The organism is Methyloversatilis discipulorum (assembly GCF_018780585.1).
Taxonomy (GTDB): Bacteria; Pseudomonadota; Gammaproteobacteria; order Burkholderiales; family Rhodocyclaceae; genus Methyloversatilis; species Methyloversatilis discipulorum_B.
The window spans coordinates 1-50,382 of record NZ_JADMJL010000033.1 but is presented as its reverse complement, the minus strand read 5'-3'; the positions used below and the strand labels follow the sequence as shown (position 1 = coordinate 50,382).

Annotated in this window: 53 protein-coding genes; 26 read left to right on the top strand and 27 right to left on the bottom strand. The window is 66.1% G+C overall.

What is annotated here, in order from left to right; all coding sequences use genetic code 11:
• Nucleotides 1–9: 9 nt before the first annotated feature.
• The 4 genes from IV112_RS14600 to IV112_RS14585 all read right to left on the bottom strand — a co-directional run bounded on the left by IV112_RS14600 (nucleotide 10) and on the right by IV112_RS14585 (nucleotide 6,024).
• A complete protein-coding gene (locus IV112_RS14600; RefSeq protein WP_304004425.1) occupies nucleotides 10–1,038 on the bottom strand; it encodes an XdhC family protein in 1,029 nt (342 codons plus the stop codon).
• A 63-nt stretch (nucleotides 1,039–1,101) separates the two neighbouring features.
• Nucleotides 1,102–3,312 (bottom strand): xanthine dehydrogenase family protein molybdopterin-binding subunit, encoded by a 2,211-nt coding sequence (locus tag IV112_RS14595; protein WP_304004423.1) that lies wholly within the window; start codon nucleotides 3,310–3,312, stop codon nucleotides 1,102–1,104.
• A gap of 11 nt (nucleotides 3,313–3,323) precedes the next feature.
• The gene (locus IV112_RS14590) at nucleotides 3,324–3,782 is read right to left on the bottom strand and encodes a (2Fe-2S)-binding protein (protein ID WP_304004421.1); all 459 of its coding nucleotides are present in this window, start codon (nucleotides 3,780–3,782) and stop codon (nucleotides 3,324–3,326) included.
• A gap of 79 nt (nucleotides 3,783–3,861) precedes the next feature.
• Nucleotides 3,862–6,024 (bottom strand): xanthine dehydrogenase family protein molybdopterin-binding subunit, encoded by a 2,163-nt coding sequence (locus tag IV112_RS14585; RefSeq protein ID WP_304004419.1) that lies wholly within the window; start codon nucleotides 6,022–6,024, stop codon nucleotides 3,862–3,864.
• Nucleotides 6,025–6,195: 171 nt separating this feature from the next.
• Here IV112_RS14585 and IV112_RS14580 point away from each other — a divergent pair, with 171 nt between their 5' ends.
• A complete protein-coding gene (locus IV112_RS14580) occupies nucleotides 6,196–7,116 on the top strand; it encodes a LysR family transcriptional regulator (RefSeq protein ID WP_304004417.1) in 921 nt (306 codons plus the stop codon).
• Here the strand turns inward: IV112_RS14580 and IV112_RS14575 are convergent.
• Nucleotides 7,113–7,892: a ComF family protein gene (locus IV112_RS14575; RefSeq protein ID WP_304004415.1), complete on the bottom strand. Its 780-nt coding sequence runs from the start codon at nucleotides 7,890–7,892 to the stop codon at nucleotides 7,113–7,115. The two genes, IV112_RS14580 and IV112_RS14575, sit on opposite strands and share 4 nt — an antisense overlap.
• 23 nt (nucleotides 7,893–7,915) lie before the next feature.
• On the opposite strand from IV112_RS14575, the gene bioB reads away from it, so the two are divergent.
• From bioB to IV112_RS14545, 6 genes are all read left to right on the top strand, one after another.
• Nucleotides 7,916–8,896, top strand: coding sequence for a biotin synthase BioB (gene bioB / locus IV112_RS14570; RefSeq protein WP_304004413.1), 981 nt, complete (start codon nucleotides 7,916–7,918; stop codon nucleotides 8,894–8,896).
• A gap of 91 nt (nucleotides 8,897–8,987) precedes the next feature.
• The gene (locus IV112_RS14565) at nucleotides 8,988–9,890 is read left to right on the top strand and encodes a methyltransferase domain-containing protein (RefSeq protein ID WP_304004411.1); all 903 of its coding nucleotides are present in this window, start codon (nucleotides 8,988–8,990) and stop codon (nucleotides 9,888–9,890) included.
• Complete coding sequence (locus tag IV112_RS14560; RefSeq protein ID WP_304004409.1) at nucleotides 9,887–10,057, top strand: hypothetical protein; 171 nt, start codon at nucleotides 9,887–9,889, stop codon at nucleotides 10,055–10,057. Before IV112_RS14565 ends, IV112_RS14560 begins: the two co-directional genes overlap by 4 nt.
• Nucleotides 10,054–11,253 (top strand): MFS transporter, encoded by a 1,200-nt coding sequence (locus IV112_RS14555; protein ID WP_304004407.1) that lies wholly within the window; start codon nucleotides 10,054–10,056, stop codon nucleotides 11,251–11,253. Before IV112_RS14560 ends, IV112_RS14555 begins: the two co-directional genes overlap by 4 nt.
• A 137-nt stretch (nucleotides 11,254–11,390) precedes the next feature.
• Complete coding sequence (locus tag IV112_RS14550) at nucleotides 11,391–14,486, top strand: ExeM/NucH family extracellular endonuclease (protein ID WP_304004406.1); 3,096 nt, start codon at nucleotides 11,391–11,393, stop codon at nucleotides 14,484–14,486.
• 32 nt (nucleotides 14,487–14,518) lie between these two features.
• Nucleotides 14,519–15,238, top strand: a complete 720-nt coding sequence (locus tag IV112_RS14545; protein WP_304004405.1) for a PEP-CTERM sorting domain-containing protein — start codon at nucleotides 14,519–14,521, stop codon at nucleotides 15,236–15,238.
• 4 nt (nucleotides 15,239–15,242) lie between these two features.
• Here IV112_RS14545 and IV112_RS14540 read toward each other — a convergent pair whose 3' ends face one another.
• From IV112_RS14540 to msrP, 3 genes are all read right to left on the bottom strand, one after another.
• On the bottom strand, nucleotides 15,243–15,833 hold the full coding sequence (locus IV112_RS14540) for a YqaA family protein (protein ID WP_304004403.1): 591 nt from the start codon (nucleotides 15,831–15,833) through the stop codon (nucleotides 15,243–15,245).
• Between the two features lie 70 nt (nucleotides 15,834–15,903).
• Complete coding sequence (locus IV112_RS14535; RefSeq protein WP_304004401.1) at nucleotides 15,904–16,539, bottom strand: sulfite oxidase heme-binding subunit YedZ; 636 nt, start codon at nucleotides 16,537–16,539, stop codon at nucleotides 15,904–15,906.
• 2 nt (nucleotides 16,540–16,541) lie between these two features.
• Entirely contained in the window at nucleotides 16,542–17,498 is a 957-nt protein-coding gene (gene msrP, locus IV112_RS14530) for a protein-methionine-sulfoxide reductase catalytic subunit MsrP (protein ID WP_304004399.1), read from the bottom strand.
• 67 nt (nucleotides 17,499–17,565) lie between these two features.
• On the opposite strand from msrP, the gene IV112_RS14525 reads away from it, so the two are divergent.
• A complete protein-coding gene (locus tag IV112_RS14525) occupies nucleotides 17,566–18,378 on the top strand; it encodes a ferritin-like domain-containing protein (RefSeq protein ID WP_304004398.1) in 813 nt (270 codons plus the stop codon).
• Here IV112_RS14525 and IV112_RS14520 read toward each other — a convergent pair.
• Entirely contained in the window at nucleotides 18,357–19,007 is a 651-nt protein-coding gene (locus IV112_RS14520; RefSeq protein ID WP_296813724.1) for a c-type cytochrome, read from the bottom strand. The genes IV112_RS14525 and IV112_RS14520 overlap by 22 nt on opposite strands.
• A 108-nt stretch (nucleotides 19,008–19,115) precedes the next feature.
• Here IV112_RS14520 and yihA point away from each other — a divergent pair, with 108 nt between their 5' ends.
• From yihA to IV112_RS14505, 3 genes are all read left to right on the top strand, one after another.
• The gene (yihA, locus tag IV112_RS14515) at nucleotides 19,116–19,742 is read left to right on the top strand and encodes a ribosome biogenesis GTP-binding protein YihA/YsxC (protein WP_304004396.1); all 627 of its coding nucleotides are present in this window, start codon (nucleotides 19,116–19,118) and stop codon (nucleotides 19,740–19,742) included.
• A 233-nt stretch (nucleotides 19,743–19,975) separates the two neighbouring features.
• On the top strand, nucleotides 19,976–20,980 hold the full coding sequence (gene hemB, locus IV112_RS14510) for a porphobilinogen synthase (RefSeq protein ID WP_304004394.1): 1,005 nt from the start codon (nucleotides 19,976–19,978) through the stop codon (nucleotides 20,978–20,980).
• Nucleotides 20,981–21,194: 214 nt separating this feature from the next.
• Nucleotides 21,195–21,815: a hypothetical protein gene (locus IV112_RS14505; protein WP_304004392.1), complete on the top strand. Its 621-nt coding sequence runs from the start codon at nucleotides 21,195–21,197 to the stop codon at nucleotides 21,813–21,815.
• 51 nt (nucleotides 21,816–21,866) lie between these two features.
• Here IV112_RS14505 and IV112_RS14500 read toward each other — a convergent pair whose 3' ends face one another.
• From IV112_RS14500 to IV112_RS14435, 14 genes are all read right to left on the bottom strand, one after another.
• Nucleotides 21,867–22,472 (bottom strand): HAD-IA family hydrolase, encoded by a 606-nt coding sequence (locus IV112_RS14500; RefSeq protein WP_438362242.1) that lies wholly within the window; start codon nucleotides 22,470–22,472, stop codon nucleotides 21,867–21,869.
• Between the two features lie 129 nt (nucleotides 22,473–22,601).
• On the bottom strand, nucleotides 22,602–23,504 hold the full coding sequence (argB, locus tag IV112_RS14495) for an acetylglutamate kinase (RefSeq protein ID WP_304004390.1): 903 nt from the start codon (nucleotides 23,502–23,504) through the stop codon (nucleotides 22,602–22,604).
• Between the two features lie 109 nt (nucleotides 23,505–23,613).
• The gene (locus IV112_RS14490) at nucleotides 23,614–24,036 is read right to left on the bottom strand and encodes an Hsp20/alpha crystallin family protein (RefSeq protein WP_020166143.1); all 423 of its coding nucleotides are present in this window, start codon (nucleotides 24,034–24,036) and stop codon (nucleotides 23,614–23,616) included.
• Nucleotides 24,037–24,105: 69 nt separating this feature from the next.
• Nucleotides 24,106–24,555 carry a dihydroneopterin triphosphate diphosphatase gene (gene nudB / locus IV112_RS14485; RefSeq protein WP_304004387.1) on the bottom strand — a complete coding sequence of 150 codons (450 nt, stop codon included), beginning with the start codon at nucleotides 24,553–24,555 and terminating at the stop codon, nucleotides 24,106–24,108.
• On the bottom strand, nucleotides 24,552–25,007 hold the full coding sequence (locus tag IV112_RS14480) for a barstar family protein (protein ID WP_304004386.1): 456 nt from the start codon (nucleotides 25,005–25,007) through the stop codon (nucleotides 24,552–24,554). Before IV112_RS14480 ends, nudB begins: the two co-directional genes overlap by 4 nt.
• 3 nt (nucleotides 25,008–25,010) lie before the next feature.
• Nucleotides 25,011–25,394, bottom strand: a complete 384-nt coding sequence (locus tag IV112_RS14475; protein WP_304004384.1) for a ribonuclease domain-containing protein — start codon at nucleotides 25,392–25,394, stop codon at nucleotides 25,011–25,013.
• Nucleotides 25,395–25,398: 4 nt separating this feature from the next.
• On the bottom strand, nucleotides 25,399–27,192 hold the full coding sequence (aspS, locus tag IV112_RS14470; protein ID WP_304004382.1) for an aspartate--tRNA ligase: 1,794 nt from the start codon (nucleotides 27,190–27,192) through the stop codon (nucleotides 25,399–25,401).
• A 40-nt stretch (nucleotides 27,193–27,232) separates the two neighbouring features.
• Nucleotides 27,233–27,862, bottom strand: a complete 630-nt coding sequence (locus tag IV112_RS14465; protein ID WP_304004381.1) for a DUF502 domain-containing protein — start codon at nucleotides 27,860–27,862, stop codon at nucleotides 27,233–27,235.
• Nucleotides 27,862–28,167 carry an FmdB family zinc ribbon protein gene (locus IV112_RS14460; protein ID WP_304004379.1) on the bottom strand — a complete coding sequence of 102 codons (306 nt, stop codon included), beginning with the start codon at nucleotides 28,165–28,167 and terminating at the stop codon, nucleotides 27,862–27,864. The genes IV112_RS14465 and IV112_RS14460 overlap by 1 nt, the downstream gene beginning before the upstream one ends.
• Nucleotides 28,168–28,333: 166 nt before the next feature.
• Entirely contained in the window at nucleotides 28,334–29,191 is an 858-nt protein-coding gene (locus tag IV112_RS14455; protein WP_304004377.1) for a prepilin peptidase, read from the bottom strand.
• A gap of 10 nt (nucleotides 29,192–29,201) precedes the next feature.
• Entirely contained in the window at nucleotides 29,202–30,434 is a 1,233-nt protein-coding gene (locus tag IV112_RS14450; protein WP_020166135.1) for a type II secretion system F family protein, read from the bottom strand.
• A gap of 56 nt (nucleotides 30,435–30,490) precedes the next feature.
• Entirely contained in the window at nucleotides 30,491–32,206 is a 1,716-nt protein-coding gene (gene pilB / locus IV112_RS14445; protein WP_304004375.1) for a type IV-A pilus assembly ATPase PilB, read from the bottom strand.
• A 107-nt stretch (nucleotides 32,207–32,313) separates the two neighbouring features.
• The gene (locus IV112_RS14440; protein WP_304004373.1) at nucleotides 32,314–33,588 is read right to left on the bottom strand and encodes an HlyC/CorC family transporter; all 1,275 of its coding nucleotides are present in this window, start codon (nucleotides 33,586–33,588) and stop codon (nucleotides 32,314–32,316) included.
• Between the two features lie 3 nt (nucleotides 33,589–33,591).
• A complete protein-coding gene (locus tag IV112_RS14435) occupies nucleotides 33,592–34,398 on the bottom strand; it encodes a cytochrome C assembly family protein (protein WP_019916422.1) in 807 nt (268 codons plus the stop codon).
• A gap of 37 nt (nucleotides 34,399–34,435) precedes the next feature.
• Between IV112_RS14435 and ffh the strand changes: the two genes are divergently transcribed.
• On the top strand, nucleotides 34,436–35,791 hold the full coding sequence (gene ffh / locus IV112_RS14430) for a signal recognition particle protein (protein WP_304004371.1): 1,356 nt from the start codon (nucleotides 34,436–34,438) through the stop codon (nucleotides 35,789–35,791).
• A gap of 15 nt (nucleotides 35,792–35,806) precedes the next feature.
• On the top strand, nucleotides 35,807–36,430 hold the full coding sequence (locus tag IV112_RS14425) for a response regulator transcription factor (RefSeq protein WP_304004369.1): 624 nt from the start codon (nucleotides 35,807–35,809) through the stop codon (nucleotides 36,428–36,430).
• Here the strand turns inward: IV112_RS14425 and IV112_RS14420 are convergent, their stop codons facing one another.
• Together IV112_RS14420 and IV112_RS14415 are read right to left on the bottom strand one after the other, a co-directional pair.
• A complete protein-coding gene (locus tag IV112_RS14420) occupies nucleotides 36,431–37,042 on the bottom strand; it encodes a lytic transglycosylase domain-containing protein (protein WP_304004367.1) in 612 nt (203 codons plus the stop codon).
• A 2-nt stretch (nucleotides 37,043–37,044) separates the two neighbouring features.
• The gene (locus IV112_RS14415) at nucleotides 37,045–38,766 is read right to left on the bottom strand and encodes a proline--tRNA ligase (protein WP_304004365.1); all 1,722 of its coding nucleotides are present in this window, start codon (nucleotides 38,764–38,766) and stop codon (nucleotides 37,045–37,047) included.
• A 146-nt stretch (nucleotides 38,767–38,912) separates the two neighbouring features.
• Here IV112_RS14415 and IV112_RS14410 point away from each other — a divergent pair, with 146 nt between their 5' ends.
• The 6 genes from IV112_RS14410 to coq7 all read left to right on the top strand — a co-directional run bounded on the left by IV112_RS14410 (nucleotide 38,913) and on the right by coq7 (nucleotide 43,312).
• Nucleotides 38,913–39,491, top strand: coding sequence for an RNA pyrophosphohydrolase (locus IV112_RS14410; RefSeq protein WP_304004363.1), 579 nt, complete (start codon nucleotides 38,913–38,915; stop codon nucleotides 39,489–39,491).
• 142 nt (nucleotides 39,492–39,633) lie between these two features.
• Nucleotides 39,634–40,053: a rubrerythrin family protein gene (locus IV112_RS14405; RefSeq protein WP_019916429.1), complete on the top strand. Its 420-nt coding sequence runs from the start codon at nucleotides 39,634–39,636 to the stop codon at nucleotides 40,051–40,053.
• Nucleotides 40,054–40,148: 95 nt separating this feature from the next.
• Entirely contained in the window at nucleotides 40,149–41,492 is a 1,344-nt protein-coding gene (locus IV112_RS14400) for a heterodisulfide reductase-related iron-sulfur binding cluster (protein ID WP_304004361.1), read from the top strand.
• 10 nt (nucleotides 41,493–41,502) lie between these two features.
• Nucleotides 41,503–42,090, top strand: coding sequence for a DUF3501 family protein (locus IV112_RS14395; protein WP_304004443.1), 588 nt, complete (start codon nucleotides 41,503–41,505; stop codon nucleotides 42,088–42,090).
• 1 nt (nucleotide 42,091) lies between these two features.
• Entirely contained in the window at nucleotides 42,092–42,664 is a 573-nt protein-coding gene (locus tag IV112_RS14390) for a CNP1-like family protein (RefSeq protein ID WP_304004359.1), read from the top strand.
• Nucleotides 42,665–42,691: 27 nt separating this feature from the next.
• Entirely contained in the window at nucleotides 42,692–43,312 is a 621-nt protein-coding gene (gene coq7 / locus IV112_RS14385; protein WP_304004357.1) for a 2-polyprenyl-3-methyl-6-methoxy-1,4-benzoquinone monooxygenase, read from the top strand.
• An 11-nt stretch (nucleotides 43,313–43,323) separates the two neighbouring features.
• Here coq7 and IV112_RS14380 read toward each other — a convergent pair whose 3' ends face one another.
• Nucleotides 43,324–43,746: an OsmC family protein gene (locus IV112_RS14380; protein ID WP_304004356.1), complete on the bottom strand. Its 423-nt coding sequence runs from the start codon at nucleotides 43,744–43,746 to the stop codon at nucleotides 43,324–43,326.
• Between the two features lie 477 nt (nucleotides 43,747–44,223).
• Between IV112_RS14380 and rplM the strand changes: the two genes are divergently transcribed.
• From rplM to erpA, 6 genes are all read left to right on the top strand, one after another.
• On the top strand, nucleotides 44,224–44,652 hold the full coding sequence (gene rplM, locus IV112_RS14375; protein WP_020166122.1) for a 50S ribosomal protein L13: 429 nt from the start codon (nucleotides 44,224–44,226) through the stop codon (nucleotides 44,650–44,652).
• A 13-nt stretch (nucleotides 44,653–44,665) separates the two neighbouring features.
• The gene (gene rpsI / locus IV112_RS14370; RefSeq protein ID WP_019916439.1) at nucleotides 44,666–45,064 is read left to right on the top strand and encodes a 30S ribosomal protein S9; all 399 of its coding nucleotides are present in this window, start codon (nucleotides 44,666–44,668) and stop codon (nucleotides 45,062–45,064) included.
• A 124-nt stretch (nucleotides 45,065–45,188) separates the two neighbouring features.
• A complete protein-coding gene (gene argC, locus IV112_RS14365; RefSeq protein ID WP_304004355.1) occupies nucleotides 45,189–46,220 on the top strand; it encodes an N-acetyl-gamma-glutamyl-phosphate reductase in 1,032 nt (343 codons plus the stop codon).
• Nucleotides 46,187–46,954: a DUF6776 family protein gene (locus tag IV112_RS14360; protein ID WP_304004354.1), complete on the top strand. Its 768-nt coding sequence runs from the start codon at nucleotides 46,187–46,189 to the stop codon at nucleotides 46,952–46,954. The genes argC and IV112_RS14360 overlap by 34 nt, the downstream gene beginning before the upstream one ends.
• A 23-nt stretch (nucleotides 46,955–46,977) precedes the next feature.
• Complete coding sequence (locus IV112_RS14355) at nucleotides 46,978–47,379, top strand: bactofilin family protein (RefSeq protein WP_304004352.1); 402 nt, start codon at nucleotides 46,978–46,980, stop codon at nucleotides 47,377–47,379.
• A 33-nt stretch (nucleotides 47,380–47,412) separates the two neighbouring features.
• A complete protein-coding gene (gene erpA, locus IV112_RS14350) occupies nucleotides 47,413–47,763 on the top strand; it encodes an iron-sulfur cluster insertion protein ErpA (RefSeq protein ID WP_019916445.1) in 351 nt (116 codons plus the stop codon).
• Nucleotides 47,764–47,775: 12 nt separating this feature from the next.
• On the opposite strand, the gene IV112_RS14345 is transcribed toward erpA, so the two are convergent.
• Nucleotides 47,776–48,864 carry an anhydro-N-acetylmuramic acid kinase gene (locus tag IV112_RS14345; RefSeq protein WP_304004349.1) on the bottom strand — a complete coding sequence of 363 codons (1,089 nt, stop codon included), beginning with the start codon at nucleotides 48,862–48,864 and terminating at the stop codon, nucleotides 47,776–47,778.
• Nucleotides 48,865–48,969: 105 nt separating this feature from the next.
• On the opposite strand from IV112_RS14345, the gene tyrS reads away from it, so the two are divergent.
• The gene (gene tyrS, locus IV112_RS14340; RefSeq protein WP_304004347.1) at nucleotides 48,970–50,169 is read left to right on the top strand and encodes a tyrosine--tRNA ligase; all 1,200 of its coding nucleotides are present in this window, start codon (nucleotides 48,970–48,972) and stop codon (nucleotides 50,167–50,169) included.
• The last annotated feature ends 213 nt before the right edge of the window (nucleotides 50,170–50,382 follow it).

Genomic DNA, 50,382 nt, shown 5'->3' with positions numbered 1-50,382 from the left:
CCCCGAGATTCAGTTCGGACCGAGCGTGCACGACGACAGCGTGTCGGCCGCGATGTCGAGCGCGGCCTTGGCGTCGCGCACGTTCAACAGACTGTCGGCGGCGGCGCCGTTCTTCATCGCCACCAGTTCGGCGGCGATCGACACCGCGATCTCGGCCGGCGTGCGGCTGCCGATGTACAGACCGGCCGGACCGCGCAGGCGGTCGATCTGTGCCTCGCTGAGGTCGAATTCCTTCAGCCGTTCGCGGCGCACGTCGTTGTTGCGGCGCGAGCCAAGTGCGGCGACGTAGAAGGCGGGCGACTTCAGTGCCTCCATCAGCGCCAGATCGTCCAGCTTCGGGTCGTGCGTCAGCGCGATCACCGCGGTGCGCGCGTCCGGCTGCATCGCCATCACCACGTCGTCCGGCATGTCGCGCGTCAGCGTCGTGCCCGGTACCGCCCACTCTTCGCTGTACTCCTCGCGCGGGTCGCACACGGTGACCGCGAAATCGAGCGAACTGGCGATGCGCGCGAGGCTGCTCGACAGCTGGCCGGCACCGATCAGCAGCAGTCGGTAGCGTGGGCCGAACACGCTGATCAGCGTGTGGCCGTCGAAATGCAGCGCCTGGTCGGCGTGGCCGGCGTGCAGCGTGGCGCGGCCGCTGGCCAGATCGAGGCGGCGTGTCAGCAGTTCGCCGCGACCCAGTCGCGTCAGCAGATCGTCCAGCGCGCCGGCGTCGGCCAGCGGTTCCAGCACCAGTTGCAGCGTGCCACCGCAGGGCAGCCCGAAGCGGCGTGCCTCGTCGGCGGTGACGCCGTAGCTGACCGAGTGCGCCTCGGTCGGCAGGCCGTCGCGGCGCAGCCGGTAGATGAGGTCGTCCTCGATGCAGCCGCCGGACACCGAACCGACCGCGCGGCCGTCGTCGCGCAGCGCCAGCAGCGCGCCGGGCGGGCGCGGCGACGAGCCCCAGGTGCGCACCACGGTCGCCAGCATGACGTGGTGGCCGTCGCGCAACCAGTCGCGGGCGCGGGTCAGTACTTCGAGATCAAGGCTGTCCATATGTCATTCCTTCATGACGCGGGCGGCGCGCGTGCGCGGCCGCCCGCGGGGGCGATGCGCCGGTCAGGCCTGCAGCTGTTCGCCGATCGGCAGCGTGTGGATCACCTTGCCGGTCGCCGCACGCAGCGCGCTCGCCAGTGCCGGGGCCAGCGGCGGCACGCCCGGTTCGCCGACACCGGTGGGCGCGGCGGCCGACTTCACGATATGCACCTCGACCTTGGGCATTTCGTTGATGCGCAGCACCGGGTAGTCGTTGAAGTTGGACTGTTCGACCACGCCGTCCTTCAGCGTGATCGAGCCGGTCAGCGCGGCGGCCAGCGCGTAGCCGATGCCGCCTTCCATCTGCGCCTTCACCACGTCCGGGTTAACGACCACGCCGCAATCGACGGCGCAGACCACGCGGTCGACCTTGAAGCTGCCGTCCTTCTGCACTGTCACCTCGACCACCTCGGCGACGAAGCTGTTGAACGATTCATGCACGGCGACGCCGCGGCCGCGCTTCGCACCGTCGGCGGCCGGCGCCAGCGGCTTGTTCCAGCCGGCCTTGTCGGCGGCCAGCTTGAGCACGCCGGCGTGGCGCGGGTGCTTCTTCAGCAGCGCCATGCGGTAGGCGACCGGATCCTTGCCGGCGTTCAGCGCCAGCTCGTCGATGAACAGTTCGGTCGCGTAGGCGGTATGGGTCGAGCCGACCGAACGCCACCACTGCACCGGCACCTTCACGTCAGCGTTGGTGGTGTGCAGGTCCACGTTCAGATTGGGAATGGCGTAGGGCAGCGTGGACGCGCCCTCGACCGAGGTGATGTCGACGCCGTCCTTGACCAGCATCGGTTCGAACGGCGAACCGGCGATGATGGACTGGCCGACGATGCGCTGCTGCCAGGCGACCGGCATGCCCTTGGCGTCGAGCGCGGCGCGCACGCGGTGCAGGTAGATCGGGCGATAGAAGCCGCCGCGCATGTCGTCCTCACGGCTCCACACCAGCTTGACCGGCGCGCGGCCGTTGATCGCCTTCACGATCTGCGCGGTTTCGAGCAGGTAGTCCGACTGCGGGTTGGCGCGGCGGCCGAAGCTGCCGCCGGCATACACCATGTTCAGCTTCACGCGGTCGGCTTCGATGCCCAGCGTCTTGGCGAGCGAGAACTGATCGACCGTGTGCAGCTGTTCGCCGTTCCACACCTCGCATTCACCGTTCTCCAGCTTCATGACGCAGTTCAGCGGCTCCATCGACGCGTGCGCCAGGTAGGGGAACACGTATTCCGCCTCGATCACCGTGCCCGCCTTGGCCAGCGCGGCCTCGGCGTTGCCGTCGTTGCGTGCGTTCAGCCCGGGCGTCTTCGCGCGTTCGCGGTAGTCGGCGACGATGGCGTCGCTGCTGCCGCGGAAGGCCTGCGCCTCGTCCCATTCGACCTTCAGCGCGTCGCGGCCCTTCTTCGCGGTCCAGTAGTCGGATGCGAGCACCGCCACACCGTTCGGGATGACGACGACGTCATTCACGCCCTTGATCGCGCGGGCCGCTTTGTCGTCGACCGACTTCACCCGGCCGCCGAAGCGCGGCGGGTGGGCGACCACGGCGACCAGCATGCCCGGCAGCTTCACGTCCTGGGTGAAGGTGGCGCGGCCGGTGGTCTTGGCGACGCTGTCCACGCGCGGTGCGCTGCGACCGATCAGCGTGAAGTCCTTCGGATTCTTCAGCTTCACGTTGGCCGGCACCGGCAGTTGCGCCGCCGCCTCGGCCAGTTCGCCGAAGCCGGCCTTGCGGCCACTGGCGGCGTGCGACACGACGCCGTTCTTCACCGTGATCTGCGACGCCGGCACCTTCCACTGCTGTGCGGCGGCGGACACCAGCATGGCGCGCGCGGTGGCGCCGGCGCGGCGCATCTGTTCGTAGGAGTTGGCGATGGCCGTGCTGCCGCCGGTGCCCTGCGCCTTCCAGAACAGGTTGCTGTAGCGCTTGGCGTCGGCCGGCGCGCCCTCGACCGTCACGCGCGACCAGTCGGCATCCAGCTCCTCAGCGACCAGCGTGGCCAGGCCGGTGTACACGCCCTGACCCATTTCGAGGTGCTTCGACACCACGGTGACCGTGCCGTCGGTGCCGATGCGCAGGAAGGCGTTCGGCGAGAACTCGCCGTCGACCATCGCGCTGCCGGCGTGACCGGGACCGCCGACCTCGGCCAGTGCAACGGTCGGCGCGACGATGGCGAGTGCCAGCCCGGCGCCGCCCTTGAGGAAGCCGCGGCGGGTGGTCTGGAATGCATTCTCGATGCGGAAATTCATCTGTGCGCTCCTCAGGCCAGTGACTTGGCGGCTTCGTGGATGGCCGCGCGGATGCGGACATAGGTGGCGCAGCGGCACACGTTGCCGCTCATCGCGGCGTCGATGTCGGCGTCGGACGGCTTCGGGTTCGAAGCGAGCAGCGCGGTGGCCGACATGATCTGGCCGGACTGGCAGTAGCCACACTGCACCACGTCCAGCTTCTGCCAGGCGGCCTGCACGGCAGCGCCGACCTTGGCTTCGCCGACCGATTCGATGGTGGTGATCTTCTTGCCGGCGACGGCCGAGATCGGCGTCACGCAGGAGCGCGTAGCCTGGCCGTCGACGTGCACCGTACAGGCGCCGCACATGGCGATGCCGCAGCCGAACTTGGTGCCGGTCATGTTCAGGCCGTCGCGCAGCGCCCACAGCAGCGGGGTGTCGTCGGGCAGGTCGACCGCGACGTCGCGGCCATTCAGATTGATCGTTGCCATGGTTGAGCCCTCATCGATGGCGGTCGGGCCGCCGGTGGTGGTTGGAATGCGCGGGCGGTGCCCGCAGTTCAAACGGAAATCAGGTGGTCTTCAACTGCCCGGCGATCGGCAGCGTGCGCACGCGCTGGCCGGTGGCGGCGAACACCGCGTTCACCACGGCCGGAATCGCCACCGAGGTGCCGGGTTCGCCGACGCCGCCCGGCGCTTCGGCGCTGGGCACGATGTGGACGTCGATCCGCGGCGCTTCGTTCATCCGCATCATGCGCACGTCGTGGAAATTGCTCTGCTGAACGCGGCCGTCAGCCAGCGTGATCTCGTTCCACAGCGCAGCGGTGAGGCCGAACATGATGCCGCCCTCCATCTGTGCGGCGACGGTGAGCGGATTGACCGCGAAGCCGCAGTCGATGACACAGGTGACACGGCGTACGCGCACCTCGTTGTCGGTATTCACCTCGACTTCGGCCACCTGGGCGACACGGCTGCCGAACACGTGCATCAGTGCAATGCCACGGCCGGCGCGCGTACCGGCGGCGGCCTTCAGCGGCGTGCCCCAGCCGGACCTCTCCGCCGCCAGATCGAGCACGGCGCGCGTGCGGGCGTCCTTGACCAGCGCGCGGCGGTAGGCCACCGGGTCCTGTCCGGCGGCCGCGGCGAGTTCGTCGATGAAGCCCTCGACCACGAAGCCGTTGCGGGTCGGCCCGACGCCGCGCCAGAAGGCGGTCGGTACCGCCGGCGGCTCGACCTGCTGGTACTCGACTTGCATCGCCGGGATCGCGTAAGGCAGTTCGACCGCACCATCGACCGCGTCCGGATCGACGCCGTCCTTGAAGGCCGGCGGGAAGAAGCGGGCCATGATGGACGAGCCGGCGATGCGGTGCGTCCACGCCACCGGCATGCCCTTCGCATCGACCGCTGCGCTGATGCGGTCGAGATAGGGCGGGCGATACATGTCGTGCTGGATGTCCTCCTCGCGCGTCCATACGACCTTGACCGGGCCGCGCACCTGCTTGCCGATGGCCACCGCCTGGGCGATGAAATCGACTTCGAGCCGACGGCCGAAACCGCCGCCCAGCAGATGGTTGTGGATGCGTACCTGCTCGGGCTTCAGGCCGGCGGTCTGCGCGGCCACCGCCTGCGCGATGCCCGGCACCTGGGTGCCGACCCAGACGTCCAGGCCATCGGCCTTCAGGTCGACCGTGCAGTTGATCGGCTCCATCGTCGCGTGCGCCAGCATGGGCTGGCGGTAAATGGCGTCGACGCGGCGGGCGCCGGTCTTCATCGCGGTCGCCGCGTCGCCGGCCCTGTGGGCGATGGCGCCCGGACCTTCGGACGACTTTTCGAGGTGAGCGAAGATCTGCGCGGTGTCGAGCTTGGCGTGTGCGCCGTCCTTCCAGCGCGGCGCACAGGCGGCGAGGCCCTGCTTGGCGGCCCACATGTGGTCGGCGACGACGGCCACCGCGTTGTCCAGCTTCACCACCTGGCGCACGCCTTTCACCTTCTGCGCGGCCGCGTCGTCGACACCGGCCAGCGTGCCGCCGAACACCGGCGAGGCGGCGACGGTGGCCACCTTCATGCCGGGCAGTACGACGTCGATGCCGAAGCGTGCGCTGCCGTTCACCTTGCCGGCGGCGTCGATGCGGCGCACCGGCTTGCCGACCAGGCGGAAGTCCTTCGGGTCCTTCAGCGTTACGGCCGTGGGCACCGGCAGCGTGGCGGCGATATCCACCAGTTCGCCGTAGCCGGCGCGGCGTCCGCCGGCTGCGTCGATCACCGTGCCGTCGCGGGTGGTGAGCCTGGCGGCGTCGGTATTCCACTTCTTCGCCGCCGCCTGGACCAGCAGCGTGCGCGCGGTCGCGCCCGCTTCGCGCATCGGTTTCCAGGCGCCGCGTATCGAGGTCGAGCCGCCGGTGATCTGGGCGCCGATGATGGGGTCGGCGTACTTCGGGTCCGGCGGCGCGTGTTCCAGCTTCACCGCGTCCAGCGGCACGTCGAGTTCTTCGGCAATCAGCTGCGGGATGGCGGTGTAGGTGCCCTGGCCCATTTCGACCTTATGCATCACCAGAGTGACCACGCCGTCGCGGCCGATGCGGATGAAGGCGTTCGGTTCGAAGCGTGCGTCCTCTGCGGCCAGCGCACGTGCGCCCGGCAGGTTCAGTTCGATCAGCAGGCCGCCACCGGCGGCCGCGCCCAGCTTCAGGAAGCTGCGTCGGCTCAGGCCCGTGCTGGGGGCAATGATGTTCATGGGGATACCTCCGTACTGCGGAAACCCGCGGGCGAATCAAAGGCGGCGCATCGGGGCGAGGCGTCGTCGCGCTCGTTGACCGGGGCGGGGTGTGCCCGCGCTTTCGCACGACACAGTGCGAAACATAGTCGCTTTGTTTTTTTAGATCGACGGGGTAATCTTTCAAGCCATATGAAGCAGAACTTCAAACTGGAGCCCGCCATGCTGCCGGCGCTGAGCGCTTTCGAGTGCGTGGCACGGCATGCGAGCTTCACCCGTGCGGCGGCCGAACTGGGCGTGTCGGCATCGGCGCTGTCACAGAGCGTGCGCACGCTGGAACAGCGGCTGGGCGTGCGACTGCTCACCCGCACGACGCGCAGCGTGTCGCTGACCGAAGAGGGCGAGCGCTTCTACGACGGCGTGCGCGTCGGGCTGGATGAACTGGGCGCGGCGCTGGACAGCCTGGCCCAGTCGCAGGGGCGGGTCACCGGCACGCTGCGCATCAATATGCCGCGCCCGGCCTATCGCGTGCTGATCGCGCCGCATCTGGCCGGATTCGCGGTGCGTCATCCGGATGTGCAGCTGGAACTGGCGCTGGACGACGGGCTGGCCGACATCGTGGCCGAGCGCTTCGACGCCGGCATGCGCCTGACCGACACGATAGAGGCCGACATGGTGGCGGTGCGCATCGGCGGGCCCAACCGCATGATCACCGTCGCCGCGCCGGACTATCTGGCGCAGCGGCCGCCGCCGCAGTCGGTGGACGATCTCGGCCGCCACGAATGCGTGCGCTACCGTTACGCGTCGAGCGGTCGCACGATGCGCTGGATATTCCAGCGCGACGGCCGGCCGCTCGAGGTCGAGGTCGATGGTCGCTACATCGTCAACGACGCCGAAGCCGAAATCGATCTGGCGCGCCGCGGCCTGGGTATGGTGCAGACGCTGGATTCGCTGGTCGCCGACGATCTCGCGCGCGGCACGCTGCGTGCCGTGCTGACCGATGTCGCGATGCCGATGTCGGCGATACACCTGTATTTCCCGAGCCGGGCGCAGATGCCGGAACGCCTGCGCGCCTTCATCGACTACTTCCAGCAGGCGAACGAGGCGCGCTAGGGTCTGTTGCCATTGAATCGCGGGCCGCGCAGCTTCGGCGTGCGCGCCAGCACCAGATTGGTCACCGTCAGCGCGCCGCCCGCCTTCAGCACGCGGGCGACCTCGTGCAGGCTGGCGCCGGTGGTGAGCACGTCGTCGATCACCGCGACATGCAGCCCGGCGACCTCGGCGTGCAGCGCGAAGGCGCCGCGTACGTTGCGCCTGCGCTGCGACCACGCGAGGTCGCGCTGCGGTGGCGTGTCGTGCAGGCGCTCCAGGCCGAAGGCGTCGAAGCGCAGCTGCGCACGTCGAGCCAGCAGGCGGCCGATCTCGACCGACTGGTTGAAACCGCGTTCGGCCAGCCGCCGCGGATGCAGCGGCATCGCCAGCAGCAGGTCGGCCGGTGGCAGGCCCAGCGCCAGCAGCGCATCGGCGAACAGCCCGGCCAGCGGCAGCTGGGCGCGGAACTTCAACGCGTGGATCAGCCCGTCGGCCGGCTCGGCGTAGGCCCACACGGCCAGCGTCGCGTCGAAGGCTGGCGGATGCTTCAGACAGCGGCCGCACACCTGTGCCGTCGGCACCGGCAGCGCGCACACCGGGCAGTGCGCCGCCGGCAGTCGCGGCAGCTCGTCGCGGCAGCCGTCACACAGCAGCGCCTTGCCGGCAGGCAGGCCGCACAGCCTGCAGTCCTGCGGCAGCAGCAGGTCAAGGACACGGCGCGCCGTGCCGCCGATCACGCGCTGCAACATGAAGGGCCTGTTTTCGAAGAAAATGGCGGCTTCGCCGTTCTGACGCATTCGCGTGCGCCCGTCTTGTACTCATGCACACCCAGGTCATCCATCTGCCGCCATCCTCCCGTTCGCAAGCGCCCCAGCGCTGGACCACCGAACAGGTCGAGGCGCTGTACGAACTGCCGTTTGCCGATCTGATGTTCCGCGCACAGACGGTACATCGCGAGAACTTCGATGCCAATGCCATCCAGCGGTCCACGCTGCTGTCGATCAAGACCGGCGGCTGTCCGGAGGACTGCGGCTACTGCCCGCAGTCGGTGCGCTACGACACCGGCGTCACCAGCCAGGAGCTGATGCCGATCGACGAAGTGCTCGAAGCGGCCCGTGCCGCGAAGGATGCAGGCGCTACCCGCTTCTGCATGGGCGCGGCCTGGCGTGGTCCGAAGGACCGCGATGTCGAGAAGGTGGCCGAGATGATTTCGGCGGTGAAGGGCCTCGGCCTGCAGACCTGCGCCACGCTGGGCCTGCTGCGCGAGGGCCAGGCCGAGAAGCTGAAGGAAGCCGGCCTCGACTACTACAACCACAACATCGACACCGCGCCCGACTACTACGGCGAGGTGATCGGCACGCGCACCCAGGAAGACCGTTTCGACACGCTCGAAGCGGTGCGCGAAGCGGGCATGAACGTGTGCTGCGGCGGCATCGTCGGCATGGGCGAATCGCGCCGCGCGCGCGCCGGCCTGATCGCCACGCTGGCGTCGATGGACACGCCGCCGGAATCGGTGCCGATCAACAATCTGGTCAAGGTCGAAGGCACGCCGCTGGCCGATACGCCGGATCTCGATCCGTTCGAGTTCGTGCGCACCATCGCCGCCGCCCGCATCACGATGCCGAAGAGCTATGTCCGCCTGTCGGCCGGGCGCGAACTGATGAGCGACGAAATGCAGGCGATGTGCTTCCTCGCCGGCGCCAATTCGATCTTCTACGGCGACAAGCTGCTCACCACCGGCAATCCGCAGGCAGAGAACGATCGCCGTCTGTTCGAGCGGCTGGGTATCCGTTCGACGTGAGCGCCGCTCGGCCGCCCGAAGGCGCTAAGCCCTCCCTCGGGGAGGTGTCGCGCAGCGACAGGAGGGTCGTCTGATGCCGCGGGAGGTGGCGATGACCTCTTCCGTACCGCCAGACTTTGCGCTCGACGCCCGTGCAGTCGCACGCGGCTTCGAGCGTGCCGCCGGTCGTTTCGACAGCGCCGCGGTGCTGCACCGGGAAGTCGCCCGCCGGATGGCCGAGCGGCTCGATCTGGTCACGCTGAAACCGCATCGCCTGCTCGATCTGGGCTGCGGCAGCGGCGCCGACCTGCAGCCCTTGCGCGCGCGCTATCCCGACGCACTGATGACCGGTCTCGACCGTTCGGCGGCGATGCTGGCACACGCGGCCACCCGCACGCCGCGCTGGCGCCGCTGGCTGCCCGGCGTGCTGGGCGGCAGCCAGACCGCAGTCGTGCAGGCCGACATCGCGCAGCTGCCGATCGCTCCGCGCAGCCACGATATGGTGTGGTCCAACATGGCGCTGCACTGGCTGCCCGATCTGCCGGTCGCATTGCGCGAGGTGCAGCGCACGCTGCGCGTTGGCGGCCTGTTCATGTTCTCGATGCTGGGCCCGGACACGCTGCAGGAATTGCGCGCAGCGCTGGTCGAGGCCGGCCTGCACGGCCGCGTGCACCGCTTCATCGACATGCACGACGTGGGCGACATGCTGGTCGAGGCCGGCTTTGCCGAGCCGGTGATGGACATGGAGCACATCACGCTCACCTTCGCGTCGCCGGCCGATCTCTATCGCGATCTCGCCGACACCGGCAGTTTCGGTGCGCTGGCAACGCGCCCGCGCGGGCTGCTGACGCCGCGCGCGAGGTCCCGGCTCGACGCGGCGCTGCTGCGCAGGCTCGACGACGGCCGTCTGCCGGCAACCATGGAAATCATCTACGGACACGCCTGGCGCGGCGAGCCGAAGCAGACCGAAGACGGTCGCGCCATCATCAAGTTCGAGCGCGGAGGTCGGCGATGAACGAGAAGTCGGCTGCCCGGCTGAGCAGCAAGCGGCGCACCTTGAAGCCGCGCAACCCGCTGGCCACGGCGGCGCTGATGCGCAAGGGCGGCGAGCACGCGCGTACCGACAAGAAGGCCGGGCGCGCCCGCCAGAAGGCGGCCTGGCTGAAGTCGCGCGACGAGTGAGCGTGCGCACCGGCAGCACCGCGCGCCTTACGCTGCTGATGTGCGCGGCCGAGGTGCTGGGCATGACCAGCCTCGCCGCCTACCCGTCCTTCCTGACCGAACTGTCGGCGCTGTGGTCGCTCAGCGGCGCCGAAGCCGGCTTCATCGGCGGCGCCTTCTTCTTTGGCTACATGGTGGCCGTGCCCTTCCTGTCAGGCGCCACGGACCGCGTCGACGCGCGCCTCGTGTTCGTGCTGTCCAACCTGCTGATGGCGCTCGGCATGATCGGCTTCGCCTTCGCCGCGCACGGGCTGTGGAGCGCGGCTTTCTTCCAGGCGCTCAGCGGCGCCGGGCTGGCGGGCTGTTACATGCCCGGCCTGCGCGTGCTGGCCGACCGCGTGCCGCACGACGCCGGTACCCGTCACATCGCCTTCTACACGTCGAGCTTCGGCATCGGCACCAGCGCCGCGCTGCTGCTGGCCGGCGTGCTCGGCCGCCATCTCGGCTGGCACATCGCGGTGGCGCTGATGGCCATCGGCCCGCTGCTCGCCGCCGCGCTCGTCTGGCTGAACGTCACCCATGTTGCGCCGCCGGCCGCGCACGAAGCGCACTGGCTGCCGCGCTTCGGCCCGGTGCTGGCGCATCCGCGCGTGCGCAGCCTGGTCAGCGGCTATGCCGTGCATTGCTGGGAACTGTTCGGCCTGCGTTCCTGGCTGGTCGCCTTCATCGCCTTTGGCTGGACGCTGTCGGCAAGCACGCCCCGGCTCGCGCCGACCGAGGCGGCGGCGCTGGTCATGCTGCTGGGGCAGCCCGCCAGCATACTGGGCAACGAGGCGGCCAGCCGCTTCGGACGCCAGCGCTGGATCGTCTGGATGATGATCGCGTCGGGCCTCATGTGCTGGGTCGCCGGGGCCGCGGCCGGCGGACCGTGGTGGCTGCTGCTCATCCTGCTGTCGCTGTACAACGTGACCGTGATGGCCGACTCGGCCTCTCTCACCGCAGGGCTGGTGCACGCCGCGCCGGTGGCGCAGCGCGGCGCGGCGATGGCGCTGTACTCGCTGGGCGGCTTCGGCGCCGGCTTCGTCGCGCCGCTGGTGTTCGGTGCCGCGCTCGATCTCGGCGGCGGCGCGACCGTCCCGCTTGCATGGATGTTCGGCTTCGGCACGCTGGGCGCCGGTTGCCTGCTGTGGGCGATGCTCGGGCGGCGGGCGGCATAGTTCCTTCGGACCATCGATGCGGGCGCGTGCAGCCACGCGACGGTCATGCTGGCGATCTAGTCTGATGTCTTTCGGCGTCCAGGGCCCGCATGCGGCGGGACCTTGGGCTACGCTAGACATCTCGACCGGATTTCCACATGTCATCGAAAAGTGTTCGCCCGGTGCTGCCGCGCACCCTCGTTCTGGCGCTTGCCGCCGCCGGTCTGCTCAGTCAGCCGGCACTCGCCGACAGCACGCCGCAAGCGCTGCCCTTTGGTCAGGACTGGTCGAACATCGGCCTCATCGTCGGCAACGACGACTGGTCTGCGGTGCCGGGCGTCACCGGTTATCGCGGTGACAGCCTGACCGGCGCCACGGCTGCCGATCCGCAGGCCATCGTCGCTGACGGCAACGGCACGCCGGTGGACGTCAATGCCAACCAGACAACTCCGGACTCCTTCACCACCGGTGGTGTGACCGAATTCCATCTGGCCGATCCGGTGGTCGCGCTGACCGGTTCCGGTACCGCCGACGCGCCCTTCCTGCTGCTGTCTCTCGACACCAGCGGCCGCAGCGGCATCACCGTGCGTTACGACCTGCGCGATCTCGATGGTTCGACCGACAACGCGGTCCAGCCGGTGGCGCTGCAGTATCGCGTCGGCAACAGCGGCAACTTCATCAACGTGCCGGCCGCCTTCGTCGCCGATGCGACCGAAGGTCCGTCGCTGGCCGGCAAGGTGACGCCGGTGTCGGTGACGCTGCCGGCAGCGGCCGACAACCAGCCACTGCTGCAGCTGCGCATCATCACGACTAACGCCGTGGGCAACGACGAATGGGTGGGCGTCGACAACATCGTGGTCGATGGCAGCAACGGCGGTGGCGTGAATCAGCCCATCGTCACCCGCTGCCCGGCGCTGAGCCTGCAGGCGGGTGAGGGCGGCGGCGTGAATGTGTCGGCCAGCGATGCCGACAGCACGGTCAATGCGCTGAGCCTGATCGGCAGCCTGCCGACCGGCATCACGCTGGGTGCGCTGACGCCCGCTGCCGGCGACGGCGCCAGCGCGTCGGCCAGCGTCACCGTCGCTGCGAGTACCTCTGCCGGCAACTATGCCATCGGACTGCGCTTTGCCAATGACGACGCACAGACCGCCGACTGCACGGTCGACATCACCGTCGCCACGGCGGCGGCGATCACACCGATTCCGGCCATCCAGGGCAGCGGCAGCGCCAGTCCGCTGAACGGCCAGACGGTCACCACCGAGGGCGTCGTCACCGCGGTGTTCCCCGGCCTGTCCGGCTACTACCTGCAGGACGAAGCGGGCGATGGCGACGTCGCCACCTCGGACGGCATCTTCGTCTACGCGCCGGGCAGTACCGCTCAGGTCGGTCAGCGTCTGCGCCTGAGTGCTGGCGTGACCGAGTTCAATACGGTGACCGAACTGGTGTCGCCGACCGCCGTCCAGGTGCTGGGCAGCGGCGTGAGCGTGCAGCCGACCGACGTCGTGCTGCCGGAAACGTTCGAAGGCGAGCTGGAGCGCTACGAGGGCATGCTGGTGCGCATCGTGTCCCCGCTCACCGTGTCACAGAACTACTTCCAGGGGCGCTACGGGCAGGTGACGCTGTCTGCCGACGGGCGTCTGGAAATCCCGACCAACCGCCATGCCGCGGGCACTGCCGAAGCGCTCGCGCTGCGCGACGACAATGCGCGCCGCCGCATCGTGCTCGACGACGGTTCGACTGCGCAGAATCCGAATCCCATCCCCTTCATCGGTGCCGACGACACGCTGCGCGCCGGCGATACGGTGCAGACGCTGACCGGTGTGATCGACCACGGCCTGATCACTGCCGCCAGCGACGGCCCGCGCGACTACAAGATCCACCCGACCGTCGCCCCGGTGTTCGAGCGCACGCATCCGCGCACCGCAGCGCCGGCACCGGTCGGCGGCAATGTGAAGGTAGCGAGCTTCAACGTGCTGAACTACTTCACGACGGTCGATCAGGCCGGCGCGTCGTGCTTCCCGTCGGGCACGCGCAGCGACTGCCGTGGCGCCGACAGCGCGCTCGAGTTCTCGCGCCAGCAGGCCAAGATCGTTGCCGCACTGCGCGCCATCGATGCTGACGTGGTGGGCCTGATCGAGATCGAGAACAACGGTCAGACCGCGGTGAACAATCTGGTGTCGGCGCTGAACGCGGCCTACGGCGCCAATGTGTACGTCGCGGTCGGCGTGCCGGTCGGCGGCAGCGGCGGCGATGCCATCCGCCAGGCCATGATCTACAAGCCGGCGCGCGTGTCGACGGTGGGCGCGGCGATCAGCGACACGGCCGCCATCCACAACCGTCCGCCGCTGGCACAGACCTTCGCAGCCACCAACGGCGAGCGCTTCAGCGTCGTCGTCAATCACTTCAAGTCGAAGTCCTGCGGCGACGCGGCCGGTGTCGAGGCCGACCAGGGCGACGGCCAGGGCTGCTGGAACCCGCTGCGCGTGCAGCAGGCCGCCGCGCTGAACGCCTTCGTGCAGCAGCTGACAACGGGCAGCGGCGCCACCGACGTGCTGGTGATCGGCGATCTGAACGCCTACTCCAAGGAGGACCCGGTCAATGCGCTGACCGCGGCCGGCATGGTGAATCTGGCCGCCGGCATCGATCTGGCCTACAGCTACACCTTCGACGGCGAGAGCGGGGCGCTCGATCACGCGCTGGCCACGCCTGCGCTGGCGGCGAAGACCAGCGGCATCGCGCACTGGCACATCAACACCGACGAGCCCTTTGTCATCGACTACAACACCGAGTTCAAGCCGCAGGACCTGTACGCGCCGCACGCCTACCGGTCGTCGGATCACGACCCGGTGGTGATCGGGCTGTCGCTGCAGAAGAAGATTGCCGGCACGGCCGGTCGTGACCGCCTGAACGGCAGCGCCGGCGACGACGTGATCACCGGTGGCGCTGGCGCGGACACGCTGACCGGTGGTGCCGGCGCAGACACCTTCGTCTATCAGTCGATGCGCGACGCGGCCGACCTCATCACCGACTTCGCGCCGGCGCAGGACGTGCTCGATCTGCGCGCCCTGCTGGTCGGTCTGGGCATCGTCGGCGATCCGCAGCAGTCCGGCCACCTGCGCCTCGTTGCGAACGCTGCCGGCACGCTGGTGCAGATCGACAGCGACGGCTTTGCCGGCACCGGGGTGCCGCGCACGCTGGTCACGCTGAGCGGTGTGCAGCCCGGCCAACTGAGCGGCCAGAACTTCGCCTACTGAGCCCTATCCCGAATACTCGCAGGAGATACACCATGAAAACCCACGCCCTCGTGCGCAGCTTGATGACGGCCGGCCTCGTGCTGGCGAGCGGCGCCGCCAGCGCAGCCGCCTTCGCGGACAATTTTGAAAGCGGCCTGAACGGCTGGTCCACGGCCGGCGACGTGTCCAACCCGGGTGGCTACATCGCCCTGACCACCGCCTCGCTGACCGAGGTAGACGATGCTCCGCTGCCGGCCGGCGTGTTCAATTTCTCCGGCGTCACCGCGGTCGAGGTCGGCGTCGCCGACGGGCTGGAGAGCCGCATCGGTCTGACGCCCGGCGCGCTCGATACGGCCGACGGCTTCGCCTACGAAGGTTCGGCGATGTGGCGCGAACTGACTGTGAGCGCTGGCGATACGTTGCGCTTCGACTGGCTGTTCGCCACCTCCGAGCCCTATGTCGATCCGCTGCCGGACTACGCCTTCCTGCTGGTCGGCGATCAGGTCATCCGCATCGCCGACGAGTCGGATGCGCCTTTTCCGCCGACTACGCACTTCCGTCGCGAGAGCAATCGGTCGACCTTCGAGTACGTGTTCACGCAGTCCGGCGCGGTCCGCCTCGGTTTCGGCATCGTCGATGTTGGCGACTACACGGCGACCAGCGCGCTGGCGATCGACAACCTGAGCATCACGCCGGTGCCCGAGCCGTCGGGCTGGGCGCTGCTGCTCGGCGGCCTCGGCGTCATCGTCGCCAGCGCCCGCCGTCGCATCTGAGCGCTTAGGCGCCGCGCGTCATCTTCCAGGCCGCTGCACCGATCACCACCAGCAACACGGTCGCCCAGCCCAGGCGATCGATGTAGCGGTGCAGCGTCGCCTCCATCTTTTCCCCGCCCCAGGCCATCAACCCGGCCACCAGGAAGAAGCGCGCGCCACGGCCGATGATGGAGGCCAGCGTGAAAGGCAGCAGCGCCATCGAGATGGCGCCCGCGGCGATGGTGAATACCTTGTACGGAATCGGCGAGAAGCCGGCGACGAAAATGGCCCAGAAGCCCCAGTCGCCGAACCACTGCTGCGCGGTTTCGTAGCTGGCCCAGTAGCGGCTGTCGCGCAGCCAGGGTTCGATCAGATCGAAGGCGAAGGCGCCGATCAGGTAGCCGAACAGGCCGCCGGCCACCGAGGTGAGCGTGGTGATCAGTGCGTAGAACATCGCGCGCCGCGGCGCCGCCATGCTCATCGGCGCCAGCATCACGTCGGGCGGGATCGGAAAGAAGGACGACTCGGCGAAGCTCATCGCGCCGAGGAACCAGGGCGCGCGACGGTGGCGCGCCCACTGCATGGCGCGTGTGTACAGCGGAGAGAAGATGTTCACGCGGACGATTCCGTGTAAGGATCGGGCGCCATGATACCGGCGCACGACGGGCGGCCGGCGTGCATCCGCCTCAGGCGGCCTGCGCTTCCAGCGTGCGCCGCATGCGGCGGCCGTGCCACAGGCGCAGCGCGAACAGCGTGGCCAGCACGAAGGCGTACGCGATGGGTTCGGTCAGGTCCTTCTTCACCAGCCACCAGTAGTGCGCGACACCGAGCACGCCGACCGCGTAGACGGCGCGGTGCAGGCGCTGCCAGCTGCGGCCGCCGAGGCGACGGATCATGCCGTTGGTCGAGGTGATCGCCAGCGGCAGCATGAGCACGAAGGCGGCGAACCCGAGCGTGACGAAGGGGCGCTTGACGATGTCCGCGACGATGCCTGGCCAGTCGAAGAACTGGTCGAGCCAGACATAGGTGGCGAGGTGCAGACTGCCGTAGAAGAAGGCGTACAGGCCCAGCGTGCGGCGCAGCCGCACCAGCCAGTGCCAGCCGGTGAGCTGGCGCAGCGGCGTCACCGCCAGCGTCAGCAGCAACAGGCGCAGCGTCCAGTCGCCGGTGGCGCGCGTGATGTGCTCGATAGGATTGGCGCCCAGTGCATCACGCAGACCGCCCGCCACCAGCAGCATCAGCGGCAGCAGGCAGGCCGCCCAGACCGCGCGCCAGATCCAGGCAAACTGCACGCGGTCGGGGCTGAAGGCGCGCTCGCGCATCGTCAGAACTGCTTCTTCAGATCCATGCCGGCGTAGAGCGACGCGACCTGCTCGCCGTAGCCGTTGAACATGAGCGTCTTGCGCTTGGTGAATTCGCCGATGCGCCGCTCGCGCGCCTGGCTCCAGCGCGGGTGATCGACTTCCGGATTCACGTTCGAATAGAAGCCGTATTCGCGGGCGGCGGCACGGGTCCAGGAACTGACCGGCTCCTTGTCGGTGAAGCGGATCTTCACGATCGATTTCGCGCTCTTGAAGCCGTACTTCCACGGCACCACAAGGCGCATCGGTGCGCCGTTCTGGTTCGGCAGCACTTCGCCGTAAAGGCCGACCGCCAGCAGCGTCAGCGGGTGCATGGCCTCGTCGATGCGCAGCCCTTCGACATAGGGCCAGTCGAGCACGGCGCTGCGCACGCCGGGCATGGTTTTCGGATCGGCCAGCGTGGTGAATTCGACGTACTTCGCGCCACCGAGCGGCTCGACCTGCTTCAGCAGCGCCGACAGCGGCAGGCCGACCCAGGGCACGACCATGGACCACGCCTCGACGCAGCGCAGCCGGTAGATCCGCTCTTCCAGCGGCGCCAGCTTAAGCACGTCCTCGATCGCCAGCGTCTTCGGCTTCTGCACCATGCCTTCGATGCTCACTGTCCACGGCCGGGTCGACATGCGGTGCGCGTTGCGCGACGGGTCGCTCTTGTCGGTGCCGAATTCGTAGAAATTGCAGTAGCTGGTGATGTCCTTGTAGTCGTTCAGCTTCTCGTCGGTCGACAGCGGGCTTTTCAGCAGCAGACCCAGCGACTGGCCGCCGTAGCCGGCGGCGCGCGCCTCGCCCGACAGGCCGGCGCCGAGCAGCGCGGCGCCGACGCCGAGACCGGCGGCGCGGATGAAATCGCGGCGGCTGTCGAACAGCGCGCGCGGGGTGATTTCCGACGGCACGATGTCCGTCTGGCGTTTGATCAGCATGGGTACACTCCTGGCTTCATGTCTGTGCAGACCGTGTCAGGTCGCCAGTCCTTACCGAAGACCGCAAATGAGCAGAAAGATTTTCGACACACTGCACGATGCGCTGATGTGCGCCGACCCCGACGACAAATGTGCGCAGGTGGCGAGCCTGTGGCGCGAATGGCAGACCGGCGCCGTGTTCGACCGGACGGCAGCGCCGCCGCACGCCATCGACGACGCGGGCCGGCCGACCAGGCCCGAACTGGTCGAACCGTCGGCCCTGCGTTCGCGCCGCATCGGCAGTCGCGAAGGCCACGGCGCGATGATCCACGCCATCTGCCACATCGAGTTCACCGCCATCAATCTGGCGCTCGACGCCGCCTGGCGCTTCCGTGAACTGCCGGACGACTATCTGGGTGACTGGCTGCGTGTCGCGGCAGACGAGGCGCGCCACTTCGGTCTGCTGCGCACCCACCTGCGCACGCTGGGCTACGACTACGGTGATTTTCCGGCGCACGCCGGTCTGTGGGACATGGCGCGCCGCACCGCGCACGATGCGCTGGTCCGCATGGCGCTGGTGCCGCGTGTGCTCGAAGCGCGCGGGCTGGACGCCACGCCACCCATCATGGCCAAGCTGCGCGCGATCGGCGATCAGGCGGCGCTGGACATCCTGGACATCGTGCTGAGCGACGAAATCACCCACGTGGCGGTCGGTGACCGCTGGTTCCGTCACCTGTGTGCGCAGCGCGGGCTGGCGCCGGAGGCGACCTTCCTGCACCTGTTCAACGAGTTCGATGCGCCGCGGCTGCAGCCGCCGGTCAACGAAAAAGCCCGCCTGGAGGCGGGCTTTTCGGAGAGCGAGATCGAAACGCTGGCGAATCAGCGCAGGCCGGCTGCGTAGTCGGCCACCGCCTTGATTTCGGCGTCGGTCATCTTCACCGCGATCATGCGCATCATCTTGGCCGGGTCGTTGGCGCGTTCGCCGACGCGGAAGGTCTTCAGCTGCGCTTCGGTGTAGTCGGCGTGCTGGCCGGCGATGCGCGGGTACTGCGCCGGCAGGCCGGCGCCGGCCGGGCCGTGACAGCCGGCACAGGCGGGCAGCCCCTTGCTCTGGTCGCCACCGCGCCACAGCTTCTGACCCAGTTCGATGCTTTCACGCGAGCCCTTGGCTTCGCCACCGCTCGGCTTCTGGCCGGCGTAGTAGGCGGCGAGGTTGCGCATGTCCTGTTCGGACAGCCCGGCCACCATGCCGGCCATCACGCCATTGACGCGCTCGGCCGGCTTGCCGTCCTTCGCCTTGAAATTCATCAGCTGCTTGTACAGGTATTCGGGGTGCTGGCCGGCGAGCTTAGGATTGGCCGGGATGGCGCTGTTGCCATCGGCGCCATGACAGGCCGCACACACCTGGGTGGCGATGGTCTTGCCCGCGGCTGCGTCGGCCTTCGGGGCTGCTTTTTCTTCGGAGGCCAGCGCGCTGGCCGAAACGAGGGTCAGGGACAGGGCGAAACCAAGAGCGGTGAGGTGGCGCATGACTTTCCTTGAGCGGTGATGCCGGGCAAAGGTCCGGGAAAATTTCGGTGATACGCTAAACTCCTCATTTTACCGTGTTTTCCCGGGCGCGCATTGCGCGATTCTGATTTGTCCTCTCTCTTCCGCGGCGCCTCCTTCCATATCTCCGTTGCCAAGCCGTCCGGCCTGCCAGCGCCCATCGGCCCGGAGATCGCTTTCGCCGGGCGTTCGAACGCCGGCAAGTCCAGTGCGATCAACACGCTGGTCGGTCACACGCGGCTGGCCTTCGTCAGCAAGACGCCGGGCCGCACCCAGCTGATCAATTACTTCAAGCTGGTCAAGGGCGGCTTCCTGGTCGATCTGCCGGGCTACGGCTTCGCCCAGGTGCCGGTCGAGGTGCGTCGCGCCTGGGCGGGGCTGATCGAGCGTTACCTGAAGGAGCGCGAGAGCCTGGTCGGGCTGGTGCTCATCATGGATTCGCGTCACCCGCTGACCGAACTCGACTGGAACATGATCCAGTGGTTCTCGCAGAGCGGAAAGCCGATGCACGTGCTGCTGACCAAGGCCGACAAGCTCACGCGCAGCGCACAGGCGGCGACGCTGGCCGACGTGCGTCGCCAGCTGTCGGGCATGGGTGAGCAGGTAACGGTGCAACTGTTCTCCAGCCTGAAGAAGACCGGCGTAGACGAGGTCGAGCAGGTGGTCGCGCCCTGGCTGAGCGCGGCACTGCCACCGCCGGACACGTCCGCGGCCTGAAAAAAGAAAAAGCCCACGGCTAAAGGGGATGAAGCCGTGGGCTCGAAACGCCTCGCACGCAAGGCACCCGCTCAGGGAGGTGAAGCGGGTGACGGCTCGCACCGTCGCACGCTCTGACCGGGGCCCCTTTTTCAAAGTTCCGTTCGCTTCGTGTGCTAATTGAAGTGGCGGCGGATCGAGCGGAAGGGCGCCGCGTACTATCATCGCGGCTTCCGTTTTCGCAGGTCCAGACGATGCCCTCTTCCGCCAGCCACTTCCCCTCGACTCGCATGCGCCGCATGCGCCGCGACGACTTTTCGCGCCGCCTGATGCGCGAGAACCGCCTCAGCGCCGACGACCTCATCTTCCCGGTATTCGTGCTCGACGGGCCGAGCCGCAGCGAGGCGGTGGCGTCGATGCCGGGCGTGAATCGGGTCAGCGTCGATCTGCTGCTCGGCGTGGCCGAACAGGCGGTGGCGCTGGGCGTGCCGGCGCTGGCGCTGTTCCCGGTCATCGACGCCGGTCTGAAGACCGACGACGCGGCCGAAGCCTGGAACCCGGACGGTCTGGTGCCGCGCACCGTGCGTGCGCTGAAGCAGCGCTTCCCCGAACTGGGCGTGATCACCGACGTCGCCCTCGACCCCTACACCTCACACGGTCAGGACGGCCTGATCGACGCCTCCGGTTACGTCATGAACGACGAAACGCTGGAAGCGCTGGCAAAACAGGCGCTGTGCCACGCCCAGGCCGGCGCCGACGTGGTGGCGCCGTCCGACATGATGGATGGCCGGGTCGGTCGCATCCGCTTCGAACTGGACGCGCACGCGCTGATCCACACCCGCATCCTCGCCTACTCGGCGAAGTACGCCTCAGCCTTCTACGGCCCCTTCCGTGACGCGGTGGGCTCGGCCGGCAACCTGGGCAAGGGCAACAAGTACACCTACCAGATGGATCCGGCGAACAGCGACGAGGCCATCCGCGAAGTCGCGCTGGACATCGCCGAGGGGGCCGACATGGTGATGGTGAAGCCGGGCATGCCCTACCTCGACATCGTGCGCCGGGTGAAGGCCGAACTGGGAGTGCCGACCTATGCCTACCAGGTGAGTGGCGAGTACGCGATGCTGAAGGCAGCGGTGGCCAACGGCTGGCTGGACGAGCGGGCGACCGCGATGGAGGCGCTGCTCGCCTTCAAGCGCGCCGGTGCCGACGGCGTCCTCACCTATTACGCGCTGGACGCGGCGCGCTGGCTGCAGGAGTGATGGATTTTCCTAGGTAACTGAGCACGCCTTGGACACGCCACGGTCGGCAGTCGAACAGTTTCCGTACGTCAGGTTTGAAGGTCCTGGCCAGCATGGGGGTAGCGCACCCGAGACCAGGGACCGCCCGCGAATGATGGGGTGATTTCTGTCGCGCTGATGTCTATGCTTCGCGAGTACTGCTCTTCGCTCGACGAAGTTAACGGGAGGACACCTCATGCTCCGGTTCATCGGATTGAACAGATCGCGCTTAAGCCGTCTGACCGCTATCGCCGGAGCACTCCTGGTGCTGCCTGCCACAACTTTGGGCGCGAATATTGTCGTCGATTTCGACGATAAGGGAACGTTCCAGACTTCGAACTGGAAGAAGGATGGGGTGGAGATCACGGGTTCCAGTGCCGTCCAGTTTCTCGATCTGAATGGAATCGGCGTAGTCGGCGGTGAAGACTACACACTGGACCCCGGAGAGTCGCTGACATTCTCGTTTGCCGCACCGGTCGCGTTCGTCAGATTGAATGCTTCTGCAATCGGCAATCTCGGGGGCATTCGGTTCCACTCAGCTGTTGTACATGCCTTCAATTCTGACGGAGCGGTGATCGGTACCGCCTCGAATGTGGAACCCTTCCCGAGTGTGGTGATTACAGGTCTATTTGCCTCTGCTCCTCTTTCGTCGTTCTCCGTTCTCTCAACCGAGGACAGCTATCGTCTCTCAAGCCTAGAGTTCGCATATGCGGCGGCTGTACCGGAGCCGCAGCCGGCGACGCTTGTTCTGTGCGGGCTGCTTACGGTATGCGGGTGGGCGTGGCTCAGCAGGGGCCGAAGCGCAGCCGTGGTGTAGATGGGCTGTTCGCAGGGAATCCGGCCGATATTGCATGGGCCGTTTCATTCGTCAGCGATTCATGACCCAACGCATGCGATGCAACTGCAGCGCCGACGTAAATCGCACGTCTACATAGGAGTGATGGGCGGCATCGCGGCTGATCCACACGGTGCGCATGCCCAGCTGCTTGGCGGTGCGCAGATTGGTTGCCGTGTCCTCGACCATGATGCAGCGTGAAGCCGTGAGCCGGTAGTCGCGCAGCAGGTGCAGGAAGCCCTTCAGCCGCGGCTTCGGCGCATAGCGCGAGTGCTCGATAGCGTGGATGCCGTCGAACAGCGTGCTCATGCCCATCACGTCGAGCACAGCCTCGGCGTAATGCAGCGGGCCGTTGGTGAACACGATCTTGCGGCCTGGCAGGCGGCGCAGCACGTGCAGCAGCGCGCGGTCGAACACGATGCCCGGGCGCAGCGCCTCGACGTCGTGCGTGCCGCGCAGGAAGTGTGCGGGGCGGGTGCCGTGGTGTCGCATCAGGCCGAGCAGTGTGGCGCCGTAGCGGTGCCAGTAGTGCACACGAAGGTGGTCCGCCTCGGCGTGCGTCAGCCCCAGTTCGTCCATCAACCAGGCGGTCATCGCCCGGTTCAGGTGCGGAAAGACGTGCGGATTGGCGTCGTGCAGCGTGTTGTCCAGATCGAAGATCCAGACCGGCTGCCTGCCTGCGTCCAGGCGACGCGCATGAATCGGGTCAGGGCTGATGTCTTGCGCCTTCCGGGGGACGGGCCGGGCGACGCCCGGCCCTGGGGGACGTCATTTGCTCTTGATCAGCGTGCCGACGCCGTCGTCGGTCAGCACTTCGAGCAGCAGCGCGTTCGGCACGCGACCGTCGATGATGTGCACGCTCTTGACGCCGCTGCGCGCAGCATCCAGCGCAGAGCCGATCTTCGGCAGCATGCCGCCGGACAGCGTGCCGTCGGCGATCATCGCGTCGACGTCGCGCGGCGTAATGCCGGTCAGCAGATTGCCTTCCTTGTCGAGCACGCCCGGCGTGTTGGTGAGCAGCACGAGCTTTTCCGCCTTCAGGATTTCCGCCAGCTTGCCGGCGACCACGTCGGCGTTGATGTTATAGCTTTCGCCGTCGGGGCCGACGCCGATCGGCGCGATCACCGGGATGAAGTCGCCGCTGTCGAGGAAGTTGATGATGGTCGGGTCGATCGACACGATGTCACCGACCAGGCCGATGTCGAGCATTTCGTTCGGCTTGTCCTTGTTCGGCATCATCAGCTTGGTGGCACGGATGAAGGAGCCGTCCTGACCGGTCAGGCCAACGGCCTTGCCGCCCGCCTGGTTGATCAGGTTCACGATGTCCTTGTTCACATGACCGCCGAGCACCATCTCGACGATGTCCATCGTTTCTTCGTCGGTGACGCGCATGCCCTGGATGAAGGTGCCCTGCTTGCCGACACGCTTGAGCAGGTCGTCGATCTGCGGGCCACCGCCATGCACCACCACCGGGTTCATGCCGACCAGCTTGAGCAGCGTCACGTCGCGCGCGAAGCCCAGTTTCAGCGCGGGGTCGGTCATCGCGTTGCCGCCGTATTTCACGACGATGGTGCGGTCCTGGAAGCGGCGGATGTAGGGCAGCGCCTCGGACAGCACCGCGGCCTTGGCGTGCGGCGTGATACCGGAGGTGAGGTCAGAGGTCAGGGGCATTTTCCGGGCTCGGGCGAGGTGTAAGGATGAGGCCGGATTCTAGCCTTGCACCGCACAAACAAAAAGCGGACACCGGCTGGGTGTCCGCTTTTTCCGGGGTGCGAACGGCTTACTGGATGGTGAGCTTCTTCGAGGCGGCGACTACCTTCTTCGGCAGTGTCAGTTCCAGCACGCCGTCGGCGAAACGGGCCTGCGCCCGGGCTTCGTCGATGTCCTGGCCGAGCTGGAAGCTGCGCGACACCTTGCCGTAATGGCGCTCGGAACGCAGCACGCGCTCGCCTTCCTTGTTCTCCACCGTGCGCTTCTTTTCGGCACTGATCGACACCACCGATCCTTCGATGTTGACGTGGATGTCGTCCTTCGCCACACCCGGCAGGTCGGCGTGCACGGTGTAGGCGTCCTTGTCTTCCTTCACATCGACCTTGAGCGCCGGTACGTCGGGGTTGTTGGCGAGGTCGACCGGTTGCAGCACGAGGCCGCGAAAGTCCTTGAACAGATTTTCAAAAGGATCCCAGCGGGTGACCTGATTCATCGTTTCGTCCTTTCCATGTCGGGTGCGGGTATCCGCGTACACCCAAACTAGGGATGGAAAAAACCGATTTCAAGACTGCCGGTTCAGGCGCTTGCGCTGGGTCAACATCCGGATCGCATCGCGGTTCGTCCACGAAAACACCGCATCGAGCGCCTCGCGCCAGGGCAGCCAGCGCCAGTCGCGGTGCTCGTCCGGCGCCAGCCGGATCGGCGTGTCGCGCGGTACGCAGAGGCTGAAGGCGTGCTCGGTGTTGTGGGTGACGCCGGGCGGATAGCGATGGCGCCAGATCGGATAGATTTCGAAGCGGCTGCTGTGATGCCAGCGGTCGAAAGCCCCGGCTGGTGCGACGATGCCGGTCTCTTCCTCGACTTCACGTTGCGCCGCCCGTTCCGGCGTTTCGCCGGACTCGATGCTGCCGGTGACCGACTGCCAGTAGCCCGGGTGCTTCGCCCGCTCGATCAGCAGGATGTCGCCGCCGTCGCTGTGGATCAGCACCAGGACCGACTGTGGCCGCTTCATGCGCTGGCCATGAAGGGGCGGGCGCGGGTGTGTGGCTGGTCGATCAGCACCCAGAACGGCGTGCCGCGGCCGCGCCACTCTTCGGCCGCGTCGTTCAGCACGGCGACCAGCGCGTCGAAATCGTCCTTGCAGCGCTCGACCGGCTTGGCGCAGTTGCTCAGGTGCAGCAGGTAGCCGCGGCTTTCCGGCAACCACGACAGGTCGCCGAGGCAGTCGCCGAGCGCGTCGAGGTTGTGGCCGAAGGTGTCGGGAAAGCCCATCGTTTCGGCGAACAGCTGCAGCAGCGACGCCTGGTCGCGGCTGTCCTTCAGGTCGAGGCCGATCAGCAGCAGACCGGCCGGTTCGGCGAAGCGTGCGGCGCGCGCGGCAGCTGTCGGCTGCGCGGAAAACACACCGCTGCGGGTGGCGTCGCCGAGGCGGGACTGCATTGAATCAGGGGGCAGTGCGGACATCGTTCATTCCTTGATGCGGCGGAAGCTGCGGTAGTGATCCGCCGTGTACCAGTATTCGCCCGAATGGCGCACGTCGCCGTCGACGCCGCTGCCGGCGACGATGCGACGGGCGCCGCGGTGGTTCAGGCCGGGCGTGGGCACCGTGTATTCGCGGTAATAGCCGCGTTTCTGCATCGGCAGACGGCGTTCGCGATTGTGGAACACGACGCCGTCACGGTTATACGGGAAAGGCCCGCCCTGGCGGATCAGCGCCAGCGTCTGCGCCGCTTCCGGCGGCAGTTGCGCCAGCTCCACCTCGGGCGAGGCGAAGCCGGTCAGCAACAGCCACAGGGCCAGGATCGGCGCCAGCAGTGGCGCCGGGAGCCGGCGGGGCAGGCGGGTCACCACTGGCTCAGGCGCCGGCGTCGGCCTTCGGCGTGTTGCGCAGCTTGATGTGCAGTTCGCGCAGCTGGCGTTCGTCCACCGGGCTCGGTGCCTGGGTCAGCAGACACTGGGCGCGCTGGGTCTTGGGGAAGGCGATCACGTCGCGGATCGACTCGGCGCCGGTCATCATCGTGACGATGCGGTCCAGACCGAAAGCGAGGCCGCCGTGCGGCGGCGCGCCGTACTTCAGCGCGTCGAGCAGGAAGCCGAACTTGAGCTGCTGTTCTTCCGGACCGATGTTGAGCGCTTCGAACACGGTTTCCTGTACCGAGGCCTGGTGGATACGCACCGAACCGCCGCCGATTTCCCAGCCGTTCAGCGCCAGGTCGTAGGCCTTGGCCAGGCACTTGCCCGGATCGGTCTTCAGCAGCGCGATGTGCTCGTCCTTCGGACTGGTGAAGGGGTGGTGGCAGGCGTTCCAGCGCTTTTCGTCCTCGTCGTACTCGAACATCGGGAAGTCGACCACCCACAGCGGGCGCCAGGCGTCGCCGGTCGCATAGCCCTTCTCGTGGCCGATCTTCAGGCGCAGCGCGCCCAGCGCGTCGGACACGACCTTGGCCTTGTCGGAACCGAAGAAGATCACGTCGCCGCTCTGGGCGCCGGTACGGGCCATGATCGCGGCCAGCGACTCGGGGCTCAGGTTCTTGACGATGGGCGACTGCAGGCCTTCCTCGTTCAGCTTGGTGACGTCATTGACCTTGATGTAGGCCAGGCCCTTGGCGCCGTAGATCTTGACGAATTCGGTGTAGCCGTCGATTTCGCCGCGCGACAGCGAGGCCCCGCCGGGCACGCGCAGTGCCGTGACGCGGCAGGCCGGGTCATTGGCCGGGCCGGAGAACACCTTGAAGGCGACATCCTTGACCGCGTCGGCGACGTCCACCAGCTCCAGCGTCACGCGCAGATCCGGCTTGTCCGAACCGAAACGGCTCATCGCCTCGGCGTAGGTCATGCGCGGGAAGGGCGCGGGCAGGTCGACCGACAACGCTTCCTTGAAGACATAGCGGATCATGTCTTCCATCATCGCAGTGATTTCGTGCTCGGTCAGGAAGCTGGTTTCGATATCGACCTGGGTGAATTCCGGCTGACGATCGGCGCGCAGATCCTCGTCACGGAAGCATTTGGTGATCTGGTAGTAGCGGTCGTAGCCGGCCACCATCAGCAACTGCTTGAACAGCTGCGGCGACTGCGGCAGCGCGAAGAACTGGCCGTCGTGCACGCGGCTGGGCACCAGATAGTCACGCGCGCCTTCCGGCGTGCTCTTGGTGAGCATCGGCGTTTCGATGTCGATGAAGCCCTGGCCGTCGAGGAAACGGCGGAAGGCCATCGCCGTCTTGTAGCGCAGCATCATGTTCTTCTGCATCGCCGGGCGGCGCAGGTCGATCACGCGGTGGGTCAGACGCACGGTCTCCGACAGGTTGTCGTCATCCAGCGGGAAGGGCGGCGTGACCGAAGCGTTCAGCACCTCGACTTCATGCGCCAGCACTTCGATCTCGCCCGACACCAGGTTGGCATTGGTCGTACCCTCCGGGCGGCGGCGCACGCGGCCCGTCACTCGCAGGCAGAACTCGTTGCGCACCGACTCCGCCACGGCAAAGGTTTCCGCGCGATCCGGGTCGCACACCACCTGCACCAGACCTTCGCGGTCGCGCAGGTCGATGAAGATGACGCCGCCGTGGTCGCGGCGACGGTGAGCCCAGCCGAACAGGGTGACGGTCTGGTCGAGGTAGCCCGCGTCGAGCAGGCCGCAGTATTGCGTGCGCATGGTGTGATTCCGGGAAAGTGCGGGGTCGGAAAACCCCGGTTCAGTTGTCGAGTGCGGGCACGACGGCCGCATGCGGTTTCGGTTTTCTGGCCGGCGGGACGACGCCCATCGACACGATGTACTTGAGTGCTTCGTCCACCGTCATGTCGAGCTCGATCACGTCGCTGCGCGGCAGCATCAGGAAGAAGCCCGAGGTCGGGTTGGGCGTGGTCGGCACGTAGACGCTGACGTGGTCGGGCAGGTGATTGACCACGTCCCCGCCCGGCTGGCCGGTCAGGAAGGCGATGGTCCAGCTGCCCTCGCGCGGGTACTGGACCAGCAGCGCCTTGCGGAAGGCTTCGCCGGAGCTGGAGAACAGCGTGTCCGACACCTGCTTCACGCCGTTGTAGATCGACTTCACGACCGGGATGCGCGACAGCAGCCCTTCCCAGTAACGCAGCAGGCGCTGGCCGATGATGTTGTGGCCGATGACGCCGCTGACCACGATGATGAGCACGGTCAGGATGACGCCCAAGCCCGGTACGTCGAAGCCGAACAGCTGGGCCGGTCGCCACTGCCAGGGCACCAGCAGCATGGTCTGGTCCAGAGTGCCCAGTATCCAGGCCAGCACCCAGATCGTGATGGCCAGCGGAATCCAGATCAGCAGACCGGTGATGAAGTAACGCTTCATCAATGGCAGGCGCAGGAGCCGCCACAGGGCGTCGAGGGCGCGGCAGCACTGTCGCCTGACGAGGAGGATGCCGTCGATGTGGACGTGTCTGCCTTCGGCGTCGTGGTGCTGGAGCCCGAGCCACCGCCCTTGAAATCGGTGGCGTACCAGCCGCTGCCCTTGAGCTGGAAGCCGGCTGCGGACAGTTGCTTGGTGAAGGTCGATGCGCCGCAGGACGGGCAATCGGTCAGCGGCGCGGCGCTGATCTTCTGCATCACGTCCTTTTCAAAACCGCAGGACGAGCAGCGGTAACCGTAGATCGGCATGTCGAGCTCCAGAAAACGCGAAATTATAGACTAAGGCATTGTTGCACATGCACATTTCGCGCCAGGAAATCGCCGGCCCCGCGCGTGGCGGGAGCGGGTGCGCGAAACGGACGCTGCGCTTCGGAAATGGGGCGCCCATTCTGGGGATTCAAGCCCCGGCAGATGCCTACATCAGCCCCAGATAGGTGCGGTTGATCGTGGCGCCGAAGAACAGCGCGATCACGCCAGCGGCGGCAAGATAGGGCCCGAACGGAATCGGCACGTCGCGGCCGTGCGAACGCAGCACGATCAGTGCGATGCCGACCACGGCGCCGACCAGCGACGACAGCAGGATGATTACGGGCAGCATCTGCCAGCCGAGAAAGGCACCGAGCGCGGACAGCAGCTTGAAGTCGCCGTAGCCCATGCCCTCCTTGCCGGTGGCCAGCTTGAACGCCCAGTACACGCTCCACAGCACCAGATAGCCGGCGATGGCACCGACGACGGCCGACTGCAGATCGGTGAAGCCGCCGAGCAGGTTGAGCAGCAGTCCGGCCCAGATCAGCGGCAGCGTGATGCTGTCCGGCAGCAACTGGGTATCGAGGTCGATGAAGGTGAGCGCGATCAGTGCCCATACGAGGGCCAGTGCGCCGATCAGCAGCAGTGTCGGTCCGAATGTCCAGGCACAGGCCAGGCTCAGCAGTCCGGTCAGCAGTTCGACCAGCGGATAGCGGACACCGATGCCGGTGCCGCAGCCTCGGCACCGGCCGCGCAGCAGCAGCCAGGACAGCACCGGGATGTTCTCCAGCGCGCCGATCCCATGGCCGCACTTGGGACAGCGCGAGCGCGGCGCCAGCAGCGACAGCGCGTCGAACACCGGCGCCGGCTCGTTGCGCAGGTCGGCGCACTGTGCCGCCCACTCCCGCTCCATCATGATGGGCAGGCGGTGGATCACCACGTTGAGGAAGCTGCCGACGGCCAGGCCAAGCAGGCCGACCAGCGGCAGCAGCAGGCCGCTCCCGGCCAGCGATTCGAGTCCGCTCACGATTCCCGCGTCAGACCGACTGGGCGACCTTGAAGATCGGCAGGTACATGGCGACCACCAGGCCGCCGATCAGCGTGCCGAGCACCACCATGATGATGGGTTCGAGCAGGCTGGACAGCGCGTCGACCGAATCGTCGACCTCCTGTTCGAAGAAGTCGGCCACCTTGGACAGCATCGAATCAAGCTGGCCGGACTCCTCACCGATGGACGCCATCTGGATCACCATGACCGGGAACACATTGGTGTTCTGCATCGCGACGGTCAGACTGGTGCCGGTGCTGACCTCGTTCTGGATCTGCCGCGTGGCCATCTTGTAGATGTGGTTGCCTGCCGCGCCACCCACCGAGTCGAGTGCCTCGACCAGCGGCACGCCGGCGGCGAACATCGTTGACAAGGTGCGCGCCCAGCGCGCGATCGTGGCCTTGCGCAGAATCTCGCCGAGGACAGGCAGTTTGAGCGACAGGCGGTCGACGGCGATCTGCAGGGGTACCGATCGCTTCAGCATGTAGAAGAATGCGCTGATTGCCGCGAAGGCTCCGCCGAAGATGAGCCAAGAGTACTCGACGAAGGCGTCCGATATCGCGATGACGAACAACGTCGGCGCCGGTAGATCGGCACCGAAGCTCGAGAACACCTTCTTGAACTCCGGAATGACGAAAATCATGATCACCGCGGTGATCACGATGGCGACCACGATGACCGCGATCGGATAGAACATCGCCGACTTGATCTTGCCCTTGATCGCCAGGATCTTTTCGCGATACGTGGCGAGGCGATCGAGCAGGCCATCGAGAATACCGGCCTGCTCACCTGCTGCGACGAGGTTGCAGAACAGCTGGTCGAAGTGCTGCGGATACTTGCGGAAAGCCTGGTTCAGGCTGGAGCCGGACTCGACTTCGAGCCGGATGTCGCCCAGCAGCTTGGATACCGCCCGGTTGCCGGCGCCCTTGCCGACGATGTCGAATGCCTGCAGCAGCGGCACACCGGCCTTCATCATCGTCGCCAGTTGCCGGGTGAACAGCGTGATGTCCTTTTCGGTCACCTTGCCGCCGCGGCCGAAGCTGCGCTTCTTGACCTTGGTGACCAGGATGCCCTGGCGACGCAGCGTGGCCTGGACCATGGCTTCGCCGCCGGCGCGCATTTCGCCGCGCACCAGCTTGCCGCTCTTGTCCTTGCCTTCCCAGTTGAAGACCGTTTCCTTGGAACCGCTGTCCTTGCGTACGGGGCGGGTTGCGGTGGCCAAATCAAGCTCCTTGCGGGGTAAGTCCGCTCATGCGGCGACGCCGCGCGCGGCGTCGCTCATTCGTTGGTGCAGGCGAGCACTTCGGCCAGCGAAGTGACGCCCTGCCTGACCTTCAGCAGACCGGACTGGCGCAGGTCCTTGACGCCCTCGCGGCGTGCCTGCGCGGCAATGTCGATCGAATTGCCGTTGGTCATGATGATATGCGCAATCTCGTCGGAGATCGGCATCACCTGATAGATGCCGACCCGACCCTTGTAGCCGCTGCCCTTGCAGCGCTCGCAGCCGACCGGTGCATAGGGTTGCCAGCTGCCGTCGAGGTCCGCTTCGGTGAATCCGGCCTCCAGCAGCGCTTCGACCGGAATGTCCATCGGCTGCTTGCAGGAGCATAGCCGGCGCGCCAGGCGCTGGGCAGTGATCAAAATGACGCTGGACGCAATGTTGAAGGCGGCGATGCCCATGTTGCGCATGCGATCCAGCGTGGTCGGTGCGTCGTTGGTGTGCAGCGTCGACAGCACCAGGTGACCGGTCTGCGCCGCCTTGATCGAAATTTCGGCCGTTTCGAGGTCGCGGATTTCACCGACCATGATCACGTCCGGATCCTGCCGCAGGAAGGACTTCAGTGCGGCGGCGAAGGTGAGGCCGGCCTTGTCGTTGACATTGACCTGGTTGATGCCCGGCAGGTTGATTTCGGCCGGATCTTCGGCGGTCGAGATGTTGACGCCGGGCTTGTTCAGGATGTTCAGACAGGTATACAGCGACACCGTCTTGCCGGAACCGGTCGGACCGGTCACCAGGATCATGCCGTAGGGGCGCTCGATCGCATGCATCAGCGAGGCGCGCTGCTCGGGCTCGTAACCGAGCGCGTCGATGCCCAGCATGGCCGAACTCGGGTCGAGGATACGCATGACGATCTTCTCGCCGTGCAGCGTCGGCAGCGTGCTGACGCGGAAGTCGATCGCCTTGGTCTTGGACAGCACGAATTTCATCCGGCCGTCCTGCGGCACCCGCTTCTCCGAAATGTCCAGCCGGGAAATGACCTTGATGCGCGACGCGATCTTTTCGCGCAGCACCAGCGGCGGCTGGGTGATCTCGCGCAGTACGCCGTCGGTACGGTAGCGGATGCGGTAGTACTTCTCGTAGGGTTCGAAGTGGACGTCGGACGCGCCTTCGTTGATCGCGTCCAGCAGGATCTTCTGGATGAAGCGCACCACTGGTGCATCGTCGATTTCGACCTGGGCGTCGTTGCTGGCGGCGGCGTCCTCTTCCGGCGCCATTTCTCCGTCGAAGTCGAAGTCGACCGCCGAGATCGATTCGAGGGTCTTTTCGACGGTTTCCGACAGCTTGTCGACGAGGGTGGCGAGCTTGTCGGTCTCGACGACGACCGGGTCGACGGCCAGACCGGTCTGGAAGCGGATCTCGTCGATGGCGCGCAGGTTGGACGGATCGGCGATCGCCACCGCCAGCCGGTTGCCGCGCTTCTTCAGCGCCAGCACGCGGTGGGTGCGCATCAGCTTCTTGTCGATCGCGTCCGCCGGGAACTGGTCCGGGTCGTACTGCGCGAGGTCCAGCAGCGGATAGCCGAAGGTTTCCGAGGCGAAGGCGGCTGCGTCGCGGGCACTCATCTTGCCGCTGGTGACCAGTTGCGCGATGAAACCGTGGCCGGATTGCGCGCCCTCACGCGTCAGGCTCTCTGCTTCGGTCTCGGTCAGCCGCCCGCTCTGCGCCAGTGCGCGGGCAAGACCCGACAGTGCATTCTTAGCGGTGGCGGCCATGGCGCATTAGGGGGAATCTGCGAGCGGTGTTGAAGTGTCGTCTTCGATGATGACGATTCAGGCTTGATCTGTAAACGGTTTGTGGCCGGCGTATCTTGAGTGCCGGCTCAGGCTGCGTCCTGTGGTTTGAACAGACGCACGCTGCGCACCATGCGGTCCTCGGTGTGCAGGATTTCCATCGCGACAGTGCCGATCCGCACCGACAGACCGGATTCCGGAATGTCCTGCAGGTGTTCGAGCAGCAGGCCGTTCAAGGTCTTGGGCCCGTCCAGTGGCAGGGTCAGCCCGAGTTTGCCGTTCAGCTCGCGCAGACTGCGTCCGCCGTCGACGATGACGCTGTTGTCGCCGTTCCAGCTCAGCGACTGTCCGCTGCCGGGTACGCCGGTGGTGAACTTGCCAACGATTTCTTCGATGATGTCTTCCAGCGTGACCAGCCCTTCGACCTCGCCGTACTCGTTCACGACCAGCGCCAGGCGCTGCCTGTTCTCCTGGAAGAACTGCAGCTGGCTGTATAGCGGTGTCGCCGACGGCACGAAGTAGGGCCGGGTCAGCAGGCCGCGGATTTCGTCCTGATCCAGTTCGCCGGCCGACAGCGCGCTGACGACACGCCGCTGCGGCAGCACGCCGAGCACGCGGTCGAGGTCGCCTTCGAACACCGGCACGCGGCCGTGATGACTGGTTGCGATCTGGTGCTGGATCACGTCCAGCGGCTGCTCCAGATCAATTGCCTCGATCTGGTTGCGCGGCGTCATGACGTCCTCGACCGTCACGTCCTCCAGTTCGAACAGATTGATCAGGATGCGCCGGTGGGCGGCCGGGATAAAGTGACCGGATTCCGTCATCAGCGCGCGCAGTTCCTCCGCCGAAAGGGTCTGCCCCTCGTCCGTGTTGCCCGGCTGCAGCCGCGTGATGCGCAGCAGCGCCGACACGAACAGGTTCACCGTCCACACCACCGGATAGAACACCTTGAGCAGCGGCGTCAGCACGAAGGCCACCACCGGCGCGATCGCGTTCGCGTAGCCTGCGCCCACGACTTTCGGCGTAATTTCCGAGAACACGAGGATCATAAAGGTGATCAGCAGCGTGCCCAGTCCCAGCGCCAGTTCGCCCTCGCCGAACAGGTCGATCGCGATGACGCCGGTCAGCGTCGCGGCGGCGGCATTGACCAGGTTGTTGAACAGCAGGATGACGCCGAGCAGCTTGTCCGTTTGTCCCAGCAGGTCGAGAGCGCGCTGCGCGCCGCGCGAGCCGTTCTGGGCAGCCGCCTTCAGGCGGAAGCGGTTGGAGGCCATCATCGCCGTCTCGGCCATCGAGAAGAAGCCGGACAGCACGAGCAGCACACCCAGCACGATCAGCTGGGTGGAAAGTGGGATCGAATCCATCGGTCAGGCGCGGCCGAGCACGACCTCGAGCACGAATTGCGTACCTATATAGGCGAGCAGCAGGACGAAGAAGCCGCCGAGCGTCCATCGCAGCGCCAGCCGTCCGCGCCAGCCGCGGAAGTGCCGTCCGACCAGCAGCGTGCCGAAAACCACCCATGCAAGGATGGCGAACACCGTCTTGTGGCTGAAGGCGAGCGGCTTGCCAAACACCTGCTCGGAGAAGGCAATGCCGGTAATGAGCGTGGCGCTCAGCAGCACGAACGCGATCGTGATCAGGCGGAACAGCAGGCCTTCCATCACCAGCAGCGGCGGCATGTTCTCCAGCAGACGGATCAGGCGACCGCGGTGCAGATTGCGCTCGACCGCCGACATCAGCATCGCGTGCAGTGCCGCCAGCGTGAAAAGGCTGTAAGCCGTCATCGCCATCACGAAGTGGGCGCGGAACAGCAGGTTGTCGGCGTTGCCGATGTCGTGCCGGCCGGGCCAGATGACCGGCACCGCGGCGCACAGGGCTGCGGCCGGGAGGGCCAGCATGTGCAGACCGTCGAGTCGCGACGACAGGCTTTCTATCCAGTAGAACACCAGCGCCAGCCAGGTCATCACCGCCAGCGCGTCACCGGCACCGAAGCGCATGCGCCCCTCCGGGAAGATCTGCACCGACAGCACCGCGGCGTGCACCAGCAGCGCCGCGGCCAGCGCTGCCGGGCGCACGCCACCGGCCGCGGTGTGTGCGCCTGCCCGCGCCGGGCGCATGAACCAGAAGGCGAGCGCGGCGTAGAGGGCGGAAGGAAGCAGTTCGATTAGAATCATTGGCTTCAGTTTAACCCAAGGCGCACGCCGCTCTTTCATGCTGGATAACCTCACCCAACGGCTCGCCAAGGTCGTCAAGACGCTGCGCGGACAGGCGCGACTGACCGACGAGAATATTTCGGACATGCTGCGCGAAGTGCGCATGGCACTGCTCGAGGCGGATGTCGCGCTGCCGGTGGTCAAGGAACTGGTCTCCCGCATCCGCGAGAAGGCGGTCGGTCAGGAGGTCGCCGGCTCGCTGACGCCGGGCCAGGCCTTGGTCGGCGTGGTGCACGACGAACTGGCGGCGCTGATGGGCGGCGCCACCGCCAGCCTCAACTTTGCGACGCAGCCGCCGGCCATCGTGCTGATGGCCGGCCTGCAGGGCGCCGGCAAGACCACCACGGTCGGCAAGCTGGCCAAGTGGTTGAAGGAAACGCAGAAGAAGAAGGTGCTGACGGTGTCGTGCGACGTCTATCGTCCGGCCGCCATCGAACAGCTGCGTACCGTCACCGGGCAGGCCGGCGCCGAGTTCTTCCCGTCTACACCGGACCAGAAGCCGGTCGACATCGCCCGCGCCGCTGTCGACTTCGCGAAGACGCGCTATTTCGACGTGCTGCTGGTCGATACCGCCGGCCGGCTGGCGATCGATCAGGCAATGATGGACGAGATCCGCGCGCTGCATCAGGCGCTCAACCCGATCGAAACGCTGTTCGTCGTCGATGCGATGCTGGGTCAGGACGCGGTCAATACCGCCAAGGCGTTCAAGGACGCTCTGCCGCTGACCGGCGTCGTGCTGACCAAGCTCGACGGCGATGCGCGCGGTGGCGCTGCGCTGTCGGTGCGCCACGTCACCGGCGCGCCGCTGAAGTTCGCCGGCGTCGGCGAAAAGCTGACCGGCCTGGAGGAATTCCATCCGCAGCGCATGGCGTCGCGCATTCTCGGCATGGGCGACATCATGGGCCTGGTCGAGGAAGCGCGTCGCCAGGTCGACGAGGACCAGGCCAAGGAATTCGCGCAGAAGCTGAAGAGCGGCAAGGGCTTCGATCTGAACGACTTCAAGGCGCAGATCGCGCAGATGCGCAAGATGGGCGGGCTGTCGGCACTGATGGACAAGCTGCCGGCGCAGTTCGCCGGTGCCGCGCAGCAGTTGCAGGGCGGGCAGGACGAAAAGGCCATCCGCCGCATCGAAGGCATCATCAACTCGATGACGCCGGCCGAGCGCACCAAGCCCGAACTGATCAAGGCCAACCGCAAGCGTCGTATCGCGGCGGGTTCCGGTACCTCGGTGCAGGAGGTGAACCGCCTGCTGAACCAGTTCGAGCAGACGCAGAAGATGATGAAGCAGTTCTCCAAGGGCGGCATGCAGAAGCTGATGCGCGGCATGAAGGGCATGCTGCCCGGCATGCGCTGAGCCGCTGGCGATCCGATGGCGCGTCCGCTGGTCTGCGTGGTCGATGACGACGCTGCGATGCGACGGGCGCTGTGTCAGGCGCTGACCGGGATCGATGCGGACGTGCAGGGATTCTCCGGTGCCGGCGTGCTGCTGCAGGACCGCGAGGCGCTGGGGCGTGCCGCCTGCGTGCTGCTGAATGCGTCGCTGCGCGGCATCAGCGGGCTCGACCTGCAGTCCAGCCTGCGCGTGGTCGGCAATCACGCGCCGGTGATCTTCGTGTCCGGCCCTTGCGACGTGACCGTTGCGGTGCGTGCCTTGCGTGCCGGTGCACTCGATTTCATGCTGATGCCGATCGAAGCAGCGGTGCTGCGCGTGCGGGTCGCCGAGGCGCTGGTCCGGGCGGCCTCGGCGGACGCGCGGCGTCAGCGCGTGCAGCAGGTCGCCGACGCCCTGGCGAATCTCACCGCACGTGAGCGCGAGGTGCTCGATCGCGTCGTGCGCGGGCTGCCGAACACAGGCATCGCCGCCGAACTGGGCATCAGTGCGAAGACGGTGGAGCAGCACCGCGCCCGCGTGATGGACAAGATGCGCGCCGCGTCGCTGGCCGAACTGGTCGCGCGTGTGACCGAATGGCGGGTGCTGTCGGAGTCGGCCTGATCAGGGATTGCTGGCAGAGGTCATGGCTGGCCATGACCAGTGGCGCTCCCACGCGCCGCGCACCATGTTCGGATATTCCGCCTTGCCCAGGCTGCCGTTGTAGCGACCGAGCGCGCGGAAGAGGTTGCCCTTCTCGATGTCGAGGTAGTGACGGAGGATGGTGCAGCCGAAGCGCAGATTGGTGCGCAGATGGAAAAGGTTGCTCTCTTCGCTGCCGATCAGCTTCACCCAGAACGGCATCACCTGCATGTAGCCGCGCGCCCCTGCGCTGGAGACTGCGTACTTGCGAAAGCCGCTCTCGACCTGGATCAGGCCGAGCACCAGCTGCGGGTCCAGGCCGGCGCGCGTGGCTTCGTAATGCACCGTCTTCAGGAATTCCATGCGCCCGGCCTCGTCCGGCATGCGCTTGGCGAGGCGTTCCGACATTGTGCCGAGCCACAACTGCTTCTGTGGCGATGAGAACGCCGGCAGGTCGGGGGCAGCGCGGTCGCTGATGGCCAGATGCAGCGCCGCGCGCACGCTGTCCGCCAGCGGCTCGTACTGCTGCGACGCGCGGGCGCCGCCGGCCGTCAGGGCCAGCGTCAGCACGAGGGTCGCAGCCAGCCGCTTCATCGTCAGACCGGCTCGCCGATCAGTGCGCGCACGGCGTCGGGCGCCACCTTCTGCGCCGCGGCGTCGCGCCGGTTCTGGTACTCGATCACGCCTTCCTTCAGGCCGCGCTCGCCGACCGTGATCCGGTGCGGGACGCCGATCAGTTCCCAGTCGGCGAACATGACGCCGGGGCGCTCGTCGCGGTCGTCGAGGATGACGTCAAAGCCGGCTTCGCTGAGTTCGTCGTACAGCTGTGTGGCGGTGGCGCGCACCTGCTCCGACTTGCTCCAGCCGACCGGGCAGATGACCACTTCGAACGGCGCGATGGACTGCGGCCAGATGATGCCGCGCTCGTCGTGGTTCTGCTCGATGGCGGCGCCGACCAGACGGGTCACGCCGATGCCGTAGCAGCCCATGACCATGATGCGCGGTTTGCCGGTTTCGTCGAGATAGGTGCAGTTCATCGCTTCCGAATATTTGGTGCCGAGGAAGAACACATGTCCGACCTCGATGCCGCGCTGTATCGACAGCCGACCCTTGCCGTCGGGTGACGGATCACCTTCGACCACGTTGCGCAGATCGGCGACGGCCTCGGGTTCGGGCAGGTCGCGCCCCCAGTTCACACCGGTCAGGTGGGCATCCGCCTCGTTCGCGCCGGTGACGAAATCGCTCATGTTGGCCACCGTGAGGTCAGCGACCACGTGCACCGGCTTCTTCAGTCCGACCGGACCCAGATAGCCCGGCTTGCAGCCGAAATGCTCGACGATCTCGGCTTCGGTGGCGAAGCGGAAGCCGTCCTTCAGGCCGGCCAGCTTCGACGCCTTCACCTCGTTCAGTTCGTGATCGCCGCGCAGCATCAGCAGCCACAGTTCGGTCTTGCCTTCCTTATCGGTCGCCAGCACGACGGACTTGACCGTGCGTTCGATCGGCAGGCCGAGCAGGGCGGCGACGTCCTCGCAGCGCACGGTGCCCGGTGTGGGGGCTTTTTCCAGCGCCTGCGCCGGCGCAGCGCGGTCGGCGATCAGCGCCGTCGCCTGCGCCAGTTCGATGTTGGCGGCGTAGTCGGAATCCGGGCACCAGGCGATCAGGTCTTCGCCGGTGTCGGCGATCACCTGGAACTCGTGACTGCGCGAGCCGCCGATGGCGCCGGTGTCGGCGGCGACAGCGCGGAATTCGAGACCCAGGCGGCGGAAGATGCGCATGTAGGCGTCGAACATGATGTCGTAGCTGCGGCCGGCGGCGTCCTCGTCACGGTCGAAGGAATAGGCGTCCTTCATCGTGAACTCGCGGCCGCGCATCACGCCGAAGCGCGGCCGGCGCTCGTCGCGGAACTTGGTCTGGATGTGATAGAAATTCTTCGGCAACTGGCGCCAGCTATGGATTTCGGCGCGAGCGATGTCGGTCACCACCTCTTCCGACGTCGGCTGGATGATGAAGTCGCGGTCGTGGCGATCCTTCACGCGCAGCATTTCCGGGCCCATCTTGTCCCAGCGGCCTGTTTCCTGCCACAGCTCGGCCGGCTGGATCAGCGGCATCAGCAGTTCGATGGCGCCGGCGCGGTTCATCTCGTCGCGGATGATGGCCTCGATCTTGCGGATCACCCGCAGCCCCATCGGCATGTAGTTGTAGATGCCGCCGGCGAGCTTGCGGATCATGCCGGCGCGCGTCATGAGCTTGTGCGACACGACCTCGGCGTCCGAGGGGGCTTCCTTGAGCGTGGAGATGAAGAATTTGCTGGCGTACATGGAGGGTGTGGAATCCGCTGCGGATCAGGCAATAAACCTCCGATTCTAGCCGTTTCGCGCGGATCGGCCCGCGCCGGGTCGTTTGCTTCAATTCGGCGGCGAAATGTGGAAGAATCCACGGAAAATCTTACACAGCAGGTTCAACCATGCTCGACCGGGAAGGGTACCGCCCGAACGTCGGCATCATTCTGATCAACGGGCGCAACGAGGTCTTCTGGGGCAAGCGCATAGGCGAGCACGCCTGGCAGTTTCCCCAGGGGGGCATCAACCACGGCGAATCGCCGGAGCAGGCGATGTATCGCGAGCTCTGGGAAGAGCTGGGGTTGCGTCCGCAGCATGTGCGCATCGTCGGCCGCACGCGCGACTGGCTGCGCTACGACGTGCCGCGCAACTGGGTGCGGCGCGAATGGCGCAGCGCCTATCGCGGCCAGAAGCAGATCTGGTATCTGCTGCGCATGGTCGGTCGCGACTGCGACGTCTGCCTGCGCGCCACCGACCACCCTGAATTCGATGCCTGGCGCTGGAGCGACTACTGGATTCCGCTCGACTCGGTGATCGAGTTCAAGCGCCAGGTCTACCAGCAGGCGCTCACCGAACTCGCGCGCCTGGCTTTTCGCTCGCCGCGTCCGCGTGGTGCGATGCGGCAGCCCGACGGCGGCGACGCCAGCGAACACGCGCTTCCGGGCCCTGGTGCGCTGCAGGATCCTCTGCACTCGTCTTCCTGACCGCATGCCTCGATCGACCCGCCGCCCTTGAAGCGGCGGAATGCCTGCTTATACTGGGTCTAAGTCGCGCCCTTTCTTCGCCTGTTGCCAGCGCGGCCCTGCCCTCCGGGGCATCCCTCACCCATTGTTGAAGGAGGCGTCCATGCAACTCAAGGGTTCGAAGACCGAGGACAATCTGAAGTGCGCGTTTGCCGGAGAGTCGCAGGCGAATCGCCGCTATCTGTACTTTGCGGCCAAGGCCGATGTCGAGGGACAGAACGACGTCGCCGCCGTCTTTCGTTCCACGGCCGAGGGCGAAACGGGTCACGCACACGGGCACCTGGAATATCTCGAAGCCTGTGGCGATCCCGCGACCGGTCTCCCGATCGGCGGTACGCGTGACAACCTGAAGGCGTCGATAGCCGGCGAGACGCACGAGTACACCGACATGTATCCGGGCATGGCCAAGACCGCTCGCGACGAGGGGTTTGAGGAAATTGCCGACTGGTTCGAGACGCTGGCCAAGGCCGAGCGCTCGCACGCAAACCGTTTCCAGAAGGCGCTCGACGGGCTGCTCGACTGAGTGCGCGCCGGCCCCCGGGGCCGGCACCGCTCCGCTACGGTGGGCGCAGGACTTGCCTGCGTCCGCCGCCCCGTGCGTCGACCGGAGGATGTGCGATGACCGTTCGCGAAGGCAGTCTGGAGCCACCGAAGCGCCACCCGATAGACTGGAAGAGCGCCGCCTACTATGACGAGGCGGCGCTGATGCAGGAACTCGAACGCACGTACGACATCTGCCACGGCTGCCGCCGGTGCGTGAATCTGTGTACCGCCTTCCCCAAGCTGTTCGACCTGATCGACGAGGGCGACAGCGGCGAAGTGGATGCGATCCCGAAGCACCGGTACTGGGAGGTGGTGGACCAGTGCTATCTGTGCGACATGTGCTTCATGACCAAGTGTCCGTACGTGCCGCCGCATCAGTGGAATCTCGATTTCCCGCACTTGATGCTGCGAGCCAAGGCGATCAAGTTCAGGAAGGGCGAGACGCGGTTTCGCGACCGTCTGCTCACCAGTACCGATGCCATCGGCAAGCTCGCCGCGATTCCGGTGGTGGCGCAGACGGTCAACGCGGTGAACGGCAATGGTGCTGCGCGTTCGCTGATGCAGCGCGCGCTCGGCGTACACAAGGATCGCCAGCTGCCGCCTTACGCGCCGCGTCGCTTCCGCGGCATTGCTGAGCCGGCCGACGGTTTCGCCGTGCGAGACGGACAGCGCACGCCCGGAAAGGTGGCGGTGTTCTCGACCTGCTACGTGAACTACAACGAACCGGGTATCGGCGTCGATCTGCTCAAGCTGCTGGCCCACAACGAGATTCCAGCCGTCCTCGTCGAGAAGGAGGCCTGCTGTGGCATGCCCAAGCTCGAACTGGGCGACCTGGAGCAGGTGGCAAAACTGAAGGAGATCAACATTCCGCCGCTGGCGCGCCTGTCGCGCGAGGGGTGGGCCATCCTGACGCCGGTGCCGTCGTGCACGCTCATGTTCAAGCAGGAACTGCCGCTGATGTTTCCCGACGACGCCGATGTGCGCGCGGTGGCCGATGCGATGTTCGATCCGTTCGAGTACTTCGTGCTGCGGCATAAGGACGGCTTGCTGAAGAACGATTTCAGACGCGAACTCGGTCGCGTGTCCTATCACATCCCCTGCCACTCGCGCGTGCAGAACGTCGGCCAGAAGACGCGCGAGATGCTGCAACGGGTGCCTGGCACGCAGGTCAGCACGGTCGAGCGCTGCGCAGGCCACGACGGCACCTGGGGCGTGAAAGAGGAGTTCTTCGATCTGTCGATGAAGATCGGCAGGCCGGTGTTCCGGCAGATGCAGGGCAGCGACCCTGACTTCGTCAGTTCGGACTGCCCGATCGCCGGCCGTCACATCATGCAGGGCATCGCCGACGGTCAGGGCGGCACGCGCGCGCAGAAGGCGCATCCGCTGACCTTGTTGCGCATTGCCTATGGACTGGACTGAGGAGAGGGGTATGCCGGCAATCGCACGCGACAGTCTGATGAGCCTCGAGCAGTATGCGCGAGAGCGCCCGCAGTTCCGTGCCCGTGTGATCGCGCACAAGCGTGAGCGCACACTGCATCTTGGCGAACACGTGACACTGGTGTTCGAGGACGAACTGACCGTCCGCTATCAGGTGCAGGAAATGCTGCGGATCGAACGCACTTTCGAGGAAGCGGGCATTCTCGACGAACTGGGCGCTTACAATCCCCTCATCCCAGACGGCAGCAACTTCAAGGCCACGATGTTGATCGAATACCCGGACGAGCAGCAGCGAAAGCAGAACCTCGCCCGTCTGATCGGCGTCGAGGACACGGTGTGGCTGCAGGTCGATGGATGCCCTCCGGTATCCGCGATTGCCGACGAGGATCTTGAGCGCGAGAACGCGGTCAAGACCTCTGCCGTGCATTTTCTGCGCTTTGAACTGACTGCCGAAATGAAACGAGCGCTCATCGAGGGCGCGGCCCTGTCGGTCGGTGTCGACCATCCGCATTACAGTGCGGGCGTGACGCCTGTGCCGGCGGCGCTGCGAACCTCGCTGTGCGCTGACCTGGTGAACTGAAATGCCGTTTTTCCCCGTTGGCCGGTTGCTGTCCGGCCTGATCCTTCTGGCGGGTGCTTCCGCCGTCCATGCGCAAATCACCGACTGGCAGAAGCCGGAGCCCTTCCGCGGCGAAACCGTCGATCCGGCGGCCAAGGTGACCGAGGACGATTACGAGGTCCCTCCGCTGTCCGAAAAGGTCGAGTGGCAGGAGTTCTATCTGAATGCCTCGACGCGTAACCGCTACTACATTGCGCGTGAACCGCTGACCGTCGGCAAGGATGGCGCCATCCGCTACATTTCCCGCGTTGTCGCGCCGAGCGGGACCGAGAACATCGCAGCCGAGGCGCTGCGCTGCGGCACGGGCGAGCGCAGGATGTACGCAAACCTGCGTTCGAACCGGGAGTGGGCGCCGACGCGGGGCAGCCGCTGGATCCCGATCGGCGGTGGAAACCGCCTGAACTCCTACCCCTTCATGCTGTATTCGGATTACATGTGCGCGGATGGGTTCGCGCTGCAGCCGAAGAAGGTGCTCGAAGCGCTGGCCAACAGTTTCAATGCACGTACCGGCACGCCGCTCACCGGCTATCGTTGAACACTCCGACTTTCATCGAAGGCATCCATGCTCGACCGCCTGATTACCGAACTTGATCGCGCCCTGCGCACACTGGCTGCGCCGGCGCGTACCGGACGGCCGCTGCCCGGCGGTGATCTGCCCGAGGCCGAACTCGACGAAACGCAGCGCAGTCATGTCGGCGCGCTGATGCGTATCAACCACGTCGGTGAGATCTGCGCCCAGGCCCTCTACCAGGGGCAGGCCCTGACCTGCCGCGAGCCCGCCGTGCGCGACGCCCTGCGCCGTGCGGCGGTCGAGGAAACCGAGCACCTGAGCTGGACAGCTTCGCGCATGGCCGAACTGGGCAGCCGCCCCAGTCTGCTGAACCCGCTGTGGTACGGCGGCGCGCTGATGATGGGTGTTGCGGCCGGGTTGGTCGGCGACAAGTGGAATCTGGGCTTCCTTGCCGAAACCGAGAAGCAGGTCGAAGCTCATCTGCAGGGACACCTCGACCGCCTGCCGCCGGCCGATCAGAAATCCTGGCGGATACTTGAACAGATGCGCCAGGACGAACGTGAGCATGCACACACGGCCGAGCGGCTCGGTGCTGCGCAACTTCCGGCGCCCGTCCGACTCGCGATGCGGGCCGCCTCCCGGGTGATGACCGGCGTCGCCTATTACGTCTGAGCGCGAGGGCGTCAGGCGCCGGTTTCGACGATCTCCCACGTGTGTTCCATCTTCGCGGTCTTGCCGATCATGATGGACGCCGAGCAGTACTTCTCGGCCGAGAGGTGGATCGCACGCTCGACCACCTCGGGTTTCAGGCTGCGACCACTGATCTTGAAATGAAAGCCGATGCGGGTGAATACCTTGGGGTCTTCGCTCGCGCGATCCGCCTTCAGCGTGACCTCGCAACCCGTGACCTGCTGCCGGCTCTTCTTCAGGATGAGCATGACGTCGAATGCGGTGCAGCCGCCCGTGCCCGCCAGCAGCAGTTCCATCGGGCGCGCCGCCAGATTGCGGCCGCCTGCTTCGGGTGCGCCGTCCATATTGATCATGTGTCCCGAGCCGGTCTCGGCCAGGAAGCTCATGTTGTCTACCCACTTCACCACACAGTCCATTACGCACTCCCTTCAGTGATGCGCGATTGTAATCAGGTGTCGGCCGGCGCGCGGTTCATGGGTATTGGTGCGCTGCGGTAGTCGATCCGCGCGCGGCGGTGTGTCGTCCGGTGTTTGTGACGCGGGTTCGGGGCGCGGACCGCCGCCGCTTTTCTTATCCACATGATTTGAATGGTTGTTTGTGCGGGGTGCGCTGGCGGGTGATGCGGAATCTAAAGGCGCACTGCCTTTGTGCGATGCAAAAAATTCTTGCCTTTGCGTTGAGCGTGATCAATAATCAAGACAGGTTTCGCGGACGTCGTTCAATGCGATGTCTGCCGCAGGTGTCTCCTCCACCCTCCTCCTTTGGTGTGGATTCAGCGCGACTCCCAGGAGTCGCGCTTTTTTTGTTGTCTATCAGGGATTGACACGCTCGAACTCGCGAGTTAAATTCGCGGGCTTTTGGGCGATCTCGCCCAGAATCACAGGACGTTCGAGATGAAAACCTTTTCAGCCAAGCCGCATGAAGTCGTGCGCGACTGGTACGTTGTCGATGCCTCTGACAAGGTACTCGGGCGCCTCGCCAGTGAGATCGCACGCCGTCTGCGCGGCAAGCACAAGCCTGTCTTCACCCCGCACGTGGACACCGGTGACTACATCGTCGTCGTGAATGTCGAGAAGCTGCGTGTGACCGGTGACAAGGCGCAGGACAAGAAGTACTACCGCCATTCGGGTTACCCGGGCGGTATTTACGAAACCAATTTCACCAAGCTGCAGCAGCGCTTCCCGGCGCGCGTGCTTGAGAAGGCCGTCAAGGGCATGCTGCCCAAGGGTCCGCTCGGTTACGCGATGATCAAGAAGCTGAAGTGCTACGCCGGCGCCGAGCATCCGCACGCCGCGCAGCAGCCCAAGGCTCTGGACATCTGAGGACGGAACGGTCATGGCATTCAAAGTTGATTATTACTATGGCACCGGCCGTCGCAAGACCGCAGTTGCCCGCGTGTTCCTGCGTCCGGGCAAGGGCGCCTTCGTCGTCAATGACAAGCCGGTGGACGAGTTCTTCTCGCGCGAAACCGGCCGCATGGTCGTCCGCCAGCCGCTCGAGCTGACCGAACACGTCAGCACCTTCGACATCCTCGTGAATGTCACCGGTGGTGGTGAATCGGGTCAGGCCGGCGCAGTGCGTCACGGCATCACCCGCGCGCTGATCGATTACGACGCGACGCTGAAGCCGGCGCTGAGCAAGGCTGGTTTCGTTACCCGCGATGCCCGAGAAGTCGAGCGCAAGAAGGTCGGCTTCCACAAGGCACGTCGTCGCAAGCAGTTCTCGAAGCGCTGATACACCGCGCTCCGGCGAACGGGAAAAGCCGCCTTCGGGCGGCTTTTTTCATTTCTGGCATCATTCCGCTTTTTCCGCGATCGATCCGGATGGGTCGGCGCGGGTCGGCGCAGGAGGGATCGAAGTGGGTATCAAGGCGGGTATCGTTGGCGGAACCGGCTACACCGGGGTCGAATTGCTGCGTCTGTTGGCGCGCCACCCCGAGGTCGAGTTGTCGGCCATCACTTCGCGCGGCGATGCGGGGCGCCCGGTAGCGGACATGTTTCCCAGTCTGCGCGGCCATGTCGATCTCGCTTTTTCCGACCCGGCCCAAGCTGGACTAGAGAACTGCGACGTCGTCTTCTTTGCCACGCCGAACGGCATCGCGATGCAGCAGGTGCCGGCGCTGCTCGACGCCGGGGTGAAAGTGGTCGATCTGGCCGCCGATTTCCGGTTGAAGGACGAAGCGGCGTGGGAAAAGTGGTACGGCATGCCGCATGCCTGCCCTGACGTGCTGAAGACCGCGATCTACGGCCTGCCGGAAGTCAATCGTGAGCAGGTGCGCTCGGCGCGGCTGGTGGCCAATCCCGGCTGCTATCCGACCGCGGTGCAACTCGGCTTCATCCCGCTGATCGAGGCGGGCGTCATCGACCGCGCGACGCTGATCGCCGATGCGAAGTCGGGTGTGTCCGGTGCGGGGCGCAAGGCCGAGGTGCACACTTTGTTCGCGGAGGCTGGAGACAACTTCAAGGCTTACGGTGTCGGTGGACATCGGCATCTGCCCGAAATACGCCAGGGACTGGCCGCCGTGGCCGGCGCCGATGTAGGTCTGACGTTCGTACCTCACCTGACACCCTTGATCCGTGGCATCCATGCGACGCTCTACGCGCGACTGACCAAGGATTGCGACCTGCAGGCCCTGTTCGAGAACCGTTATCGTGGTGAGCGCTTCGTGGATGTACTGCCCGCCGGCAGCCATCCGGAGACGCGTTCGGTGCGTGCGTCGAACACCTGCCGGATCGCGGTTCATCGCCCGCAGGGCGGGGACACGGTCGTGGTCTTGTCGGTCATCGACAATCTGGTCAAGGGGGCTGCCGGGCAGGCGGTACAGAACATGAATCTGATGTTCGGATTCGACGAGTCGTGTGGGCTAGAACTCGTTCCGGTCTTGCCCTGAGGGCGCGCCGCTGGCGCTTTCGCCACGGTATCGCCGCGCGGCAGGTGGCGATCCGTTCGCACGCGCCCTGGTGGCTCAAGCTTCTCGTCGCGGCCGGCGTGATGGCGCTCGCGCTGGCGGCTGCCCGCGGAATCTACGACGCGGGGCGAGGCTGGGTCGGGCTGGACGTCGATGACATGCAAGCCGAGGTCGTTTCGTTGCGTGAACGTCTGTCCGTCGTGGATGCCGAGCTTGCAAGCATGAGACAGCAGGCGGACTCGGCACACAGCAGCCTGCAGATCGAACGTACGGCACAGGAACAACTGGCCGCCCGGATACGTTCGCTGGAGAGCGAGAATGCGCGCTTGCGGGAAGACGCTCTGATTTTCGAAAGCCTAGCCGGGGCGGGTTCCAGCGGTATCGAGCAGGGTTTCAAGATCAACCGGCTGGTGCTGGAGCCGGACGGAGAGGCCGGGCGGTACCGCTATCGCATGCTCATCGTCCGCCAGGGAGGGAAGGCCGACGCCGATACGAAGGGCTCTTACCAGATCGTGGCGTCGATTGACCGTGCCGGTCAGGGTGCTACCATCACTTTCCCGCCGGATTCGGGTGCCGAGAACAGTCGGCTGACTTTCCGGCATTTCCAGCGTGTCGACGGCGTGCTTACCGTGCCGAAGGAGGCGAGGTTGCTCTCCATCGAGGCTCGCTTCCTGCAGGATGGACAAATCAGGGCAAGAGCGACCGCATCCTTGTGACGGTTGCCGGAATCGGAGGGGACATGTTCGGCAAGAAGCCTGAGAAACCCAGCAAGCGCATCGACAGCCTGATCGGTGCAGGCACGCGCGTGAATGGCGACATCCATTTCCGCGGTGGCCTGCGTGTCGATGGCGAGGTGATCGGCAACGTACGTGCCGATGACAACGCGCCGAGTACGTTGGTGCTGAGCGAGCATGCGCGTATCGAGGGTGCGGTCACCGTCACGCATGCGATGATCAACGGGGCCGTGCAAGGTCCGATCGTGTCGACCGAGTTTCTGGAACTGCAACCGCAGGCACGAATTTCCGGTGACGTGGTCTACAACCGTCTGGAGGTGCACCTTGGCGCCATCGTCAAGGGGCAGCTCGAACATCAGGAGACTGCGCCGCGCGCGGTCGAATTGAAGCTGGCCAGCGGAAGCTGATGCCGGCGAAGCGTCAACCAGGAGTCGATACTCATGAATGCAGTGACTGAAATGCCCCTTCCGCTGGTCTTCTCCGAAAGCGCAGCCAACAAGGTGAAGGAACTGATCCTCGAAGAGGGCAACCCGGATCTGAAGCTGCGTGTTTTCGTTTCCGGTGGCGGCTGTTCCGGCTTCCAGTACGGTTTTACTTTTGACGAAGTGACCAACGAGGACGACACCGCGCTCGAGAAGAATGGCGTGACGCTGCTGATCGACCCGATGAGCTACCAGTATCTGGTCGGCGCAGAGATCGACTACAGCGAAGGCCTCGAGGGTGCGCAGTTCGTGATCAAGAACCCGAACGCGACCTCGACCTGCGGCTGCGGATCGTCGTTCTCGGTCTGATCGACCGCTCGCTCAGGCGGGCCAGACGGCGCCGAGCACGCGCATGCCGCGTGCCCCGGTCACCGCTGGCAGGTTGCCTGGCTCGCGGTTAAGCGTCCGCTGCGCGAGCCAGGCGAATGCCAGTGCTTCCACCTGCTCGGGCGGTACGCCCTCAGCGGCTGTGCTCATTACCGGGCATCCGATGTGCAGGGCCAGTCGCTGCAACAGGTGATGGTTGAACGCGCCCCCGCCGCACACCGCGACATCGTCCGGGCAAAAAACCGCGGTTCTCAGTGCGTCGGCTACCGATTGCGCGGTCAGTTCCGCCAGCGTGGCCTGGACGTCCTCGTCTCGGATCTGCTCCGGCAGCAGTTCGAGTAGCCACTCCAGATTGAATTGCTCGCGCCCGCAGCTTTTCGGGGGCGGCGCCGCGAAGAAGGGGTGTGCAAGCAGTCTCTCAAGCAGCGCAGCGTCGACCTTGCCGCCCGCTGCCCAGGCGCCGTCCCTATCGTAGTCAAGGCCGCGACGATGCGCGATCCAGGCGTCCATCAGCACGTTCGCAGGACCGCAGTCGAAGCCCCGCACGGGGCGGGTGGATTCCAGTAGCGTCAGATTCGCCATTCCGCCCAGGTTCAGTACTGCGCGCGCCCTGTCCTTTGACCCAAACAGGCTCGCGTGAAATGCGGGGACGAGAGGGGCTCCCTGTCCGCCGGCCGCCAGGTCACGCGCGCGGAAATCGGACACAACGCAGATGCCTGTCTCCTCGGCCAGGATGGCCGGCGCATTCAGCTGAACGGTATAGCCGTGGGCCGGCATGTGGCGGATAGTCTGTCCGTGACAGCCTATGGCCTTGATTGAAGCTGTCGCAGTGCCGGTCTGGTTCAGCAGTGCGTGGACCAGCTGTGCATAGAGGCGCGCCAATTCGATCGCCGCGACCTGTGAGCGGTGTATTTCGTCGTCGCCGCTTGAGCAGAGCGTCTGCAGTTCCGCCCGCAAGGTGGTTGGAAAGGCCAGATGCGCATGTCCCTCCACCTGTGGCCGCGGGAAAGCCAGGTCCGCAAGCACCGCATCCACCCCGTCCAGACTGGTGCCGGACATCAGCCCGATGTACAGCGTGCTCATCGGATCATCCTTCTGTCCGCCGACCCGCTTGCGCTAACATCGAGCGCTTTGTCGGTCGTCGCGTGGCACCTGCCTGCGCGAGGCGCATGTATTCGGGGTTCGGTCATGGTTGAAGTGGAACAAGCGTTGGCGTTGATCAAGCGGGGGGTAGAAGAACTGCTCCCTGAAGCGGATCTGGTCGAGAAACTGAAGTCGGGGCGACCGCTTCGCATCAAGGCGGGGTTCGATCCTACCGCACCGGACCTGCACCTCGGCCACACCGTGTTGCTGAACAAGCTGAAGCACTTTCAGGATCTCGGCCACCAGATCCTGTTCCTGATCGGCGACTTTACCGGCGCGATCGGCGATCCGTCGGGCAAGAACGTGACCCGGCCGCCGCTGTCGCCGGAGCAGGTGCTGCAGAACGCGGAAACTTATCGCGAACAGGTCGGCAAGATCCTCGACCCGTCGCGCCTGGAGGTCGTATTCAACTCGACCTGGATGAACCAGCTCGGGGCCGACGGGATGATCCGCCTGGCATCGCGACACACGGTCGCCCGCATGCTCGAGCGCGACGATTTCGCCAAGCGCTACGCCGGCAATCAGCCGATCGCCATCCACGAATTCCTCTACCCCCTGTGTCAGGGCTACGACTCCGTTGCGCTGAAGGCCGACGTCGAGCTCGGCGGTACGGATCAGCGCTTCAATCTGCTCATGGGGCGCGAACTGCAGAAGCAGTACGGCCAGGCGCAACAGGTTGTGCTGATGATGCCGCTGCTGGAGGGACTGGATGGCGTCAACAAGATGTCGAAGTCACTGGGCAACTACATCGGCGTGTCCGAGCCGCCGAACGAAATTTTCGGCAAGGTCATGTCGGTGTCGGACGAACTGATGTGGCGTTACTACGAGCTGCTGTCCTTCCGCGGACTCGACGAGATCGCGGGCCTGCGTGCAGAAGTGTCCGCGGGGCGCAATCCGCGAGACGTGAAAGTGATGCTGGCGCAGGAACTCGTCGGCCGTTTTCACGGCGCGGCGGCTGCGGCAGCCGCGCTGGTCGACTTCGAATCGCGTTTCCGTCAGGGCGGCATCCCGGACGACATTGAGGAGGTGGTGCTCGACAGTGCGGGTGCAGGTATCGGTATTGCACAGGCGTTGAAGGCGGCCGGGCTCACCGCCACCACCTCGGAGGCCTTGCGCATGATCGATCAGGGCGGGGTCCGGCTCGATGGCGACAAGGTTTCCGATCGCGGGCTTGTGCTCGCGGCTGGCACGACGGTCGTGGCGCAGGTGGGCAAGCGAAAATTTTCTCGCCTCGCCGTGCGCTGAGAGGCGCTCGTCGCGGGCTTGATTTTTCGGGATGTTTTTATTCATATGTACTTTCCCGTAGTCGCTTGAAAGAGTCGCGCCAAAAAAACTTCAAAAATCTTTGGCGAAAGTGTTGACCACCTCGAAATTATCCGTAGAATGCGCACCTCTCGTTGCTCAGCAGCGAACGTTCTTTAACAAAACAAACAGCCGATAGGTGTGGGCACGGCGTGG

What these genes read in the sequence shown, in the direction of transcription:
- IV112_RS14600 (WP_304004425.1), bottom strand. Translation starts at nt 1,038, where the DNA reads ATGGACAGCCTTGATCTCGAAGTACTGACCCGCGCCCGCGACTGGTTG.
- IV112_RS14595 (WP_304004423.1), bottom strand. Translation starts at nt 3,312, where the DNA reads ATGAATTTCCGCATCGAGAATGCATTCCAGACCACCCGCCGCGGCTTC.
- IV112_RS14590 (WP_304004421.1), bottom strand. Translation starts at nt 3,782, where the DNA reads ATGGCAACGATCAATCTGAATGGCCGCGACGTCGCGGTCGACCTGCCC.
- IV112_RS14585 (WP_304004419.1), bottom strand. Translation starts at nt 6,024, where the DNA reads ATGAACATCATTGCCCCCAGCACGGGCCTGAGCCGACGCAGCTTCCTG.
- IV112_RS14580 (WP_304004417.1), top strand. Translation starts at nt 6,196, where the DNA reads ATGAAGCAGAACTTCAAACTGGAGCCCGCCATGCTGCCGGCGCTGAGC.
- IV112_RS14575 (WP_304004415.1), bottom strand. Translation starts at nt 7,892, where the DNA reads ATGCGTCAGAACGGCGAAGCCGCCATTTTCTTCGAAAACAGGCCCTTC.
- bioB (WP_304004413.1), top strand. Translation starts at nt 7,916, where the DNA reads ATGCACACCCAGGTCATCCATCTGCCGCCATCCTCCCGTTCGCAAGCG.
- IV112_RS14565 (WP_304004411.1), top strand. Translation starts at nt 8,988, where the DNA reads ATGACCTCTTCCGTACCGCCAGACTTTGCGCTCGACGCCCGTGCAGTC.
- IV112_RS14560 (WP_304004409.1), top strand. Translation starts at nt 9,887, where the DNA reads ATGAACGAGAAGTCGGCTGCCCGGCTGAGCAGCAAGCGGCGCACCTTG.
- IV112_RS14550 (WP_304004406.1), top strand. Translation starts at nt 11,391, where the DNA reads ATGTCATCGAAAAGTGTTCGCCCGGTGCTGCCGCGCACCCTCGTTCTG.
- IV112_RS14545 (WP_304004405.1), top strand. Translation starts at nt 14,519, where the DNA reads ATGAAAACCCACGCCCTCGTGCGCAGCTTGATGACGGCCGGCCTCGTG.
- IV112_RS14535 (WP_304004401.1), bottom strand. Translation starts at nt 16,539, where the DNA reads ATGCGCGAGCGCGCCTTCAGCCCCGACCGCGTGCAGTTTGCCTGGATC.
- msrP (WP_304004399.1), bottom strand. Translation starts at nt 17,498, where the DNA reads ATGCTGATCAAACGCCAGACGGACATCGTGCCGTCGGAAATCACCCCG.
- IV112_RS14525 (WP_304004398.1), top strand. Translation starts at nt 17,566, where the DNA reads ATGAGCAGAAAGATTTTCGACACACTGCACGATGCGCTGATGTGCGCC.
- IV112_RS14520 (WP_296813724.1), bottom strand. Translation starts at nt 19,007, where the DNA reads ATGCGCCACCTCACCGCTCTTGGTTTCGCCCTGTCCCTGACCCTCGTT.
- hemB (WP_304004394.1), top strand. Translation starts at nt 19,976, where the DNA reads ATGCCCTCTTCCGCCAGCCACTTCCCCTCGACTCGCATGCGCCGCATG.
- IV112_RS14505 (WP_304004392.1), top strand. Translation starts at nt 21,195, where the DNA reads ATGCTCCGGTTCATCGGATTGAACAGATCGCGCTTAAGCCGTCTGACC.
- argB (WP_304004390.1), bottom strand. Translation starts at nt 23,504, where the DNA reads ATGCCCCTGACCTCTGACCTCACCTCCGGTATCACGCCGCACGCCAAG.
- IV112_RS14490 (WP_020166143.1), bottom strand. Translation starts at nt 24,036, where the DNA reads ATGAATCAGGTCACCCGCTGGGATCCTTTTGAAAATCTGTTCAAGGAC.
- nudB (WP_304004387.1), bottom strand. Translation starts at nt 24,555, where the DNA reads ATGAAGCGGCCACAGTCGGTCCTGGTGCTGATCCACAGCGACGGCGGC.
- IV112_RS14480 (WP_304004386.1), bottom strand. Translation starts at nt 25,007, where the DNA reads ATGTCCGCACTGCCCCCTGATTCAATGCAGTCCCGCCTCGGCGACGCC.
- aspS (WP_304004382.1), bottom strand. Translation starts at nt 27,192, where the DNA reads ATGCGCACGCAATACTGCGGCCTGCTCGACGCGGGCTACCTCGACCAG.
- IV112_RS14465 (WP_304004381.1), bottom strand. Translation starts at nt 27,862, where the DNA reads ATGAAGCGTTACTTCATCACCGGTCTGCTGATCTGGATTCCGCTGGCC.
- IV112_RS14460 (WP_304004379.1), bottom strand. Translation starts at nt 28,167, where the DNA reads ATGCCGATCTACGGTTACCGCTGCTCGTCCTGCGGTTTTGAAAAGGAC.
- pilB (WP_304004375.1), bottom strand. Translation starts at nt 32,206, where the DNA reads ATGGCCGCCACCGCTAAGAATGCACTGTCGGGTCTTGCCCGCGCACTG.
- IV112_RS14440 (WP_304004373.1), bottom strand. Translation starts at nt 33,588, where the DNA reads ATGGATTCGATCCCACTTTCCACCCAGCTGATCGTGCTGGGTGTGCTG.
- IV112_RS14435 (WP_019916422.1), bottom strand. Translation starts at nt 34,398, where the DNA reads ATGATTCTAATCGAACTGCTTCCTTCCGCCCTCTACGCCGCGCTCGCC.
- ffh (WP_304004371.1), top strand. Translation starts at nt 34,436, where the DNA reads ATGCTGGATAACCTCACCCAACGGCTCGCCAAGGTCGTCAAGACGCTG.
- IV112_RS14425 (WP_304004369.1), top strand. Translation starts at nt 35,807, where the DNA reads ATGGCGCGTCCGCTGGTCTGCGTGGTCGATGACGACGCTGCGATGCGA.
- IV112_RS14420 (WP_304004367.1), bottom strand. Translation starts at nt 37,042, where the DNA reads ATGAAGCGGCTGGCTGCGACCCTCGTGCTGACGCTGGCCCTGACGGCC.
- IV112_RS14415 (WP_304004365.1), bottom strand. Translation starts at nt 38,766, where the DNA reads ATGTACGCCAGCAAATTCTTCATCTCCACGCTCAAGGAAGCCCCCTCG.
- IV112_RS14410 (WP_304004363.1), top strand. Translation starts at nt 38,913, where the DNA reads ATGCTCGACCGGGAAGGGTACCGCCCGAACGTCGGCATCATTCTGATC.
- IV112_RS14405 (WP_019916429.1), top strand. Translation starts at nt 39,634, where the DNA reads ATGCAACTCAAGGGTTCGAAGACCGAGGACAATCTGAAGTGCGCGTTT.
- IV112_RS14400 (WP_304004361.1), top strand. Translation starts at nt 40,149, where the DNA reads ATGACCGTTCGCGAAGGCAGTCTGGAGCCACCGAAGCGCCACCCGATA.
- IV112_RS14395 (WP_304004443.1), top strand. Translation starts at nt 41,503, where the DNA reads ATGCCGGCAATCGCACGCGACAGTCTGATGAGCCTCGAGCAGTATGCG.
- IV112_RS14390 (WP_304004359.1), top strand. Translation starts at nt 42,092, where the DNA reads ATGCCGTTTTTCCCCGTTGGCCGGTTGCTGTCCGGCCTGATCCTTCTG.
- coq7 (WP_304004357.1), top strand. Translation starts at nt 42,692, where the DNA reads ATGCTCGACCGCCTGATTACCGAACTTGATCGCGCCCTGCGCACACTG.
- IV112_RS14380 (WP_304004356.1), bottom strand. Translation starts at nt 43,746, where the DNA reads ATGGACTGTGTGGTGAAGTGGGTAGACAACATGAGCTTCCTGGCCGAG.
- rplM (WP_020166122.1), top strand. Translation starts at nt 44,224, where the DNA reads ATGAAAACCTTTTCAGCCAAGCCGCATGAAGTCGTGCGCGACTGGTAC.
- rpsI (WP_019916439.1), top strand. Translation starts at nt 44,666, where the DNA reads ATGGCATTCAAAGTTGATTATTACTATGGCACCGGCCGTCGCAAGACC.
- IV112_RS14355 (WP_304004352.1), top strand. Translation starts at nt 46,978, where the DNA reads ATGTTCGGCAAGAAGCCTGAGAAACCCAGCAAGCGCATCGACAGCCTG.
- erpA (WP_019916445.1), top strand. Translation starts at nt 47,413, where the DNA reads ATGAATGCAGTGACTGAAATGCCCCTTCCGCTGGTCTTCTCCGAAAGC.
- IV112_RS14345 (WP_304004349.1), bottom strand. Translation starts at nt 48,864, where the DNA reads ATGAGCACGCTGTACATCGGGCTGATGTCCGGCACCAGTCTGGACGGG.
- tyrS (WP_304004347.1), top strand. Translation starts at nt 48,970, where the DNA reads ATGGTTGAAGTGGAACAAGCGTTGGCGTTGATCAAGCGGGGGGTAGAA.